The organism is Actinoplanes sp. NPDC051346, assembly GCF_040682215.1.
Classification (GTDB): domain Bacteria; phylum Actinomycetota; class Actinomycetes; order Mycobacteriales; family Micromonosporaceae; genus Actinoplanes.
In genome coordinates this window covers 438,420-481,913 of record NZ_JBFBAJ010000005.1, presented here as the reverse complement: position 1 = coordinate 481,913, position 43,494 = coordinate 438,420, and the positions used below count along the sequence as shown (strand labels likewise).

The window sequence follows — 43,494 nt, the reverse complement described above, 5'->3', positions numbered from 1 at the left end:
AAACAACCACCAAAATGATCGCCTGGCCGGGTATAACTAATTGGCACTGGCTTATCAAGCACCCTGTTGAGTTCTCAAAGAACAACCACACACCGCTCAGTCCCCCTCTTCCGAGGAGACCCGCTCGGGGCAACCGCTCTAACTTACCTGGTCAACCTCGCCAGCGCAAGACCGGAGTCTTGGAAAATCCCGGAGGATCTTCGTGGCATCGCCCAGTTGTTTCCCGCGCTAACGCCCACCCTTGGAGGGGTGAGTGTTGTCAGGTGGCCTGGCAGCCGTCCGGAGATCACTCAGTGATCGATCCGCCCGGTTCCTGCTAGCCGTTTTACTCTACCCGGTCGTTCTCGCTGGCGCAAATCCGGTTTCCCGCCGCCTGCCTCGCCCGGAACTGTCAGCAAGCTTAGCGCCTGCTTCCAGTCACCCTCAGGCAATCCGCCGGATCGGTCACTTTCGTGCCGCTCCGTCCGGGTTCCCCTCGGGCAGAGAGAAAGTTACGCGACGCCCTACCGGGAATGCAAATCGGCCCCCCGTCCCAGAAATCCCGTCCGGAGCGCGACCGTGCCAGAGTGGCAGACATGGCACCTCAACCTGCCCTCGCCGTCGACGCGCTGTTCGGCCTCCTGATGCCGCTGTCACAGCTGGTCATCGGCATTCTGGTCCTGGCAGCGGTGGTGGTCTCGGTGCACCGCTTGTTCATGCGCGGCCCGTCCCGCATGGGCGGCGCGATGCTCCTCGCCGGTGGAGCTGTGGTCTGCATCGCCGTCGCGAGCTACCTGTTCCAAACCTTCTGAGGCCTCAGCGCGGCACCGCCTCGCCAGAGGGCTCCGTCCCCGGACAAATGGCGGCCACGGCATGCCGGGCGATGCGACAAGCTCCCGAGGAGCTGGAACAACAGGCGCCAGGAACACCAGGCGCGGAGCCAGGGTGCGGAAACAAGCGCCGGGCCGAGAAGCGGGAAGAACAGGCAGCGGCGGACCGAAGAGCCGGACCAACGAGCGGCGAGCCGAGGAGCCGAAACTACAGGCGGCAGCGGGCCAAGTGCCGAGACTGACAAGCGCGCCGAGAGAGCAGGAAGGCGGGGAGAGCAGGAAGGCGGGGAGAGCAGGAAGGCGGGGAGAGCAGGAAGGCGGGGAGAGCAGGAAGGCGGGGAGAGCAGGAAGGCCGCGCCGGCAACTTTCCGCATCCCGCGCAAGACGAGACACGGGCGAGGCAAGCGAGACCCCCACGACCCTCAGGAAGGGCTGCTTACAGGCGTCGGTTTGCCAGGCTGGGCAGCTCGCTACGGATGTCGTCCAGCCGGCTCAGGTCGAGGTCGGCGAACGCGATCCCCACCCCGTCCGCCGCCTGCGCGACCACCGTCCCCCACGGATCAATGATCATGCTCCGGCCGAAGCAGGTCCGGCCCGGTTCGTGGTCGCCGATCTGGCCGGCCGCCACCACGTAGCACTGGTTCTCGATCGCGCGGGCGCGCAGCAGCACCTCCCAGTGGTCGCGGCCCGTGTGCATCATGAACGCCGCCGGCACCACCAGCACCTTCGCGCCCTCGATGGCTAGGCGCCGATAGAGCTCGGGGAACCGCAGGTCGTAGCAGATCGACAGTCCCGTAGGCACGCCCGCGATCTCTGTGACGACCGCGCGCTCGCCCGGTGCCACGGAACGGGATTCCTGATAGGACACCCTTCCGGGGATCTCCACGTCGTACAGGTGGATCTTCCGGTAGGTCTCGACCAGCTCACCCGCCGGGTTGAAGATCAACGAGGTGTTGAAGGTCCGCTCCGGATCGGGTCCGACCTCGTGGAACGAGCCCGCGTGCACCCAGATGCCGAGATCGCGGGCGGCCTCGGCGAAGAACGCCGAGAATTCGCCGTCGACCGGCTCCGGCTTGGGCATTCCGGCGCCAGGTCCGAGGTAGTCGACGTATTCGGGAAGAACGGCGAGGGTCACTCCCGCCGCGGCGGCCCGGCCGAGCAGGTCGCGGGCCATAGCGAGATTGACGGTACGGTCGTCGCGAGCATTCAACTGGCAGACGGCAACGCGCATGCCCGTCAGCGTACGGGGCTCAGCACCCACCCGAAACGCCTCGCCGCCGTCCGCATCCCTCGATGCCCGTCCGACTGTCCTCGCCCGCCCACGCTCGTCGACACGCCCACGCTCGTCGACACCAGCCGCCGACCCCGACCGAGCACGGACACCGCCCACGCTCGACACCAGCCGCCGACCCCGACCGAGCACGGACACCGCCCACGCTCGACACCAGCCGGCGACCCCGACCGAGCGCGGACACCGGCCGCACCCGCCGGCTCGAGCAGGCCCACCGACGCAGGACATCGAGCGGCACCCGGCAGGCTCGAGATGCCGGTTGTCGTCGATGGACCGCACAGGTAAGCGTCTGGCGTATTGGTGACAGCGCTCGTGTGACCAACAGCGAAACGACGCACCGCGCGAAGGCGATGGCGCGACGAAGAACGAGAAATGTCAACGCCGGCCCAGGACGCCCGGAGGACGCGGAGCGGTCGCAAGTCGCGCCGGGGCGCGGGGCCGGTTCGGGAGGACGCGGAGCGGTCGCAAGTCGCGCCGGGGCGCGGGGCCGGTTCGGGAGCCCACGAGAGCGCCCGTTCGGGAGCCCACAACAGCCCCGTTTTGGGAGCCCACGACAGCCCCCTTTCCGAGTCCACGACAGCCCCGTTTGGGAGCCCACGACAGCCCCTTTCGGAGTCCACGACAGCCCCGTCGGTCCGTTACGGCTGTTGTCGGTTGGGCGGGCCACCACGGGGACCGGAAACGACGTCACCGTCGCCCTCAGGGGCGACGGTGACGGGATGAGGCTGCTGTTTGAGGGTGCTCCGGGTCAGGCCGACTTTTCCTCGCGGTCGCGGCGGGCGCGACGGCCCACGAACTCGCGGGGCACGATCGTCGGTATCACGTTCTCGACCACGACCTCGCGAGTGATGAGCACGCGGGCGGCGTCGGGGTTGCTGGGGACCTCGAACATCACGTTCTGGAGGACTTCCTCCATGATCGCTCGCAGGCCGCGGGCGCCGGTGCCGCGGAGCATGGCCTGGTCGGCGATGGCTTCGAGGGCGCCCTCGTCGAATTCGAGTTCGACTCCGTCGAGTTCGAAGAGGCGCTGGTACTGCTTCACGTACGCGTTGCGGGGCTCGGTGAGGATCTTGATGAGCGCCTCGCGGTCGAGGTTGCGCACCGTCGTGATCACCGGGAGTCGGCCGATGAACTCGGGGATCAGGCCGAACTTCAGCATGTCCTCGGGCATGACCTTGCTGAAGATGTCGTCGGTGTTGCGCTCGGAGACCGAGCGCAGGTGCGCTCCGAAGCCGACGCCGCCCTGTCCGACCCGGGACTCGATGATGCGGTCCAGGCCCGCGAAGGCGCCACCGACGATGAACAGCACGTTGGTGGTGTCGATCTGGATGAACTCCTGGTGCGGGTGCTTGCGGCCGCCCTGCGGCGGGACGTTCGCGACCGTACCCTCGAGGATCTTGAGCAGAGCCTGCTGCACGCCCTCGCCGGAGACGTCCCGGGTGATCGACGGGTTTTCGCTCTTGCGGGCGATCTTGTCAACCTCGTCGATGTAGATGATGCCCTGCTCGGCGCGCTTGACGTCGTAGTCGGCGGCCTGGATGAGCTTGAGCAGGATGTTCTCGACGTCCTCGCCGACGTAGCCCGCCTCGGTCAGCGCCGTGGCGTCCGCGATGGCGAACGGGACGTTGAGCATCCGCGCCAGCGTCTGCGCCAGATGCGTCTTACCGCAGCCGGTGGGGCCGATGAGCATGATGTTGGACTTGGCCACCTCGACGTCGCTGCCCCCACCGGGCGCGCCGGCCGACTCGGCCTGGATCCGCTTGTAGTGGTTGTAGACGGCCACGGACAGGGCCTTCTTGGCCTGTTCCTGACCCACCACGTAGTTGTCGAGGAACTGGCAGATCTCCATCGGCTTGGGAAGCTCTTCCCACTTCACCTCGCCGGTTTCGGCCAGCTCTTCCTCGATGATCTCGTTGCAGAGGTCGATGCACTCGTCGCAGATGTAGACCCCTGGGCCCGCGATGAGCTTCTTGACCTGTTTCTGGGACTTCCCACAGAAGGAGCACTTCAGTAGGTCGCCACCGTCACCGATCCGTGCCACCTACGTATCTCCCTGCGCTCATCGACCGGTTCGCACCGGCCCTCGGCCCGAGGACGATTTTCCTCGTCGGTATCTCATCGTCTGCCGACCCGCGATGCTGAGGTTGCCGACTCGACGTTACCCGCTCGAGGGCGGTTCTCCGACCCCCCAAAACGGGCGTGTCAGGGGCCAGTCAGTCTAGCGCGAGCCGACCGACCCCTGACATCGCCATCTCACCCGTCACTTACGGAGCTCGGGCCACGGACCGCACCGGTCCGCGACCCGGCTGGCGACCGGGCGAAATTTCCGTCAGCTACCGACGCCGGCGGTCTGCAGGCTCTTCTTCCGGGTGGCGAGGACGGTGTCCACGATCCCGTACTCCTTGGCCTCGGCCGCCGTCATGATCTTGTCGCGGTCGATGTCCTTGCGGACCTTGTCGAGCGCCTGGTTGGAGTGCTTGGAGATCAGCTCCTCCAGCTGGGTGCGCATGCGCATGATCTCCCGGGCCTGGATCTCGATGTCCGAGCCCTGGCCGTAACCGCCCTCGGTGGCCGGCTGGTGGATGATGATCCGCGAGTGCGGCAGCGCCATCCGCTTGCCGGGCGTGCCGCCGGCGAGCAGCACGGCGGCGGCGCTCGCGGCCTGGCCCAGGCAGACCGTGCTGATGTCGGGACGCACGTACTGCATCGTGTCGTAGATCGCCGTCATGGCCGTGAACGAGCCACCGGGCGAGTTGATGTACATCAGGATGTCGCGGTCCGGGTCGGCGCTCTCCAGCGTCAGCAGCTGGGCCATCACGTCGTTGGCCGACGCGTCGTCCACCTGCACGCCGAGGAAGATGATCCGGTCCTCGAACATCTTGTTGTACGGGTTCGACTCCTTCACGCCGTACGACGTGCGCTCGACGAACGAGGGCAGGACGTAGCGGTTGTGCACCGGAGCGAAGCCGGGAGGCATGGTCAGGTCCGTCATTGCTCAGCTCCTCAGTTCAGCGTTCCGGCGCCCTCGGGAACCTGAGTGGCCCCGGTGATCACCTTGTCGATGAAGCCGTAATCCTTGGCCTCCTGCGCCGTGAACCAGCGGTCCCGGTCGGAGTCGGCCTCGATGGTCGCCTGGTCCTGGCCGGTGTGGTGCGCCACCCGCTCCTGGAACATGCGCTTGGTATACAGCATCTGCTCGGCCTGGATGGCGATATCGGCTGCCGTGCCACCCATGCCGCCCGACGGCTGGTGCATCATGATCCGCGCGTGCGGGAGCGCGTAGCGCTTCCCCTTGGCTCCCGCGCAGAGCAGCAGCTGCCCCATCGACGCCGCCATGCCCATCGCCACGGTCGAGACGTCGTTGTCGATGAACTGCATCGTGTCGTAGATCGCCATGCCGGAGTAGACGGAACCACCCGGCGAGTTGATCCAGAGGTTGATGTCGCGCTCCGGGTCCTCCGCGGAAAGCAACAGCAGCTGCGCGCAGATGCGGTTGGCAACCTGGTCGGACACCTCACTGCCGAGGAAAATGATCCGCTCGCGCAGGAGACGGTTGTAGACCGAGTCGTCGAGGTTGCCACTGAGGGAGTCACCACGCAGCGTGGGACTCGCAGGGATGTGCAGATCGGTCATGGCAGCCCTTCACCAGCTGACTGTGTCGGCCGAGGATCCGGCCGGCGGGTTGTCCGTCGTACGACCAACCTAACCGGTCGAATGCGCATCAGCTTCCCGCTCGGGCAGGTGTTCGCTGACAGCGCACCGGGTCGGCCGGAATGCCGAAAGGGCCGCCACGGGAAACGCGGCGGCCCTCGGCGTCGAACGTCAGTGGTCGTGACCGGCGTGCTCGTCCTCGCCGGCGGCGCGCAGATCGTCGAGCGTGAGGACGTTGCCCTCGGAGTCCTTCATCTCGACCTGCTCCATGACGTTGGCCAGGGCCTTGCCGCGGCGCACGTCGCCGAAGACGGCCGCGGCCGCACCCGACTTCACGAGCTGGTCGTAGTACTGCTGGGGCTGCATCTGGGCACGCTGCGCCCGGTGCACGATCTCGTGACCGAACTCGTCGTCGGAGACCTGGATGTCCTCGGCGTCGGCGATCGTGTCGAGCAGCAGCTGGATCTTGACGCCCTCGGAGGCGGCCTCGGTCAGCTCGGTGTCGATCTGCTCCTCGGTCTTCTCCTCGGAGGCGAGGTAGTCCTCGAGGGTGGCGCCGATGCGCTCGAGCTGGTCGGTCATGGCCTGCTTGCGGCCCTCGACCTCCTCCTTGACGATGCCCTCGGGTGCCGGGATGTTGGCGGCCTCGACGAGCTGCTTGAGCGCCTCGTCACGGGCGGCGTAGATCTGCTCGACCTTCTTGACCTTGCTGAGCCGCTCCTTGAGGTCGGCGCGGAGCTCGTCCAGCGTGTCGAACTCGCTCGCCATCTGCGCGAACTCGTCGTCGATCTCGGGGAGCTGCTTGTCCTTGACGGTCCGCACGGTGACCGCCACCTCGGCGTCACGGCCGGCGAAGTCGCCGCCCACGAGCTGGGTGGTGAAGGTGGCGTCGGCGTCGGCGGCCAGGCCGACGAGGACCTCGTCGAGACCCGGGAGCAGCTGCTTGCTGCCGACCTCGTGGGAGATGTTGGTGGCCGAGCCGCCCGGCACCTCCTCGCCGTCGACGGTCGCCTTGAGGTCGAGCTGCACGTAGTCACCCTCGGCGGCCGGGCGGTCCACCGTCTTGAGGGTGGCGAACCGCTCCCGCAGGCCGTTGATCTGCTCGTCGATCTCGTTGTCGCCGATCTCGAGCGCCGGAACCTCGACCTTGATGGTGGACAGGTCCGGGATGGTGATCTCGGGACGCACGTCGACCTCGGCCGTGAACTTCAGCGGCTCGTTGTCGGCGAACTCGGTGATCTCCACCTCGGGGCGGCCGAGCGTCTTCACCTCGTGCTCGCGCACGGCGGCGAGGATGTGCTGCGGGATCGCCTCCTGCACGGCCTCGTTGAGCACCGCGCCCCGGCCGACGCGCTGGTCGATGACAGCGGCCGGGATCTTGCCGCGCCGGAAGCCAGGAATCTGGACCTGGGACCCGATCTCGCGGTACGCCTTCTGCAGGCTGGGCTTCAGCTCGTCGAACGGCACCTCGATGGCGAGCCGCACCCGAGTCGGACTCAGAGTCTCGACGGTGCTCTTCACAGGCGTACTCCTTGATGGATCTCTTCGTTGATGATGAAAGTCGGGGTGGCGGGATTTGAACCCACGGCCCCTCGCTCCCAAAGCGAGTGCGCTACCAAGCTGCGCCACACCCCGAGGCCGCTGGCAAGTGTATGCGGTCGGTCGGGTGGCGTGTGCCTCGGCGTCGCCCGGATGCGCCACGCGGGGGAACCGGTTCGCGTCCGGAGCGGAGATTCAGTACGCTAGCCACGGCGCCGCGCTCCAAGTGCGGTGCCATGCGGGCGTAGCTCAATGGTAGAGCCTCAGTCTTCCAAACTGATTACGCGAGTTCGATTCTCGTCGCCCGCTCCACGCGCTCCGGCCCAGGTCAGAGGGGTTTCCCTCGCACCTGGGCCGATCTTGTTCCCGACCTTCTGGATCTTGCGTGCCATGGCACGCAAGGTCAGCTCAGCGGTCAGCTCACCGGCTTGCCGCCGGTGACGCCGAGGACCTCGCCGGTGACATAGCTGGACTCCTGCGACGCGAAATAGACGTACGCCGGGGCGAGTTCCGCCGGTTGCCCGGCCCGGCCGAGCGGGGTGTCGGCGCCGAATTTCTCGACCTTCTCCGGGGGCATCGTGGTCGGGATCAGCGGCGTCCAGATCGGGCCGGGCGCCACCGCGTTGACCCGGATACCCTGCTCGGCCAGGTCCTCCGCCAGGGCTTTCGTGAATGCCACGATGCCGCCCTTGGTGGTCGCGTAGTCGAGCAGAGCGCTCGACGACAGGTACGCCTGCACCGACGCGGTGTTGATGATCGCCGAGCCGGGCGGCAGGTGCGGCACCGCGGCCCGGCAGAGCCAGAACATCGCGTACAGGTTGGTCTTCATCACCCGGTCGAACTGCTCGGTGGTGATCTTGGCGATCCCGCCCGGCTGGGCCATCTGGAAGGCGGCGTTGTTGACCAGGATGTCCAGGCCGCCGAGTTCGGCGACGGCGCGGTCCACGATCGCGGCGCAGTGCGCCTCGTCGCGGATGTCGCCGGGGACGGTCACCGCCCTGCGCCCGGCCTTCTCGATGAGGTGCGCCGTATCCCGCGCGTCCGGCTCTTCCTCCGGCAGGTACGAGATCAGCACGTCCGCGCCCTCGCGCGCGAAGGCGATGGCGACCGCCCTGCCGATGCCGGAGTCCCCGCCGGTGATGACCGCACGCCGCCCGATAAGCCGGCTGTTGCCGCGGTAGCTCTCCTCGCCGTGGTCCGGCCGGTCGGGCATGGCGTCGGTGAGGCCCGGGTACGGCTGGTCGCCGCCCTCGAGCGGCGGATCGGGATGCTGGCCACGCGGGTCTCGGCAGGTGAACTGGTCCTGGGTCATACCCGATCGCATGCCCCGGCGTGGGACCGTTAACCCCGGGAATGACGAGTTCGCGGGATCTGGACGGACGATCTGCGGAACACTGACAGTCATGGCGTACTCCCCCGAGAACCCCCTGGTGCCGGACGGCGCCGCGTCGCACGCGGACAACGCCCCGCCACTGCCGGACGAACTCGCCCGAACGCTCGCCGGGCTCGGGCCCGCCGGCGTCGCCCCGGCCTCTCGCGGCGCTTCGGTGACACGGTCGCGCCCGCTCGCGCTGGGACTGGCGGGTGCGGCGCTGCTGGTCGTGCTCGTCCTCCTGGTGCAGAACACCGGAGGGGTGGAGATCAGCTTTCTCTGGGCGCGGGGACACATCCCGCTCACCGTGGCGCTGATCGCCGCGGGGATCGCCGGAGCGGCGATGACGCGGGTGGTGGCATCCGTCCGGGGGCTCAAGCCCCGCCGCCGCTGAACCGGCTCGGTCCGTCCGGCATGACGCCGGGCGGGCTTTTTTCGGCCTTGACATGTGACCATTTGGTCACCTAACTTTGCGTCATGACGGACGACGACCGGGTGTTCAAGGCGCTGGCCGACCCGACCCGTCGCTTCCTGCTCGACCTGCTCTTCGCCCGGGAGGGCCGCACCCTCACCGAGCTGGAGTCCGAGGTGGACATGACCCGTTTCGGGGTGGCCAAGCACCTCAAGCTGTTGGAGGAGGCGGGTCTCGTCGTCGTGCGCCGGTCCGGGCGGGAGAAGCTGCACTTCCTCAACCCCGTGCCGATCCGGCTGATCCACGACCGGTGGATCGACAAGTACACCGAGCGTCACGTCACGGCGCTCGTCGAGCTCAAGAACGCGCTGGAGGACGAGACATGACCGAGCCGCTGACCACCCAGGTGTTCCGGGTCTGGATCCGGAGCACGCCCGAGAAGATCTGGACCGCCATCACCGACCCCGAATGGACGGCGAAGTACGGCTACGCCGCGCCCGCGCACTTCGACCTGCGCCCGGGCGGCTCGGTCCGCTATGACGCCACGGAGGAGATGCGTAGCTTCGCCAAGGAGAACGGCTTCGAGGTGCCGGACGTCGTCGTCGACGGCGAGGTCGTCGAGGCCGACCCGCCGCGCCTGCTCAAGCAGACCTGGCGGATGCTGATGGACCCGACGACCGCGGCGGAGCCGTTCACGACCCTGACCTACCTGATCGAGGAGCTGAAGTCCCAGCCCGGCGTCTGCCGGCTCACCCTCACGCATGAGCTGACCGGCGCTCCCGCGACGTCCACGATGGTGGCGGGCTCGCCGCTGGACGAGGCGGGCGGCGGCGGCTGGGCGTGGGTGCTCAGTGACCTCAAGTCACTGCTGGAGACGGGGACGGCCATGAACGGCCAGGGCTGACGCGGGATCTCTTGCGCTGAGCCCCGACTCAGCGCAAGAGGTCGGTCACCCAACCGACCGCTGTCATGACCCACCCGGTCTGGCCCAGGTGGGCGACGCCCACGCCGGCCAGGAAGAGACCGGCCACGATGTGCGATCCCCGCGCCGTACGCCGCTCGCGGCCGAACTGGCGCTCCAGCACGAGCCGGCCCACCAGCCGCGACAACGCGAACACGCCGCCGGCCACCACCACGGAAACGAGGAAGACCACGACCGGGGTGGTCAGGCCGCCGGCGGACGTCGAGGTCGAGAGCGCCCAGATGCCCCAGCAGACGAAGTCGAACAGCAGCCCGGCGAAGCTCCACTCGCCGCCACGGCGCAGCTGGGCGATGTGCCAGTTCAGCGGGCGGCGCTGGCTGGGCGGCGCGGCGCCCGGCCAGCCCGTGCCGGTGGGCTCGTGTTCCGCCGTGAAGTGCTGCGGCTGCGGGCGCGGGGTGACGGAGGCGCGGCCACTGGAGAACGGGGAAGGCGCCGGCGGGGCGGGCGCGGCGGGCGCGGGAGCCGGATGCGCGGCCCGGGTCGGATCGGCCCCGCCGTGCTGCCGGGTCGGGTCAACCCCGCCGTGCTGCCGGGTCGGCTCTACTCCGCCGTACTGGCGGGCGGGGTCGTAGTGCGGCGCGGCACCGCGCGGCGGCATGTCGGTCGTCGGCGGATCGGCCCAGGGATCCTGCGGCGGCATGTCGAGCGTCCCCTCGGGCCACTGCGGTTGCTCCGGCATCGTTCCCTCCCCTGGCACGGCCGGTCGGCCGCCCCACATCGAGAGTAACGAGCCCGCAAATCGCTCGCCGTCGCGCGCGCCGTCCGTTACACAAAGGGCATGGACGGCTCCGGAATGACGATCAGGGTCGGCACGGCGGAGGACTGGGACGCGATCTCGAACCTGATGGGTCGTGTCTTCCATCACACGTTCACCCGCGAGGAACGCGACGTCGAGGGCTCGGTGTTCGAGCCCGAACGGTCGCTGATCGTCGAGGACGCCGGTTCCGTCGTCGGCCACGCCGCGGCGTACACCAGGGAATTGAGCGTGCCCGGTGCGATCGTGCCGGCGGCGCACGTCAGTCAGGTCGGCGTCGCGCCGACCCACCGGCGGCGCGGGCTGCTCACCCAGATGATGCACCGCCAGCTGCGCGAGATCGCGGCCGCCGGTCGCGAGCCGGTCGCGGTCCTCTGGGCCAGCGAGACCAAGATCTACCCCCGTTTCGGGTACGGGCCGGCGGCGCAGCGGCTGAGCATGAACATCATGACCCGCGAGATCGAGCTGCCCGGGGCCAAGGGCGACGGCCGCCTGCGCCTGGTCGAACCGCTCGCGTCGATCGCCGAGCTGACCAAGGTGTACGAGGGCCTGCGCGCGACCCGCACCGGCTGGTCCAGCCGCGACGAGCGGTGGTGGCGATTCGTGCTCGCGGACGTAGCGGCGCGACGCGAGGGTGCAACGACCCAGCACGGCGTCGTCTACGAGACCGCCGACGGGCCCACGGGGTATGCCCTCTGGCGCACCAAGTCCCGGTGGAACGACCACGGCCCCGACTGCGAGGTCCAGATCCGTGAGGTCGTCGCGGCCGATCCGGAGGCCTATCTGGCGCTGTGGCGGTTCCTGCTCACCCTGGATCTCGCGCGGACGGCGACCGTGTCCTTCGCGGCCCTCGACGAGCCGTTGCAGTACCTGGTCGACGAGCCCCGCCGGCTCGGCGCCACCCTGGCCGACGCCCTCTGGATCCGCGTCGTCGACCTGCCCCGGGCGCTGACGGCCCGCCGGTACGCGGCCCCGCTCGACGTGGTGCTCGACGTCACGGATCCGCTGCTGGCCGGGAACACCGGCCGCTGGCGGCTGACCGCCGATGCCGCGGGGGTCGCGAGCTGCACCCGTACGGATGACGCCGCGGACCTGGCTTGCACGGTGCTGGAGCTGGGGACGGCCTATCTCGGGGCGGTGTCGCCGGCGGCGCTCGGCGCGGCCGGCAGCGTCCGGGAGCTGACGCCCGGCGCGCTCGCGGCGGCGTCGACCGCGTTCCGCTGGCATCGGCTGCCGAATCCGACCGAGGTGTTCTAGGTGGGCGCCGCGGCGGTAGGTTCGGCGTCATGGGCGATGAACCCGGACGTCGGCGCCGCCGCGTGCGTCCCTCCCACTCGACCCCGCCCGCGACCGCCGTGCCGTCCGACCCGGCCTCCGAGGCGTCCTCGGCGGGCGTCAGCCCGACACCCGCTCCACCGGCCGGCGCCGCAAGCCCGGTGCCCGGCCCACCGAGCAGCCTCGGCAGCCCGGCACCCGAGCCTCCAGGCGCCCCGGTGAGCCCCGCACCCGGCCCTCCGAGCGCGGCGGCAGGCCCGGCAGCGGGCAGCGCCGGAAGCCCGGCACCCAGCGCCGCCGCAAGTCCGGCAGCAGGCAGCGCCGCGAGCCCGGCAGCAGGCAGCGCCGCGAGCCCGGCAGCAGGCAGCGCCGCGAGTCCGGCTTCCGTCCGGGCCGCCGCGACGGGTGGGCCGGCACCTCGCCCGCAGAGCGCTCCCGGCCGGCCCGGCGGGCGACCGGCCCCGGGACCCCGGCCCGGCGGTGGCGAGGATCAGTCCGAGCGTGGCCTGCGGGGGCTCGTCGGCTCGGGGTCGTCTCAGGTCAGCGTCGGCGCGGCGATGCGGGCCCGGGACGCGGCCCGCCCGTCCGCGGAACACCTGGCCGACGCCGAACGTGAGCTCGTGATCGTGCGGCGCAACTGGATGCCGCGCGAGGACCTGCCGAAGGGTCGCTGACCGGGCCGCGCGGGATCGGCGTCGGGGCCTGGGTCTGAATCGTGGCCGTGATCGGCGTCAGGCCTCGGGCAGCGGCGGCAGCTCGCGGCCGCCCTCGAACGCGGCGAGCTGGCCGATGCGGCGGGCGTGCCGGGACTCGCCGGAGAACGCCGTGGTCAGGAACGCCTCCGCCATCGCCGTCGCCTCGTCCAGGGTGTGCTGGCGGGCGCCGAGCGCCAGGACGTTCGAGTCGTTGTGCTGGCGGGCCAGCTGGGCGATCTCGACCCTCCAGGCCAGCGCCGAGCGGACGCCGACGACCTTGTTCGCGGCGATCTGCTCGCCGTTGCCCGAGCCGCCGATGACGATGCCCAGGCTGCCCTCGTCGGCGACCACCTTCGCGCCGGTGTGGAAGCAGAACGCCGGGTAGTCGTCCTCGGGGTCGTAGACGTGCGGGCCGACGTCGACGACTTCGTACCCCTGCTTGGCGAGGTGGTTGACGAGGTGGCTCTTCAGCTCGTAGCCGGCGTGATCGGAACCGAGGTAGACGCGCATGACCCGCAGTCTGTCAAACGCCGATCAGAAGGTCAGAGCCGCCCGGAGGCTGACGGCGATCTGGTCCGCGGCGGCCCGGGCCGCGTCGAAAAGGGCGAGCTTGCGGGCGAAGCCGTGGTTGACGCCGGCGTAGCGGACATGAACCACCGGGACCCCGGCGGCGAGCAGCGCGTCGGCGTAGTCGGCGCCCTCGTCGCGCAGGACGTCGTACTCCGCGGTGATCAGCAGGGTGGGTGGCATGCCCGCGAGGTCACCGGCGGCCAGCGGCGCCACGTCCGGGCCGAAGCGGTCGGTCTGGCAGGGGACGAAGGTGTCCCAGGCGAGCCGCATCGAGGCGCGGTCGAGGCCGTATCCGCCGACCTCGTCGTAGGACTCGGAGGCGGTCATCGGATCGATCGCCGGGTAGATGAGCACCTGGTAGTCGAGCGGGGTGGCCGCGTCCCGCTGGCGGCGCGCGGCGACCGTGGCGAGCTGGCCGCCCGCGCTGTCACCGCCGATCGCCAGCCGCGACGGGTCGACGCCGAGGCCTGAGCCCTCCTTGCGGACCCACGCCAGCACCGTTTCGACGTCCTCGAGCGCGGCCGGGTGGATGTGTTCCGGGGCGAGGCGGTAATCCACCGACAGGACCGCGCAGCCGGAGCGATCGGCGATCCTGCGACAGAGCCGGTCGACCGTCTCCACGCTGCCGTAACACCAGCCGCCGCCGTGCAGGTAGACGAAGACGGGTGCACCGGTGCGGGAGGCGTAGAGCCGGCAGGCGACGCCGTCGGCATCCACGTCGGCCACGACCGGCAGGGGAATCGCCGGGCCGCACTCGGCCTCGTTGGAGTCCTCCATCGCCTGCCGGGCGTAGCGCAGCCGCTCCAGCGGCTCGGCAGCCAGCACCTCGGCGGGTGGGCGCCGCCGGATGGCCAGCGACGCCTCAACCTGGGGATGTAGAGCCATGGTTCAGTCGAGTTGGGCCAGGACGAGGCCGGCGCGGGCCTTCGGGGTGAACCAGGTGCTCTTGCGGGGCAGCTTCTGCCGGGCGAGGTTCACCGCGACGAAGTCGTCGACGGTGACCGGCGCGATCATTACCGCCAGTTCGGCGCGGCCGGCGTCGACCTCGCCGCGCAGCCACTCTGCCGAATAGTCGCCGCCGACATACGAGATCCGCTTGTCGCCCGGGTCGAGCCCGAGGGCGTCCCGCAACAGCACCCGTTCGACCAGGGCGTGGTCCAGGTTCTCCACCGCCGAGGCGCCGTCGGCCGCGGGCAGGGTCACCGCGTACGACGTGCTGTGCGCGTACAGATGGATGGTGCCCTTGGCCGGGATGTCCGCGGGGCGCGGCAGTTCCTCGACGCGCGCGCCCGCCGCGGTGAGCTGGGCGACCAGGTCCTCGACCGGGAGTTCGGCGACGAGCCGGTTGTAGGGCTGGATGGCGACCGACGCCGGGGTGGTCACCACCGCGAGGAAGCGCGGCAGGCCGCCGGTCTGCGCGGCGAGGCTGCGGTGGTTGCCGTCGGCCACGACGAGCTCGCCGCCGCCGGCGAGCGCGATCAGGTCGTCCTGGAGCGGACCGGCGGGAACGGTCCAGATCGCGTGCGTGCGCCCGCTCTGGTCCAGGTCGCTCGCGACGGGCGCCCCGGCCGCGTCGGTCGCGGCCGCGAGCGCGGCGTGCAGCTCGTCACCCTTGCCGGTCTGCAGCAGGAGCACGGGCGAGAGCAGCGTGCGCAACGTCTCGGCGAGCGCCACCCGCTCGCGCACCTTGGCGATGAACACGTCCTCGTTGCGGATCACCAGGCCGGGCTCGTCGGCGCTGGTGGAGATCTGGGCGGTCTCGACCATGGCCCACAGTCCGTACGCGGCGGTCTCGCCCGGCGCGGTGATCCGGTAGAGCACGACCACCTGTTCGGCGGGGGTGTAGCTGCCCTCCGCCTTCTCCTGCTCGAGGCGGGCGGCGGCGCCGGACAGGCTGTCGAGGAAAGACCGGCCCACCGATCCCGGTGCCCGGTGGGGCATCTCGATGGCCAACGCGCTGTGTGGGTTGGCGGCGATGATCTCGGTGATCTCCGCATCGTCCGCGAACTCGTCGTAGTTCTGCGCGCCGGTGCCGCCAGTGGTGATCCAGGCCCGATTGATCGGGTGCACGACCGTCATGACCGCGAACCTACCGAAACGGGCCGATCCCGTGGGGGCCCGGCCCCCGGGCTTCTCACCCTTCAGGTCGTGCGGCGGTGCCGTCCGTACGCGGGAACCGAGGGCATGTTCGCCCGCGAGCGTGCCTCACGTGCCCGCCGTTGGAGCTGTTGCGCGTCCCCCGCGCCGTTGACGGGCAGGCTCGAGACGAGGACGGGCGGCGCCACCATCTCGGCCACCTCGGCGGGCAGGCTCGGGCAGACGCTCGCCCAGGCGCCCCGGTGCACCGCGATGGTGCTGGTGGCGACGGTGTCGGATTCGGCCATCGGAGCCTCCGGTCCTGCGGTGACGGTTCTCACCATTGGAACGACAATCGCCCCGCGGGCGTGATGTTTTCCGGCGAACTACCCGGATCGGTCCACGCGGCGGCAGCGGTGGGTGGTGGCTCAGGACACAGCGCATAAGGTGGCGTGCGAAGCTCGAGGCGGGGCGACGCGGCCCCTGCCAGCGTGGAGGAGAGTGAACGTGGCCGGAGTTCGTAACCTGACCCAGGTGGAGGCCGCCGAGCGGGCCCGCCTGCTCGAGGTGACGGGGTACGACATCGCCCTGGATCTGACCGACGGAGCCGGAGGCCCGGGCGAGGGCACCTTCCGATCGGTCACCGAGGTCACGTTCCGCTGCACCGAACCGGGCGCGCAGACCTTCATCGAGGTCGCCGCCGCGTCCCTGCGCTCCGCCGTGCTCAACGGCGCGCCCGTCGACACGTCCGGCTGGTCGGCCGAGAACGGCCTGACGCTGACCGGGCTGGCCGCCGAGAACACCCTCGTCGTCGACGCCGACTACTACTTCTCGGCCAGCGGCCAGGGCATGCAGCGCAGCGAGGACCCGGTCGACAAAGAGGTCTACCTCTACAGCCAGTTCGAGACCGCGGACGCCCAGCGGGTGTTCGCGGCGTTCGACCAGCCCGACCTCAAGAGCGTGTTCACCTGGCACGCCACCGTGCCGGGGCACTGGAAGGTCGTCTCGAACATGCCGGTGGAGAGCACGGCTCCCGCCGAGGCCGGCGCTAAGACGGTTCACTTCGCGACCTCGGCGCGGATGAGCACGTACATCACGGCGCTGTGCGCGGGGCCGTACCACGAGGTTCGCGACAGCCACGACGGCATCGAGCTGGGTGTCTTCTGCCGGGCCTCGATGGCGCGGTACCTCGACGCCGACAACCTGTTCCTCATCACCAAGCAGGGCTTCGACTTCTTCCACGAGCAGTTCGGCGTGCGCTACCCGCTGCCGAAGTACGACCAGCTCTGGGTGCCCGACTTCAACGCCGGCGCGATGGAGAACTTCGGCTGTGTCACGCACGCCGAGGCGCACTACATCTTCCGGTCGCAGGTCACCGACTACGAGTACGAGCAGCGCGCGAACACGATCCTGCACGAGCTGGCCCACATGTGGTTCGGCGACCTGGTGACCATGCGCTGGTGGAACGACCTGTGGCTGAACGAGTCGTTCGCCGAGTGGGCGAGCCACTGGTGCAACACCGGCGCCACCCGCTTCACCGACGCCTGGACGACGTTCCTCTCGGTCCGCAAGACCTGGGGCTACCGCCAGGACCAGCTCTCGTCGACCCACCCGGTCTACTGCGAGATGCCCGACCTCGAGGCGGTCGAGGTCAACTTCGACGGCATCACGTACGCGAAGGGCGCGAGCGTCATCAAGCAGCTCGTGGCGTACGTCGGGCTGGACGCGTTCCGGGCCGGGCTGCGGGCGTACTTCCAGCGGCACGCGTGGGGCAACGCCACCTTCGACGACCTGCTGACCGAGCTGGAGACGGCGTCCGGGCGCGAGCTGCGCAAGTTCGCCGCCCAGTGGCTGGAGACCGCGCAGGTCAACACGCTGCGCCCGGTCCTGAGCATCGGAGCGGACGGCAACTACGAGAGGGTCGTGGTCAAGCAGGAGGCTCCGGCGGCGTACCCGACGCTGCGGACCCACCGCATCGGCGTCGGCCTCTACGACGTCCAGGGCGACCGGCTCGTGCGCCGCGACCGCCTGGAGATCGACGTGAGCGGCGAGGAGACTGCGATCCCGGCACTCGTCGGGGTGCGTGCGGCGGACGTGCTGCTGGTCAACGACGACGACCTCACGTACGCGAAGCTGCGCCTCGACGAGCGTTCGATGGCGACGATCGTGCGCCACATCGATGGCTTCGAGTCGTCGCTGCCGCGGGCGCTGTGCTGGGCGGCCGCCTGGGACATGGTCCGCGACGCCGAGCTGGCGGCCCGCGACTACGTGGCGCTGGTCAGCACCGGCCTGCCCAAGGAACGCGACATCAACCTGACCACGGCCACGCTGCGGCAGGCGGCGACCACCCTGACCATGTACGCGGACCCGCAGTGGGCGCCGACCGGCTGGGCGCAGCTCGCCACGACGGCCCGCGAGGCGCTCGCGGCGGCGGAGCCGGGCAGCGGCTTCCAGCTCGCCTGGGCACGCGCCTTCGTCGGTGCCGCCCGCAGGCCCGAGGAGCTTGCCGTCCTCCGCGGCTGGCTGGAGGGCCGGGACGTGCCGGCCGGCCTGACCGTCGACACCGAGCTGCGCTGGTCGCTGCTGGAGTCGCTGGCCGCCCGGGGTGCCGCGACCGAGAAGGAGATCGCCGCCGAGCTCGAGTCGGACCGCACCGCGAGCGGCGAGCGCGAGGCCGCCCTCGCCCGGGCCCTGCTGCCGACGCCGGAGAACAAGGCGGCCGTCTGGGCGAAGCTCACCGGCGGCGAGAAGCTGCCGAACTGGCTCAACCGGTCGCTGCTGCAGGGCTTCCAGTCGTCGACGCAGGTGGCGCTAACCGCGCCGTACGCGTCGAAGTTCTTCGAGGTCGTGGAGCAGGTGTGGGCGCGCTCGGACAGCGAGCCGGCCCAGGAGTTCGTGATGCTGGCCTACCCGGCCTACCAGGTGAGCGAGGAGACCGTCGCGTCGACCGACGCCTGGCTGGCCGCCGATGGCCACTCGCCGTCGCTGCGCCGGCTCGTGGCCGAGGGCCGCGACGGCGTGCTGCGCGCCCTGAAGGCCCGGGCGAAGGACGCCAGCGCCTGAGTCGTGGGCGGGTCGCGAGGAGTTCCATTCCTCGCGACCCGCGAAACTCACGGCCGGGAATTCCACCGCAAACCACACTGCGTGAGTACGCTGACACTCCGCGGTGATGGAGGTGGTGCGGTGGTGGTGATCGGCCACAGTTCCCCGGTGCGATGGGCCGCTCCCGAAGGTCCCTGGACCGAGCCGGATCTGCACCTGTTCCCGCAGGACGGCCACCGCTACGAGATCGTCGACGGCAGCCTGCACGTGACGCCGCCGTTGGACAGTCCCCACGAGACCGCGGTCGAGGCGTTGATCACCACGCTGCGCGGGGCGGCGCCGGAGGGCTGGTGGGTGTGCGACCGGCTCGGCATCGAGCTGGGGGCGAGCAATCTCATCCCGGATGTGACCGTGCTGCGGCCGTACTCGTCCGGCGCGATCTGGGCCGATCCGGCGGACGTCGCGCTGGTCGTCGAAGTCGAGACCGCCGCCAGCCGGCGCTACGACCGGCTCCTCAAACCCGCCCTGTACGCCGACGCCGGCATCGCCAGCTATTGGCGCGTCGTGCCGGAGCCGGAGGCGGTGCTGCACGTCTATGAGCTGGGCCCGGGTGGCTACGGGCCGGCGAGAACGATTCAGGGCGCCGACCTGGTGAAGGTCGACGCCCCGTTCCCGGTCCGGGTCGCCCCGAGCACCTGGATGTAGCCTGCTTCCCGCCTAGCTGGCGGTTCGTTCGACTCAGCGGCGGCCGGCGATTCGACTCAGTGACGGCCGGCGGTTCGACTCAGTGACGGCCGGCGGTTTCGGCTCAGTGGCGGCCGGCGTGGGAGGCGAGCTGGTCGAGTCCGGCGAGGACTCCGCCCGCCAGATCTCCGCCCGCGAACGCCGCCGACATCGACAGCGCGGCGAGCTTGGCGTCGCGGTCGGAGATGCGCTTGCGGGCGTCCGAGCCGGTGACGATCTCGAGGATCCGCTGGTTCGGCGAGACCGCGACGAGCACCGCGCTGGCCGCCCCCTCGAGCTGGCGGTGCAGCTGCTCCGCGCTCTCCCGGGTGGGCTCGGCGAGCTCGCCGAGGTAGACGCTGAAGGTCAGCCCGGTCTGCTGGTCGGCGACGCGCAGCGCCTCGTCGAGGCGCAGGAGCTGACGGGTCGAGAACGGCCCGTCGAGCGCGGCGATGCTCTCGGCGGACATCGTCAGCTCGGGCTGCTCGGACAGGGTCGGGCCGCCCGGGTGGTCGAGCGCGGTCAGCGGCTGCTCACCGACGCTGATGAAGGCCTGCTGCTCACCAACGGTCACTTGCGCCTCCCACCGGTCCGGGCCGCACCTGCCGGTGCTCGCCTGACTCCAGCGCCTGAGCGCCGGAGGTCTTGCCAAGGGCCGGGCTCACCTGTGCGGGCGACGCCAGGAACCACGTCGGCGCGAAATCGTAGGGCCGGCCGGGCCGGTAACGACGGTCGGGCCGGTGGTGGCTGCCGCCGAGCGCGGCAAGGGCACCGATCACGATGACGACCGCGAGGGGAGTCACCGCGAAGACCAGAATCGTGCTGAATATCGACAACCTCAACGCCCCCAGGCGTCAAAAGGAACCGGGCAAAGTCACTGTGTTCCCAGTGATCCGAACGTCAATCACGGTAGCGGAGTGGGCGCCGTCACGGACCGCCGGGTGTCAAGACCCACTAGGTGGGATATCGCGGACCGCCCAAAAAGGGCGCCGAGGTGCGAAAATCGCCCTCAGGTGCCGTCTGCGACGTTTCCTCTCGGGCGGCAGGAAGGGGAGGTCATGCGCCCAATCGTCCCGGCCGCGCTCGCCACGCTCGCCCTTGCCGTGCCGGTGGTCCTGCTGCCGGAATCCCCCGCGCTGGCAGCCGCCGTCTTCGTCGAAGTCATCCCCAGCACCGTCCGGGCCGGCGATCCGGTCGGCATCCGCGCCAGCTGCGACGACAATCTCACCGCGGCCAAGGTGACCGCGGGCCCGCTGGGCGTCGTGGCCGTCGCCCCCCGCTACGGCTTCCTGACCGCCACCGTGCGGGTGCCCGCCACCACCGACCCCGGCGACTACTCGGTCGAGCTGCGCTGCCCCGACGGCAAGACGGCCAAGACCACAGTGCATGTGCTGGCCATGGTCGAACCGGTGCGCGGCCCGGCGACCGGAGGCGGCGGCACGGCGCCGGGCACGTCGCCGCCGATGCTGATCGGCGGCGGGGCGGCGGCGCTCGCCGCCGGCATCCTGGTGGGCGTCGCGGCGTTGCGCCGCCGCCGCGTGAGTTGAGGCGCGGTGTCGCGCCCGGCACGGCCGGCACCCGGCGCCGAACCCCGCAAGCCCGAGCCGGTAGCCGCCAGGCCCGGCGGGCCCGAACCGGCAGCCGCCGGGCCTGGCACGCGAGAACCGGTAGCCGGCAGGCGCAGCGCGCCCGAGCCGGCAGCCGCCGGGCCCGGCGCGCCCGAGTCGGTCGTTCCCGGACCCCGCAGGTTTGACGCGGCGGCCGCGGGGCCCCGGATGCCGGAATCGGTGCTCCGTCGCCGTCCTGCCAAGATCGTCGGGTCCCCGGCGCCTCCCGCCGCGCGCCTCGAGGTGACGGCGACCCGGTCCGGCGCCGTGGTGCCGCCGCGCCGGTTGCCTCCGCCGCCCCCCGCGCCGGCTCGGTCGCCGCGTCCACCACGCCGCAGGCGGCTTCCGGCACCGAGCCCCGCACGCGGTCGCAGGCCAATGCCGTTGGGGCTGATCGCCGCGGCGCTGGTCTTCGTCGGGCTCTTCGCCCTCGGGGCCGGCGCCGGCGTGGCCACCGGTTTCGACCTCGGGGACCTGTTCCGGGGGCCGGACAAGCCACCGGCCCACGAATTTCCGGTGCTCGATCCCAGCAGGCCGAAGCGCCTGACGATCCCCGCCATCAAAGTGGAGGCGCCGGTGCTGAGGGTGGGCCTGGCGGAGGACGGCACCGTGGCCGTTCCCCCGCCGAGCCGGCTCCACGAGGCGGGCTGGTTCGACAAGGGCCCTACCCCGGGACAATTCGGCCCGGCGCTGATCGTGGGTCATGTCGACACCGGTACGGGCCCGGCGGTCTTCCATCGCCTCAAGGATCTCGAGCCTGGGCAGCGGATCGAAGTCCTTCGGGAGGATGACGAGACGGCCGTCTTCCAGGTGAATTCGGTGGAGCGGTTCGGCAAGACGAAGCTGCCGAAGCATCGGGTCTACGGCGATTTCAGCAGGCCGTCGTTGCGGCTGGTCACCTGTGGGGGACGCTGGGTGGGCGGCGACCGCGGCTACGCCGACAACATCATCGTCTTCGCCTCACTCGTCGGCACGAAGCGGGGGCACTGAACCGCGCTTGTCGGCGGGAAAGACGGCGGTGATCAGGCGGCTTCGGCCTCGACCGGGGTCGGTAGGTCCAACCAGTCCGCCCAGCGCGGGTCCGGGGTGCGGTGCCCCAGCACCCGCCAGGCCACCCCCCGGGGCGCCTGCGGCGGCGCGTGCAGCCGCCAGCCCAACTCGGCCGGCGTCTTGTCACCCTTGCTGTGGTTGCACTTGGCGCACGCCGCGACCACGTTCTCCCAGGCGTGCAGGCCGCCCCGGCTGCGGGGAAAGACGTGGTCGATCGTCTCGGCCGAGCCGCGACAGTAGGCGCACCGACCGCCGTCGCGGGCGAAGATGGCCCGGCGGGACAGACCGACGTGCGTCCTGTACGGCACCTTCACATAGCGGGTGAGGCGGACCACGGACGGCACCGGGAGGCACTGGCGGGCACTGTGCAGAATGCCGTCCCCGTCGGAGACGCATTCCGCCTTGGCGGTCAGCACCAAAATGGTCGCTCGACGCACCGATACGACGCACAGCGGCTCGTAGGTAGCGTTCAGAACCAACGCGGAAGAGCCCACTGTGGGTCGTATGTCAGGCATCGCGATCACCCTTCGGTGTAGGTGCTTGTAACCGCTCCCGATGTGCTTTGTCGTCTGGCCAAGTCGTCAGGAGGGCCCCGGCTCCGGCGACCCTCGTGCGCCAATAGTCCCTGATGGATGACGATTATGCGAGCACAATCTGCCGGCCGGGACGTAAACGTCTGAGGTCTCGTGCGAAGATGTCCGGTTCCCGGGCGGCGCGACGCAGCGGGTACGGTGAGGACCCGTGATCCCGCTAGCCCCCATTCCCACCCCATCCGGACCTCCGCAGCCGATCTACAACGGCACGCCCGACGTCACCGAGAGCTGCAAGAACGACACGCTGTGCTCCTGGGTCTTCGACGAGACCGGCATCCAGTGGCTGGCCAACGGCAGTTTCGTGTTCATCGTCAAGCCGCTGAGGATTCTGGCGATCATCCTGATCGCCATGCTGATCCGCTGGGCGCTGCACCGCGCGATCAGCCGGCTGACCACCTCGACCTCCCGGGCCGAGATGCCGGCGCTGCTCAAGCCGCTGCGTGAGCGGACCGCCAAGCAGCCGGAAGCGGCGGAGAACCAGTTCATCCCGGAGCGACGCCGCCAGCGTGCCGAGGCGATCGGCTCGGTGCTGAGGAGTTTCGTCACCGCGGTCGTCTTCACCATGGCGGCCCTGTTGGTGATGGCCGAGTTGGGCTTCAATCTGGGGCCGCTGCTGGCCAGCGCCGGCATCGTGGGCGTGGCGCTCGGCTTCGGCGCGCAGAGCCTGGTCAAGGACCTCATCGCCGGCCTTTTCATGCTCCTGGAGGACCAGTACGGCGTCGGCGACTCGGTGGACCTCGGCGACGCCGTCGGCGTCGTGGAGACGGTCGGCCTGAGGGTTACGACCGTCCGCGACATGCGCGGCGTGCTCTGGTACATCCGCAACGGCGAGATCATCCGCGTCGGCAACAAGAGCCAGGGCTGGGCGATGGTGGTTATCGACATCCCGATCGGCTTCGTCAACTCCGAGGAGGCGACCGCGGTGCTGCGCGAGGCCGCGCTGGCGCTGGCGGACGAGCCGGAGCACGCCACCGAGTTCCTGGAGCCGCCGGACGTGATCGGCGTGGAGCAGATGACGGTGGACGGCGCGGTCATCCGGACCATCGCCAAGACCACGGCGGATGGTCAACCGATCGTGCAACGCGAGTTGCGACGCCGGCTCACCGAGGCGCTGGAGACCTCCGGCATCTCCGAACGCATCGCGGTGTCGCGGATGTTGCCGCGATCGGCGGTCCCGCCGTTGATTTCGGGCACCACGCCGGACACATCGGGCACGCCGGGAGGCGCCACCTGAGCTGCGGATAGGGCATAGTGGGGGATGTTCGCCCTCGGCCGAACGGCGGATGAACCCCCCATACGCACTAGCCACGGCTCGACCGATCGGGCAGAATCGTGCAAGAAGCATCTGCACATGCAGCGTCACGTACGCGGGCCGGAGATCGTTCGGCCCGCGGTGTCCGTGGCCGACCGCCGTGGGTGATCCCGCCGGCCGTCGCGATCGATGGAGGGCCCTGGTGTCCGACGACCGACCCGGCGCGCAGCTCGGCGACAGGCCTGGCGGCGGGACGGAGCCGGAACGCCTGGTGACCTTCCGGGACGTCTTCGCGGTTCGCGAGTTCCGAGCGCTCTACCTGTCCCTGATCGTCAACTGGATCGGCGACTACCTGGCCCGGGCCGCGATCGTCGTGCTCGTCTACCAGCAGACCCAGTCGGTGCTGCTGTCGGCCGCCTCGTTCGCGGTGAGCTATCTGCCGTGGATCGCGGGTGGGCCGGTGCTGGCGGCCGTCGCGGAGCGCTATCCGTACCGAAGGGTCCTGATCGTCTGTGATCTGGTCCGGGCCGTGCCGATCGCGCTGATCGCCCTGCCGGACATGCCCGTGCCCGCGATCCTCGCGTTGCTGTTCGTGGCGATGCTGGGCGCACCGCCGACGCAGGCGGCCCGCTCCGCGCTGATCCCGCTGATTCTTCCGCGCCACCAGGTCGTGACCGGCCTCGCCGTGAATTCCTCCACGGCGCAGGCGGCACAGGTCCTCGGCTACCTCGCGGGTGCCACCCTGGCCGCCGGGGTCGGTGCCCGGATCGGCATCGCCCTGGACGCCCTCTCCTTCCTCGTCTCCGCGGCGATCATCGCGGCCGGAGTCCGCTACCGCCCGGCGGTGAGCAGCCCGGACCGGCGCCGGCACCTCCTACGGGAGATGAGCGAGGGTTACCGGCTGGTCTTCGGCACGCCGTTGCTGCGGTCGATCGCCCTGATGGCGTTCGCGCTCACGACCTTCACGGTTCTGCCCGAGGGCCTCGCGGCCGGCTGGGCGGCGCTGTTCCACGACGAACCCATGGCGCGCGGTTTCGACCAGGGCCTGATCATGGCGGCCGGCCCGGTGGGCTTCGTCATCGGCGGCCTCATGGTGGGCCGGCTGGTGCACCCGTCGCGCCGAAATCGGCTGGTCAAGCCGTTCGCCGTGCTCGCACCGCTCGCGCTGGCGCTGACCATGTGGGCACCGAACGCGACGACGGTCGCCACCCTCGTGGTGATCTCGGGCATCGCCCAGGGCGTGCTCATGCCGACGCTCAACGGCGTCTTCGTCCTCGCCCTGCCGCACGGATACCGCGCCCGGGCCTTCGGCGTGATGCAGGGCGGCATGCAGCTCACCCAGGGCGTCGCGGTCATCGTCAGCGGTGCGCTCGCGCAGCACTCGTCGATCCCGCTGGTCATGGGCCTGTGGAGCCTCGGAGGGCTGGTCCTGATGGCGACGGTGGCCGCCCGCTGGCGCAGCCGCGCCGAGGCCGCCGAGCCGGTCGCGGCCGTTGAGCCCGGAGTGGAACCGGTCTCGGCCCCCGAGGCGACTCCGGCCCCGTCGTCGCACGATCCCGCGCCCCCGTCCGGCACGCTCCCCTCGTCCGGCCCGTGCTATCCCACCGCGAGCCGACCCCACGGCCAAGACCGGCCGCACGGTCAAGACGGGCCCGCCAACTCCGTCCGTCCGCCCGGATCCGATCTCACCGGCAACGCGGGACGCCCACACGGGCCGGCGGAATTGAACGGCGGAAGGGCGCTACCCAGGGGAACCACCTCGCGTCTCACACCCGGCCCGGGGCGGCACAGGGCGGCTGGCAGACTGGACGGGTGAGCGAGGTCAGCTTCTTCGAGGCGGTCGGCGGCGAGCCCACTTTCCGCCGGCTCGTCGATCGGTTCTACGAGGGCGTCGCCGACGACCCTCTGCTGCGCCCGATGTATCCGGAGGAGGACCTCGGCCCGGCGGCCGAACGGCTGACGCTGTTCCTCATGCAGTACTGGGGCGGTCCGAACACGTATTCGGCCAGTCGTGGTCACCCACGCCTGCGGATGCGGCACGCACCGTTTCGGGTCGGCGCCGAGGAACGCGACGCGTGGCTGCGGCACATGCGCGACGCCGTGGACTCCCTGGAGCTGCCGGAGCCGCAGCACACCGACCTCTGGAACTATCTGGAGCGCGCCGCGTACTTCATGGTGAACACCATGGATGCGCATCCTGGGGGCCCGGCCGTTCGTTGATCGGTTGACCCGCGTCCCGATCCCAGGAGCTGCCACCGATGCGACGCCGCCTGTTCGCCGCTGCCGCGCTATCCTGCGCCGCCCTGCTGGGCGCGACGCCCGCGGCGGCCGACCTCGCCCAGCCCTCGGTGGTATCGATGAATCCGGTCGACCACACGCCGCACGTCCTCGACGGCACCGTGTGGGCACTGGCGGTGGTCGGTGACACCGTGGTGGTCGGCGGCAGCTTCACCAAGGTCCAGGACAGCACCCGCAAGCTGACCTACGACCGCAAGAACGTCTTCGCGTACGGGCTGCGCGACGGCATCGTGCGCCCGTTCGCCCCCGAGGTGGACGCGGCGGTCTACTCCCTGGCGCCCGGCGCCGACAACAGCGTCTACCTCGGCGGCGCGTTCAAGAACGTCAACCAGGTGGCCCAGCGCGGCCTCACCCGGGTGTCGCTCGCCGACGGCTCACGGCTTCCCGGCTTCACGGCCAGGATCAACTGGGGTGACGTCCGGGTCCTGGCCGCGCACGGCAGCCGGCTCTACCTCGGCGGCACGTTCTCCGCGGTCAACGGCGTGAAGCGGGTCGGTCTGGCGCGCGTGCACACCAGCTCGGGCGTGCTCGACGCCGGCTTCGATGCCAGGCTGTCCGCGCCGGGGCTGAGCCGGACCCGGGTGGAGCACTTCGACCTCTCCCCCGACGGCAGGCGCCTGGTCATCATCGGCGCGCTGCTCAAGGTCGGCACGGCCGACCGGACCCAGATCGCCATGTTCGACACCTCGGGAGCCCCTGCGACGCTGCTGAGCTGGTACACCGACGCCTACAAGCCGCAGTGCATGGAAGGCTTCGACACCTACCTCCGCCAGGTCAAGTTCTCGCCCGACGGCGGATACTTCGTGGTGGTGGCGACCGGCCGGGCCTCCTCGCCGACGAAGCTGTGCGACTCGGCCGCCCGCTTCGAAACCGCCGGCGGCGGCAGGCACAACCCGACCTGGGTCCAGCGCACCGGCGGCGACTCGCTCTACGCGGTCGCGGTGACCGGCACCGCCGTCTACGTCGGCGGCCACCAGCGCTACCTCGACAACCCCTACGGCAGCGACGCCAAGGGCCCCGGCCCGGGCGCGGTCGCCAGAGTCGGCATCGGCGCCATCAGCCCCACAACCGGCCGCGCCCTCCCCTGGAACCCGACCCTCAAGCGCAACGTGGGCGTCCGAGCATTCCGGGCCGTACCCGAGGGCCTGATCGTCGGCTGGGACACCGACGAACTCGGCAAGGAGTACCACGGCCGCCTAGGCATGTTCCCCCTAAGCTGACCCGCCCCTGACTCCGCTCGTTCCTCCAGCCCCTGGGGCTTTCGCCCGACGATGACTTAGGCCCGGTTTGGCATTCGCGGAGTGTGCGGATGCCAAAACCGGGCCTAAGTCATCGTCTTCCCAGGGGCGAAAGCCACGCGAAGCGAAGCAATTACAACAGAGCGCCCTCGTCGTGGAGCCAGTCGACGAAGGAGGTGGCGACCGCCGCGCCGCAGTCGAGCATTTCGACCAGCAACGCGTCGTGGGCGCCGGAGGCTAGCGGCACCTGCAACTCCGCGTAGATCGGCAGTTGCCCACGTTCGGTGGGGTCGCCGACGTACGCCTTGCAGAAGCGGCGGGTGTGGTTCCATTCGTTGACCACGCGGTAGGCGCGGTCCGCCCAGTCGGGCGGGACGGTCGCGTGCGGGCGGGCCCGCATCACGAGGATCTCGTCGTCCGGCCCCTCGAGGGTGAACAGCACCGCGTGCCGTTCCCACATCGCCAGGAGGCTGCCGCCGCCGTCGGCGAGGAATCGGATGTCGAGCAGGTCCAGGGCCTTGCCGATCCGGGCGAGGTCGACCGGGGCGACCTGCTCGGGCTCGTCGACCGTGGACAGATCGGCGGAGGGTTTCGCCAAGCGCTCCGGCTCACGCTGCGCCGGCACGCCGATGCGGACGCTGCTCTGCACGGCGACCTCGCCGCCGCTCTCGCGCTCGTTGTCTCCGGACGACCCGGGACGCCATGACCACCACGGCATCGTTGTGCACCTCACTCCCCAGCAGGTCAGCCGCCGGGCGTGGCGGGTGGCCCGGGGGCGACGGTACCCGTACAGGTCGCGGAGGTCATCCCCTCAAAGGGAGGGCGCGACCGGACAACCGATGCAGCATCACCCTTTCGGGTGACCCCCTATAGGCATAACAGTCAATTCTTGGACCGGCAGTAGCCACGCAACTCCATATGGTGCCGAAAGTCCCACCCACCGTCCCGCTGTGCACACGCGCGCTCCCGGACCGTCCATGTCGGCCGGTCCGAGGAAACCCATCCGGGAGACGGCCTGAACGAGTCGCTGCGGGACCGAAACCGGCTCGCCCTCGGGTGGGGTGACAACGAGGGCGACGTGATCCAAAAGGGCGTCGCGGACCGCGCGCTGCCCCACCGAGCGCCCAGCCAGCCCGCCCGACGTCACCTCGCGCAGCGTGCCCGCCGCCGCGGCCGCCAGACGGTTGAGCTCGGCGACGGCCACCGACTCGATGGCCCGCACGCCGGCGGGCGGCATCGGCCAACGCCAGTCCGCGTCCCGGCGGGACGGAAGCTCGTCGCTGCCGGCGGCCAAGGCGGCGAGCAGGGCATCCGCGGACACCGTCGCGTCGCCCGGCCCGGGGCCCGCCACCTCGCGGGTGACCAGGACGCCCCACGGCAGCCGGGCCCACAGCGCCGTGCGTCCGGGACGGGTGGAGCGCAGCCGTACGGTCAGGGTGCGGTCGAGGCGGGTCAGCCGGGCGAGGAACGCCCCCGCGTCGGGAATCTCGGCGATGCCATGTCCGGTCACGACGATCACTCTTCCCGGTAGGGCTCGAGGAAGGCGCGTTCCTCCGCCGTCAACCGGCGTGGGAACCCCTCGGCCAGGTTGTACGGCACGCACACGGATCGGGCCCGGCTCGCGAGCACGTCACCGTCGAAGAGTTCGTACGAGACGGTGAACGCGGCCGCCCTCAGCTCGGAAACCCACAGCTCGATGCGTACGGGATCGCCGTAGTCGACCGGGCGCAGGTAGTCGATCTCCTGCCGCGAGATGACGATGCCGTCCTCGAACGATGTGAGTCCCTGCGCCCGCGCGCCGATGAAGAACATGGCAACGCGCGCCTCCTCGTAAAGGGTGAGAAAGCGCGCGTTGTTGACGTGGCCGTAGGCGTCCATGTCGGACCAACGGACGGTGGCGTCGTGGATAAATCTAGTCACGCGTCAGCTTGCGGTAGGTCACGCGGTGCGGTCGGGCGGCGTCGGGGCCGAGGCGGTCGATCTTGTTCTTCTCGTAGGCGTCGTAGTTGCCCTCGAACCAGAACCACTTGTCCGGGTCCTCGTCGGTGCCCTCCCACGCGAGCATGTGGGTGGTGATCCGGTCCAGGAACATGCGGTCGTGGGAGATGACCACGGCACAGCCCGGGAACTCCAGCAGCGCGTTCTCCAGGCTGGACAGCGTCTCGACGTCCAGGTCGTTCGTCGGCTCGTCGAGCAGCAGCACGTTGCCGCCGATCTTCAGGGTCATGGCCAGGTTGAGCCGGTTGCGCTCACCGCCGGAGAGCACCTTGACCGGCTTCTGCTGGTCCGGCCCCTTGAAGCCGAACGCGGCGACGTAGGCGCGGGACGGCATCTCCACCTTGCCGACCATCATGTGGTCGAGTCCGTCGGAGACGACCTCCCAGACCGTCTTCGAGCCGTCGAGGCCGGCGCGGCTCTGGTCCACGTACGACAGCTTGACGGTCTCGCCGACCCGGACCGAACCCTCGTCCGGCTTCTCCAGCCCGACGATGGTCTTGAAGAGCGTGGTCTTGCCGACGCCGTTCGGGCCGATGATGCCGACGATGCCGTTGCGCGGCAGCGAGAACGACAGGTGGTCGATGAGCACCCGGTCGTCGAAGCCCTTGACCAGGTCCTTGCTCTCGATGACCGTGTTGCCCAGGCGCGGGCCCGGCGGAATCTGGATCTCCTCGAAGTCGAGCTTGCGGGTCTTCTCCGCCTCGGTGGCCATCTCCTCGTAGCGGTCGAGGCGGGCCTTCGACTTGGTCTGCCGGGCCTTGGCGTTGGAGCGCACCCACTCGAGCTCGTTCTCGAGGCGCTTCTGCAGCTTCTGGTCCTTGCGACCCTGGACGGCCAGACGCGCGGCCTTCTTGTCCAGGTAGGTCGAGTAGTTGCCCTCGTACGGGTAGGCCCGTCCGCGGTCCAGCTCGAGGATCCAGGTCGCCACGTTGTCCAGGAAGTACCGGTCGTGGGTGATGGCGATGACGGTGCCGGCGTACTTGGCGAGGTGCTGCTCCAGCCACTGCACGCTCTCGGCGTCGAGGTGGTTGGTGGGCTCGTCGAGCAGCAGCAGGTCGGGCGCCTCGAGCAGCAGCTTGCACAGCGCCACCCGGCGGCGCTCACCACCGGAGAGCTGGGTGACGTCGGCTTCCGGCGGCGGGCAGCGCAGCGCGTCCATCGCGAGCTCGAGCTGGGAGTCGACGTCCCAGGCGTTGGAGTGGTCGAGCTCCTCCTGGAGCTTGCCCATCTCCTCCATCAGCTCGTCGCTGTAGTCCGTGGCCATCTGCTCGGCGATCTTGTTGAACCGATCGAGCTTGGCCTTCGTCTCGGCGACGGCCTCCTCGATGTTGCCGAGGACCGTCTTCGCGTCGTTGAGCGGGGGCTCCTGGGCGAGCATGCCGACGGTGTAGCCGGGCATCAGCCGGGCCTCGCCGTTGCTGACCTGGTCCGCACCCGCCATGATCTTGAGCAGGCTGGACTTACCGGCGCCGTTGGGACCGACGACCCCGATCTTGACCCCGGGCAGGAAGTTCAGCGTCACATTGTCGAGCACGACCTTGTCGCCGTGCGCCTTGCGCGCCTTCTCCAAGGTGTAGATGAACTGGGCCACGGTGCGGCCTACCTCCGTGATCGTGGGTTCCGGGAGCCGGAATGAGAACACAATCTTTCCAGGTCGCTCCCCGGCCACTGACGACAACCCCGCCCGGCCCAGGAGGATTCCCGCCGCCCGGTCACTCGGGCTCGACGTCGTGGGTCTCCACGCCCTTCTTCCTGAAGATGCGCAGTTGCCGCTCATCCACCCGGATAACCGTCCCGTCGACGGCCTTGGCGACGTAACCGTCACCCTCCTGGTCGACCCTCGTCAGGAACAGCGCGGTCTTCCCCTCGACCCACCCGTCACCCCGGTTGGCCTGGTAGTACAACGCGTCGTCGGGGCCGCGGCAGATCCAGATCGTGGTAACCGTCTTCGTGTCCGTGGTGCGCACGCGCATGACCTGGGTCAACGTGTCGGTGATGCCGAGTCGCCGGGCGGTGGCGTGCATCTCGGCCGGGCACTCGACGCCACCGTTGCTGGCGGCCGGGGATTCCGGGATGTGCGGCAGTCCAGGGGACTCGGGGGACGCCTTGTGGCGAGAGCCCAGGGCCAGGCCCGCCGACATCCCGATGATGCTCAGAAAGACGGTGGCGATGACCACAGGAAAGAACAGTGGTCGCCGCGGCGGGGGAAGATCAGCGGGCAGGCTCACCGGCCAAGGATGGCACCTGTCGACCAGACGCGGTGCCGCGCGGCCGGAAGATGTCTCAGCGCGCCCCATGCGCTTACGCACAGTAGGCTCGGGGGCGAGGAACCAGAACGACCCGGAGGTGCACTCAGCGTGGCCGAACGAAGTTCCTTCGTCGTAGTAGCCAACCGCCTGCCCGTGGACGAGGTCATCGTCGACGGGGAACGGCAGTGGCGCCCGAGCCCGGGGGGCCTCGTGACCGCCCTGCATCCGGTGCTCGTCCAGCACCGGGGCACGTGGATCGGGTGGGCCGGCGGGGACGGCGACGCGCCGGAGCCTTTCGAGCTCGAGGGCATCCACATCCATCCCGTGCCGCTCAGCGCCGAGGAGCTCGAGCGCTACTACGAGGGTCAGTCGAACGCGACGATCTGGCCGCTCTATCACGATGCCGTTGAGACGCCCGTCTACAAGCGGCGTTGGCGCGAGGCGTACCGGGTGGTCAACCAGCGGTTCGCCCAGGCCGCGGCGGAAGTCGCGGAGGAGGGCGCGACCGTCTGGGTGCAGGACTACCAGCTCCAGCTGGTGCCGGCGATGCTCCGGGAGATGCGCCCGGACCTGCGGATCGGCTTCTTCCTGCACATCCCGTTCCCGCCCATCGAGCTGTTCATGCAGATGCCGTTCCGCGCCGAGATCCTGCGCGGCCTGCTCGGCGCCGACCTGGTCGGCTTCCAGCAGCGGCTCGCCGCGCAGAACTTCGTCCGCCTCGCCCGGCACCTGCTCGGCCTGCGCTACGAGGGGCAGTCGATCCAGGTCGACGGGCGCAAGGTCAAGGCGGGCGCCTTCCCGATCAGCATCGACACCGCGGACATGGAGCGCATGGCCGCCGACCCGAAGGTGCAGGCCCGGGCCAAGGAGATCCGCGCCGAGCTGGGTGACCCGGAGACGGTCATCCTCGGCGTCGACCGCCTCGACTACACCAAGGGCATCGAGCTGCGGCTCAAGGCGTTCCGCGAGCTCCTCGCCGACGGCAGGCTCCAGGTGCCCGACGCGGTGATGGTGCAGGTCGCGACCCCGAGCCGGGAACGCGTCGAGCACTACCAGGCGCTGCGGGTGAAGGTCGAGCGCGAGGTCGGCCGGATCAACGGCGAGTTCGGCAAGGTCGGCATGCCGGCCGTGCACTACCTGCACCAGTCGTACAGCAAGCAGGAGCTCGCCGCGTTGTACGTCGCGGCGGACGTCATGATGGTCACCCCGCTGCGGGACGGCATGAACCTCGTCGCCAAGGAGTACGTCGCCTGCCGCTCGAACACCGGCGGCGCGCTGGTGCTCAGCGAGTTCGCCGGCGCCGCGACCGAGCTGCGGCAGGCGTTCCTCTGCAACCCGCACGACCCCGACGGCGTCAAGGACGCGCTGCTGCGGGCTGCGGGCGCGGAGCCGGCCGAGCAGAAGCGCCGCATGAGGGTCATGCAGCGCCACCTGCGCACCCACGACGTCGCCGAGTGGGCCCGCTCCTTCCTCGAGGAGCTTGGGGGCTCCGAGGCGATCGACCTGGAGGGCTCGGTGGAAAGCCCGGTGGACGGCTCAAAGGAATAGGCAGAAGGGATGGCCGGCCGGGTCGAGGTAGACCCGGACGTCCTCCTGCGGCTGGAAGTCGGCCTTCGTGGCACCCGCCTTCTCGGCGTGCGCGCAGGCCGCGTCCAGATCATCGACGTGGATGTCGAGGTGGACACTCATCTGCGGGTCGCCGGGGCCGGCGGGCCAGACCGGGCGCACATAGGCGGGCTCGGTCTGGAACGACAGCCCCGGGCCGCCGGCCGGAGCGCCCAGCTTCACCCACTCCGGCTCGTCCTGCACGACGTTCCAGCCCAGCAGGCGCTGGTAGAACGCCGCGAGTTCCTGCGCGTCCGGGGAGTCGAGGACGACCCCGGCCAGCGTCATCTGCGGTCGCTCACTCATGTCAATGGGTTACCCACCCGTTCGGTGACTATCCCAGCACGGGAACGACGTTGCCGATCACGACGACGGCCGGTGGACGCAGCCCCGCGGCGGACGTCGCCGAGGCGACCTCGCCCAGAGTGCTCCGCAGCACCCGCTGCGCGCTCGTCGAACCCTCCTGCACGACGGCCGCCGGTGTGTCAGCCGGGCGTCCCTCGGCCAGCAGCTTCTCGGCGATCTTCGGCAGGTTCTTGAGGCCCATCAGGATCACCAGCGTGCCGCGCAGGCGGGCCAGCGCCGACCAGTCCACCAACGACAGGTCGCTCTCCGGTGGGACGTGCCCCGACACGACCGTGAACTCGTGCGCGACGCCACGGTGGGTGACCGGGATGCCGGCCAGCGCGGGCGCGGCGATCGAGCTGGTCACCCCGGGCACGACCGTCACGGGTACGCCGGCCTTGGCGCACGCCAGCGCCTCCTCGCCGCCGCGACCGAAGACGAACGGGTCGCCGCCCTTGAGCCGAACCACCAGCTTCCCGTCCAGGGCCCGCTCGACCAGGACCCGGTTGATCTCCTCCTGGGCGACGGACGGACCGTACGGGATCTTGGCAGCGTCGACGAGCTCCACCTCGGGGCGCAGCTCGTCGAGGAGCATGCCGGGCACCAGCCGGTCCGCCACCACGACATCGGCGCGGTTGAGCAGCCTGCGGCCCTTGACCGTGATCAGCTCCGGGTCGCCGGGGCCGCCGCCGACCAGGAACACCTGGCCGGTATCGGCACGCCGGGCGAGCAGTTCGTTGTTCTCCAGGGCGGCGGCGACGAGATCCCGCAAGGCCATCGCGTTGCGGCGGTCGCCGCCGTCCGTCACCGCCACGGTGATCTGTCCCTGCCGGGTCACCGCCGGCGTCCAGGCCGTCGCGGCGTCGCGGTCGTCCGCGCGTACGCAGAAAATCCGGCGCTCCTCCGCCGCGACGCTGACCTGGGCGGCCGCCGCGGCATCGTCCACCGCCACCTGGACCAGCCAGGCGCCGTCCAGGTCGGACGGCTCGAAGCGGCCCTCGCGCCAGGTCAGCCGCCCGGCGTCCACATGCGCTTGCAGCGCGGGGGTGAGCACGGGCGACACGATGCGGACCCGGGCCCCGGCGTCCAACAGGGCGGGCACGCGGCGGGTCGCCACCGATCCGCCACCCACGACGAGCACCCGGCGGCCCTCGAGCCGCAACGCCAGCGGATAGAGGCTCACTTTTCCGAAACCCCCGCCGAGTCGAAGGTGGCCACCTCGCGCAGCACCCGCGCCGCGCTCGCGACCAGCGGCAGCGCCAGCGCGGCGCCCGACCCCTCGCCGAGCCGCATGCCGAGGTCGAGCAGCGGGGTCAAGCCGAGATGGGCGAGCGCCACGGTCGCGCCCGGCTCGGCGGAGCGGTGCCCGGCGACCATCGCCGCGACCGCGTCCGGCGCGAACGCCGCCGCCACCAGCGCCGCCGAGGCGGCGATGACGCCGTCGACGATCACCGGGACGCGGCGGGCGGCGGCGCCGAGGATGAAGCCGGCCAGGGCGGCGTGCTCCAGGCCACCGACGGCGGCCAGCGCCGCGAGCGGCTCGGCCGGGTCCGGGCGGTGCAGCGCGAGGGCCCGGGCGACCACGTCGACCTTGTGGGCGTACGTGTCGTCGTCGATCCCCGTGCCCCGGCCGGTGACCGCGGCGGGCTCGGCGCCGGTGAAGGCCGCGATCAGGGCCGCCGCCGGCGTGGTGTTCGCGATGCCCATGTCGCCGGTGAGCAGGCACCGCGCCCCACCGTCGATCAGCGCCCCGGCGACCGAGATGCCGGCCTCGAGGGCGGCACGGGCCTCGTCTTCGGTCATCGCCGCGGTGACGGCCAGGTCGCGGGTTCCCCGCCGTACGTTGGCGTCCAGGAGGGTGTCGCCGCCATGCAGCGGGACCGCCACGCCGACGTCGACCACCATGAGCGAGGCGCCGACCTGTCGGGCGAAGGCGTTGATCACCGCTCCGCCGCCGACGAAGTTGGCCACCATCTGCGCGGTGACCTCCTGCGGCCAGGGGGTGACGCCCTGGGCGTGCACTCCGTGGTCACCGGCGAAGACCGCGATGGCCGCGGGCTCGGGCATCGGCGGCGGGCAGACGCCGGCGATGCCGCACAGGCGTACGGACAGCTCCTCGAGCGCCCCCAGCGAACCCGCCGGCTTGGTCAGCCGGGACTGCAAGTCACGGGCGGCGGCCATGGCGGGCTCGTCGGCGGGCCGGATGGCCGCAAGGGTCGGCTCCAGGGTCACGGTCGCTCCTTCACCACATCGGTCAGCGTCGTCAGAAACGCGTCGCTGGTGGCAGTGTCGCGTACGGCGATCCGCAGCCAGTCGGCGCCCAGCCCCGGAAAGGTGTCGCCGCGCCTGACCGCGTACCCCCGTTTGCGCAGCTCAAGACGCACCTGGCCGGCGCCGGCGAGGCGCAGCGCGACAAAGGCGCTGGCCGGATGGCCGGCGACAGTGACATCCGGCACGTCGCGCAGCCCCACGACCAGGTGGTCCCGCTCGACGGCAAGGGCCGCCGCGATGTCCCGCTCGGCGGCGACTGCCACCGACGACGCGCACGCCTCGGCCGCCGCGAGGGCCGGGGTCGACACGGCCCACAGCGGCTGGGCGGCGGCCAGCCGCCCGATCAGCGCGGGTGCCGCGAGGACGTAGCCGATCCGCAGGCCCGCGAGGCCCCAGGTCTTGGTGAGACTGCGCAGCACGACCAGGCCGGGCAGGTCGGTGCGGGACGCGAGCGACTCCGGCTCCGCGCTGACACCGGCCCGCCACGTCGTGTCCGAGAAGGCCTCGTCCACGACGAGGACGCGTCCCGGCCGGGCGAGCGCGGCGAGGTCCGCGGCCCGGTGCAGGACGGACGTCGGATTGGTGGGATTGCCGACGAAGACGAGGTCGGCGTCGGCCGGCACCACCGCCGGGTCCAGTCGGAACCCGTCCTCCTCGCGCAGCAGGACGCGTTCGACGTCGTGTCCCGCGTTGCGCAGTGCCGCCTCCGGCTCGGTGAACTGGGGATGCACCACGACCGGGCGGCGCGCCGCGATCGCCCGGGCGATCAGGACGAAGGCCTGGGCGGCGCCGGCGGTCAACAGGACCTCCGCCGGGGTCCGGCCGTGCCGTCCCGCGACGGCGGCGGTAGCAGGGCGTGCGTCCGGATAGGCGGCCAGCTCGGTCAGCGTCGCCGCGATCGGATCGGCGAGCCAGGACGGCATCGGCTGCCGCCGCACGTTGACCGCCAGATCGACCAGCCCGGGTGCCACCTCGGCGTCGCCGTGGTGGTGCAGATCCATCTCCACACGGCCCAGCATGCCGGATCGCAAACCGGGGGCCACTTCGGCCGTTCCGTCAGGACATGAGGCTTTTTGTCATACCTTCGAAGGGTGAAGAAGACCGGACTCGCCAAAGCTGGACGACTCGCCCCGCTCATCCGAGCCGGACTCATCGCCGGGCTCGCGATCGCCGGACTCCTCTTCCCGCTGGTCGCCCTCGCCGGCGTCGGGGCGAAGACCGGGGCGGACGCTTTGCAGAGCATGCCCGACGAGCTCACGGTCGTGCCGTCGGCGCAGACCACCTACGTGTACGCCAACGACGGCAAGACGCTGCTCACCATGTTTTACGAAGAACACCGCAAGCCGACCAAGATCGAGGACATGTCGCCGTTCATCACGAGCGCGATCGTGGCATCGGAGGACACCCGCTTCTATGAGCACAACGGCGTCGACCCCAAGGGCGTCGCCCGAGCCTTCGTCGCGAACCAGCAGGCCGGCGGCGTCTCGCAGGGCGCGTCGACGCTGACCATGCAATACGTACGGATGGCGCTGCGCGACGGCGCCAAGACGCCCAAGGAGGCCCTGGAGGCCACCGAGCAGACCACCGAACGCAAGCTGCGGGAGATGCGCCTCGCCATCGAGCTCGAGCAGCGCATCTCGAAGCAGGAGATTCTGCAGCGGTACCTCAACTCGGCGTACTTCGGGCACCGCGCGTACGGAATCTTCGCGGCCTCCGAGGTCTTCTTCTCCAAGACACCCAGGGACCTGACGCTCACCGAGGCCGCCCTGCTGGCCGGGCTGGTCAAGGCGCCGTCGGCGTACGACCCGGCGGTCAACGACCAGCGGGCGGCGACCGACCGGCGCAACTACGTCATCGACCAGATGCTCGAGATGGGTTCCATCAGCGAACCCGCCGCCCGGTCGGCGCAGAAATCGAAGATCAAGCTGAACCTGACGGCGCCACCGAACGACTGCGTGTCGGTGCCCCAGGCGGAAAACGACTGGGGCTTCTTCTGCGACTACGTCCGCAACTGGTGGATGGAGCAGCCGGCGTTCGGCGCCAGCGCCCAGGACCGCCTCGCCAACCTGCGCCGCGGCGGCTACAAGGTGGTGACCAGCCTCGACCCGGAAATCCAGTCCTCGGCGATGAAACACGTCCTGGACAAGGAGAAACGGAAGAGCGTCTACGCCCACGGCGAGGTCGTGATCGAGCCCGGCACCGGCCGCATCAGGGCGATGGCCGTCAACCGCCGCTACTCGCTGGACCAGAAGAACAACGGCGAACACAGCGACCGCCGCCGACGCGACTTCGTCCGCGGCAACTACCCGAACACGGTCAACCCGCTCCTCGGCGGCGGCGACATGGCGGGCTACCAGGCCGGCTCCACCTTCAAGATCTTCACCATGCTGGCGGCGCTCGAGGAGGGCCTGCCGCTGGACACGAGCATCTACGCCCCGCCGCGGTTCGTGACGAAGTACATCACCGAGCCCGGCCCGGCGACCTGCGGCATCCGCTGGTGCCCGAAGAACTCCAGCCCGTCGATGACCGGCCGGCAGACCATGTGGAGCGGCTTCGGCAAGTCGGTGAACACGTACTTCGTCCAGCTCGAGCAGAGGGTCGGTGCGGAGAAGGCGGTCCGGATGGCGGAACGGCTCGGCCTGAAGTGGCGGACGAAGATCGACCAGGACCTGGCCCACCCCGACAACAGGAGCGGCTGGGGTGCGTTCACCCTCGGCGTGAGCGACGCGACCCCCATCGAGATGGCCAACGTCTTCGCGACCCTGGCTGCCGAGGGGAAGTACTGCGAGCCCATCCCGGTCCAGATGATCAACACCCGCGACGGTGCCAGCCTGGAATTCGACGGCAAGAAGGTCGCGGGGCCGCGCTGCCGCCAGGAACTGAGCCCGGAGGTGGCCCAGGCGGCGACCGACGCGGCCCGCTGCGTAACGGGCTACGGCGCGGCGACGGGCGGCTGCGGAGGATGGTCGACGTCACCGATGGTGCACGCGACACTGAAACGGCCGGTCGCCGGCAAGAGCGGGACGACGGACAGCAACCGAAGCGCCTGGTTCTGCGGCTACACACCGCAGCTAGCGGCGGCGGCGTTCGTGGCGGATCCGGACAATCCCGAGAACACGGTGGGGACGAGTCGGGGAACGATCTCGAAGTTCACGGTGGCGGAGACGTTGAAGGACGCGCTCAAGGGGCGGCCGAAGGCCAAGTTCAACCCGCCGCCGCAGAAGATCGCGCACGGCGGTGACAGCGACAACGACAACCGCTATCGCTACCGCTACCGCAACGACAACGACAGAAACAGCAACAGCAACAGCGACGGCGACGACAACAGCGACGGTGATGGCGACGGCGACGGTGATGGCGACGGCGACGGCGACGGCGACGGCTGAGTCGGCGACGCCGAACAGCACGAGCCGGACGGCTCCCTATTGGCAATACACGACCGGGCGGCCCCAATAAGGCGAGACGCTATCGGGCCGCCCGGCTGGGGCGGGGCCGCGCCGGCCAGGCGGGGCTGCGATTGGCGGGCCACCGGGTCGCCCGGCTGGGCGGGACCGCCCCTGCTGGACGGGCTGGCCGTGACGCCCAGCTAAGCGCGATGCCCCCGGCTAAGCGCAATGCCCCGGCTAAGCGCGATGCCCCGGCTGGGCGAGACAGCCCCGGCTGGGCGAGACAGCCCCGGCTGGGCAAGGGACACCGCCGGGCCCGTATCTACCGCGGCGGGGCCGCGAGGCCGCCCGTCACTTGGCGTCGGTCGAGCCGCTGGGCGTGTGGATCCCGTCAGCAGGGGCCGGAGCGGGACGCCACCGGGGGTCGCGGCCCGCGAGGGCCAACGCCTGGTCGAGGAGTGTCGCCTCGTCGTCGGTCTCGACCACGGGGCCGAAGAGGCCGGGGGTGCCCTCCGCCGGGCCCTGGGACAGGAACTCGATCAGGTGCTCGAGAGTGCGGGGGTCGGCGGCATACTCCTGGCCGGTCGCCCGGGCGAGGTCCCACCCGTGCATGATGAGCTCGTTGATCGCCACCGTGCCCATCGCGGCGGCCGGCATGGTCACTCCGCCGGCTTGGGCCGTGCCTTCCCACGCCGTCGGTTGCTTCCAGGCGGTGGCGAGGCCTTCGAGGACCACCGGGAGCCGACTGCGCCAGTGGGGTGTGAGGTTGGCCGTCGAGGGTGGTGGTGGCGGCGAGGCGGTGACGGCGTCGGTCTTCTTCTGGGCCGCCTGGGTGAAGGCCCGGCAGAGGCCCATCACGTGATCGAGCAGATCACCGACCGACCAATCGGGGCACGGAGTCGGCGCGGTGAGGTGCCCGTCGGTGATGCCGAAGAGCAGTGCCCGGATCCGACGGACCGGCGGGTCGAAATCCAGCGGCACACGGTCTGCCACGGCCGTCTCCCTTCTCGCGGACCCTCCCACCGTAAGGCCGCCCTGCGACAATTGCCGGACGGCGTGTCGTTACTCGACACGCCGGGCGCAGGGAGATTCGCGCTGAGCACAGGGAGACTCCGCGCTCCGCGCGGGACAGGCGCTGATGCGCGGGGCGCGGGGCGCTGATGCGCGGGGCGCGCAGGCGCGGGGCACGAGGCGCGAGGCACGAGGCACGAGGCGCGGGGCACGAGGCGCGGGGCACGAGGCACGAGGCGCGGGGCACGAGGCGCGGGGCACGAGGCGCGGGGCACGAGGCGCGGGGCACGAGGCACGGGGCGCGGAGGCGCGGGAAGCTGATGAACGAGGCGCTGATGCGCTAGGCGCGGGGCACGAGGCACGGAGGCGCGGGGCAAGAGGTGCGGGAAGCTGATGCGCGAGGCGCGAGGCGCGAGGCGCGGAGGCGTCGAGGCCGCAAGGGGCCGAGCCGGACGATGTCGTCACGCCACTGGGGTCGCCTCGGCGGTCGCGAGCCTTGGTGTCACGGCGCTCGTGTGGCCGTACTCATCAAGGTTGTGTGGGTGAGACGGCCGAGAGTGACAGTGTGACCTCGCCCGGGTCGGTGGTGGGGGCGGGCGAGGCGGGCTGAGCTGGCACCGCGACGGCCGCGACGCCCGGCACGACGGCGGGAGAGACGCTGACCGGCGTTCCGGGAGCGGCCGGGAGCCCAGCCGGGAGCAGCGCGGCCGCCACGACCCGTCGTGCGATCTCCGGCGCGCCGGCCCAGTGCAGGCCCAGCTGCGAGGCGTGCACCTGCCGCCAGACGAAGCCCTCCGGATGGCCTCCCGACCATGTCCATGCCGGGACCTGACCGGCGCGCGGGGCCACGATCGCGCGGTGCTGCTTGTAGCCGGTGATTCGCGCGCCGGCGGGTGCCAGCGCGGAGGGTGCTGGGGCTGTCGCCTCTCGGTAGCCGGCGACCGTCTGGGGGCCCGTTGTCGCGGAGATGTCCAGGATTCCGCACATGGGGCGGCCGTCGAAGTCGCGGCCGAGCCAGGGCAGGCCCACTCCCTCGGCGATGATCGGGCCGCCGTCGTGGGCGAGTTGGGCTACGGCCGCGCACAGGCGGCGGTTTGCCGAGAGCTCCTCCGCGTAGTCCTCGGGGAGTCCCGCGCCGATCATGAAGGCTCGGGTTCCGGGCGGGAGGGCCTCGTCGCGGAGTGGGTCGACCACCGCCACGTCGGCTCCGGCCGCCGTCAGCAGCTCCGCGGTCTCCACGTACGTGTACGGCGCGCCGGGGCCGCCGGCGACGGCGATCACCGGGCGGTTTTCCGGCGGGACCGGTGGTTCGCCGCTCGCTTCGGCGAGGGCGTCCGCCGGGGACCAGTGCGCGCCGGGGAGCGCCGGCGCGGTGTCCGCCAGCGCCATGATGCGGTCGAGATCCAGGGATTCCGCGACGGTTTCACCCAATCGGCGTACGGCGCGGACGGCCTCCACCGTGCGGTGCGCGACGGGCACCGGCCCCTGCGCGCGGGCCGGCAGCACCGCGGGCAGGTCGCCGCGGCGAAGCGCGCCGAGCACGGGCATGCCGATGTCGTCCAGCGCGGTGCGCAGCAGTTCCTCGTGCCGCGGGGACGCCACCCGGTTGAGCACGACGCCGCCGAGGTGCACCATCTCGTCGAACATCCGGAAACCGTGCACGAGCGCGGCGAGCGAATGCCCCATCGCGGCGACGTCCACGACGAGCAGGACCGGCGCGCGCAGGGCGGCCGCGACCGCCGCCGTACCGTCGATCTCGGGTTGGCCGGTGAGGCTGTCGAACAGGCCCATCGCGCCCTCGATGACCGCGACCTGCGATCCGGCCGCCCCATGGGCGAAGAGGGGGGCGATCCGCTGCGCGCCGACCAGGCGGGGGTCGAGGTTGCGCCCCGGCCGTCCGGCGGCGAGACCCAGATAGGCGGCGTCGGTGTGGTCGGGCCCCACCTTGAAGCCGGCGGCGGGCACACCCCGCGCGGCGCAGGCGGCCAGCAACCCCACCGCGATCGCGGTCTTGCCATGCCCAGACGAGGGGGCGCTCACCACCAGACGTGATTGGGTGGTCATCAATGGCTCCCTCGGGGATACGGAAAACGCCGCCGACGTGATATTGACCGCCGGAAGTCGCACCCTACCTGTCAGGCGCGAGCGCCCGTCGGTAGCCTCGGGTCGTGTACCGGTTTCTGCTGACCCCCCGCTGGCTCGCCGCCGCGGCGCTGACCGTGGCCGCCTCGGTGGCCATGGTGTTCCTGGGCAACTGGCAGTTCCACCGGTACACCGAGCGCACCGCGGTCAACGAGCGCATCGACGCCGCCGACTCGACGCCGGCGGCTCCGCTGACGTCCGTGCTGGTCAAGCCCACCGCGGCGGGCACGCTGGGCGCGCAGCCCGGCGAAGACAAGGCCTGGACGAAGGTCACCGTGACCGGACGGTACGACGCCACGCACGAGATCCAGGCCCGCGGCCGTACGGTCAACAGCAAGGTCGGCTTCGAGATCCTGACCCCGCTGATCCTCACCGACGGTACGGCGGTGCTGGTGGACCGCGGCTGGGTCCCCTCCACCAACGGCGACGCGGTATCCCCACCGGTAGCGCCACCGCCCCCGACGGGCGAGGTCACGGTGGTCGGCCAGCTCCACCTCTCGGAAAGCCGCCCGGCGCCCATCGCCGAGCGAGACGGACGCATCGACACCCGCAGGATCGCGCTGCCGCGGCTGGCGCAAAAGCTCCCCTATCCCGTGTACGGGGCATATGTGCTGCTCAGCGAGCCGGCGGAGGGCTACTCCCCGATCCCGATCAACCACGAAGACGCGTGGCAGAACGGCGGGTACGCGGTCCAGTGGTGGGCGTTCGCCGTCATGGCGCTGCTGGCGTACGGGTGGCAGGCCCGCAAGGAAGCCCACGGGGACACGCCGAAGAAGCTGCTGGACCGGGTGGAAGAAGCCGACCAACGGATGTCGGCGGCGCCGTCGGATTGAGCCCTTCCGGGGTTTTCGTGGGTCTCCGTGCCCCGCCAGGGTTTTCGGGGTGACGTACTCCCAGGATTCGGCCCCGAGCGACCCGTGGAGTGTTCCGGCCCCGCCTGCCCCGGAAGTGTGGCTCGCGCCGGTCCCGCCCGCCCCGGACGGGTGGGTCGCGCCGGGTCCGGTCATCGTGCGGATCGGCGAGTTGGGGGTGACCTCCACGGTCGTGCACACCCCGGCGGGCGACATCCCGCTCGCGGGCTCCACCTGGACGGTCAACGACTACTGGCACCACGAGACGAAGGTCCCCACCTGGGCGATCGTGGCCTCGATCCTGGGGTTCTGTGTCCTGACCGTGTTCAGCCTGCTGTTCCTGCTGGTGAGAGTGCCGATCCCGCGAGGAACCGTGCAGGTGACCGTGACCAACGAAACCCGGCAGT

The 43,494-nt window shown here is 70.7% G+C and carries 41 protein-coding genes, 2 tRNA genes and 2 pseudogenes (1 of these 45 cut by a window edge); 19 read left to right on the top strand and 26 right to left on the bottom strand.

Annotated elements, in window-relative coordinates; translation table 11 throughout:
- Positions 1-566: 566 nt before the first annotated feature.
- Positions 567-791: a hypothetical protein gene (locus AB0M36_RS16335; RefSeq protein WP_364157728.1), complete on the top strand. Its 225-nt coding sequence runs from the start codon at positions 567-569 to the stop codon at positions 789-791.
- Between the two features lie 454 nt (positions 792-1,245).
- Here AB0M36_RS16335 and AB0M36_RS16330 read toward each other — a convergent pair whose 3' ends face one another.
- From AB0M36_RS16330 to AB0M36_RS16305, 6 genes are all read right to left on the bottom strand, one after another.
- Positions 1,246-2,040, bottom strand: a complete 795-nt coding sequence (locus AB0M36_RS16330) for a carbon-nitrogen hydrolase family protein (RefSeq protein ID WP_364157725.1) — start codon at positions 2,038-2,040, stop codon at positions 1,246-1,248.
- An 808-nt stretch (positions 2,041-2,848) separates the two neighbouring features.
- Positions 2,849-4,141: an ATP-dependent Clp protease ATP-binding subunit ClpX gene (gene clpX, locus AB0M36_RS16325; protein ID WP_364157722.1), complete on the bottom strand. Its 1,293-nt coding sequence runs from the start codon at positions 4,139-4,141 to the stop codon at positions 2,849-2,851.
- 288 nt (positions 4,142-4,429) lie between these two features.
- Positions 4,430-5,092 carry an ATP-dependent Clp protease proteolytic subunit gene (locus tag AB0M36_RS16320; RefSeq protein WP_364157719.1) on the bottom strand — a complete coding sequence of 221 codons (663 nt, stop codon included), beginning with the start codon at positions 5,090-5,092 and terminating at the stop codon, positions 4,430-4,432.
- Positions 5,093-5,103: 11 nt separating this feature from the next.
- The gene (locus tag AB0M36_RS16315) at positions 5,104-5,733 is read right to left on the bottom strand and encodes an ATP-dependent Clp protease proteolytic subunit (RefSeq protein WP_364157716.1); all 630 of its coding nucleotides are present in this window, start codon (positions 5,731-5,733) and stop codon (positions 5,104-5,106) included.
- 189 nt (positions 5,734-5,922) lie between these two features.
- Entirely contained in the window at positions 5,923-7,272 is a 1,350-nt protein-coding gene (tig, locus tag AB0M36_RS16310) for a trigger factor (protein WP_364157713.1), read from the bottom strand.
- Positions 7,273-7,312: 40 nt separating this feature from the next.
- Positions 7,313-7,386, bottom strand: a tRNA-Pro gene (locus tag AB0M36_RS16305).
- Between the two features lie 142 nt (positions 7,387-7,528).
- Between AB0M36_RS16305 and AB0M36_RS16300 the strand changes: the two genes are divergently transcribed.
- Positions 7,529-7,602: transfer RNA gene (locus tag AB0M36_RS16300), tRNA-Gly, on the top strand.
- 103 nt (positions 7,603-7,705) lie between these two features.
- Here the strand turns inward: AB0M36_RS16300 and AB0M36_RS16295 are convergent.
- Positions 7,706-8,602 carry an SDR family oxidoreductase gene (locus tag AB0M36_RS16295; RefSeq protein ID WP_364157710.1) on the bottom strand — a complete coding sequence of 299 codons (897 nt, stop codon included), beginning with the start codon at positions 8,600-8,602 and terminating at the stop codon, positions 7,706-7,708.
- 91 nt (positions 8,603-8,693) lie between these two features.
- Here AB0M36_RS16295 and AB0M36_RS16290 point away from each other — a divergent pair, with 91 nt between their 5' ends.
- The 3 genes from AB0M36_RS16290 (at position 8,694) to AB0M36_RS16280 (ending at position 9,978) form a co-directional block, all read left to right on the top strand.
- Positions 8,694-9,056 carry a hypothetical protein gene (locus tag AB0M36_RS16290; protein WP_364157708.1) on the top strand — a complete coding sequence of 121 codons (363 nt, stop codon included), beginning with the start codon at positions 8,694-8,696 and terminating at the stop codon, positions 9,054-9,056.
- Positions 9,057-9,139: 83 nt separating this feature from the next.
- Positions 9,140-9,460: a metalloregulator ArsR/SmtB family transcription factor gene (locus tag AB0M36_RS16285; protein ID WP_364157706.1), complete on the top strand. Its 321-nt coding sequence runs from the start codon at positions 9,140-9,142 to the stop codon at positions 9,458-9,460.
- Positions 9,457-9,978 carry an SRPBCC domain-containing protein gene (locus AB0M36_RS16280; RefSeq protein ID WP_364157704.1) on the top strand — a complete coding sequence of 174 codons (522 nt, stop codon included), beginning with the start codon at positions 9,457-9,459 and terminating at the stop codon, positions 9,976-9,978. The genes AB0M36_RS16285 and AB0M36_RS16280 overlap by 4 nt, the downstream gene beginning before the upstream one ends.
- A gap of 28 nt (positions 9,979-10,006) precedes the next feature.
- On the opposite strand, the gene AB0M36_RS16275 is transcribed toward AB0M36_RS16280, so the two are convergent.
- On the bottom strand, positions 10,007-10,735 hold the full coding sequence (locus AB0M36_RS16275; RefSeq protein ID WP_364157702.1) for a DNA-directed RNA polymerase II: 729 nt from the start codon (positions 10,733-10,735) through the stop codon (positions 10,007-10,009).
- 99 nt (positions 10,736-10,834) lie between these two features.
- Between AB0M36_RS16275 and AB0M36_RS16270 the strand changes: the two genes are divergently transcribed.
- Together AB0M36_RS16270 and AB0M36_RS16265 are read left to right on the top strand one after the other, a co-directional pair.
- Positions 10,835-12,067 (top strand): GNAT family N-acetyltransferase, encoded by a 1,233-nt coding sequence (locus tag AB0M36_RS16270; RefSeq protein WP_364157699.1) that lies wholly within the window; start codon positions 10,835-10,837, stop codon positions 12,065-12,067.
- 506 nt (positions 12,068-12,573) lie between these two features.
- A pseudogene (locus tag AB0M36_RS16265) lies at positions 12,574-12,759 on the top strand (hypothetical protein); the annotation flags it as partial.
- 57 nt (positions 12,760-12,816) lie between these two features.
- Here AB0M36_RS16265 and AB0M36_RS16260 read toward each other — a convergent pair.
- From AB0M36_RS16260 to AB0M36_RS16245, 4 genes are all read right to left on the bottom strand, one after another.
- Entirely contained in the window at positions 12,817-13,290 is a 474-nt protein-coding gene (locus tag AB0M36_RS16260) for a ribose-5-phosphate isomerase (protein ID WP_364157697.1), read from the bottom strand.
- A 24-nt stretch (positions 13,291-13,314) separates the two neighbouring features.
- Positions 13,315-14,235 carry an alpha/beta hydrolase gene (locus AB0M36_RS16255; RefSeq protein WP_364157695.1) on the bottom strand — a complete coding sequence of 307 codons (921 nt, stop codon included), beginning with the start codon at positions 14,233-14,235 and terminating at the stop codon, positions 13,315-13,317.
- A gap of 3 nt (positions 14,236-14,238) precedes the next feature.
- A complete protein-coding gene (locus AB0M36_RS16250) occupies positions 14,239-15,429 on the bottom strand; it encodes a DUF1015 family protein (RefSeq protein WP_364157693.1) in 1,191 nt (396 codons plus the stop codon).
- A gap of 62 nt (positions 15,430-15,491) precedes the next feature.
- Positions 15,492-15,734, bottom strand: a complete 243-nt coding sequence (locus AB0M36_RS16245; protein WP_364157691.1) for a hypothetical protein — start codon at positions 15,732-15,734, stop codon at positions 15,492-15,494.
- Between the two features lie 199 nt (positions 15,735-15,933).
- Here AB0M36_RS16245 and pepN point away from each other — a divergent pair, with 199 nt between their 5' ends.
- Entirely contained in the window at positions 15,934-18,489 is a 2,556-nt protein-coding gene (gene pepN / locus AB0M36_RS16240; protein WP_364157689.1) for an aminopeptidase N, read from the top strand.
- Positions 18,490-18,570: 81 nt separating this feature from the next.
- Positions 18,571-19,173 carry a Uma2 family endonuclease gene (locus tag AB0M36_RS16235; RefSeq protein WP_364157687.1) on the top strand — a complete coding sequence of 201 codons (603 nt, stop codon included), beginning with the start codon at positions 18,571-18,573 and terminating at the stop codon, positions 19,171-19,173.
- Positions 19,174-19,276: 103 nt separating this feature from the next.
- On the opposite strand, the gene AB0M36_RS16230 is transcribed toward AB0M36_RS16235, so the two are convergent.
- Entirely contained in the window at positions 19,277-19,660 is a 384-nt protein-coding gene (locus AB0M36_RS16230; RefSeq protein WP_364157780.1) for a DUF5130 family protein, read from the bottom strand.
- A gap of 91 nt (positions 19,661-19,751) precedes the next feature.
- Positions 19,752-20,027, bottom strand: coding sequence for a hypothetical protein (locus AB0M36_RS16225; RefSeq protein WP_364157685.1), 276 nt, complete (start codon positions 20,025-20,027; stop codon positions 19,752-19,754).
- A 222-nt stretch (positions 20,028-20,249) separates the two neighbouring features.
- On the opposite strand from AB0M36_RS16225, the gene AB0M36_RS16220 reads away from it, so the two are divergent.
- Positions 20,250-20,738: a hypothetical protein gene (locus tag AB0M36_RS16220; protein WP_364157682.1), complete on the top strand. Its 489-nt coding sequence runs from the start codon at positions 20,250-20,252 to the stop codon at positions 20,736-20,738.
- Positions 20,739-20,966: 228 nt separating this feature from the next.
- The gene (locus AB0M36_RS16215) at positions 20,967-21,788 is read left to right on the top strand and encodes a class F sortase (RefSeq protein ID WP_364157679.1); all 822 of its coding nucleotides are present in this window, start codon (positions 20,967-20,969) and stop codon (positions 21,786-21,788) included.
- Between the two features lie 32 nt (positions 21,789-21,820).
- Here AB0M36_RS16215 and AB0M36_RS16210 read toward each other — a convergent pair whose 3' ends face one another.
- On the bottom strand, positions 21,821-22,363 hold the full coding sequence (locus AB0M36_RS16210) for an HNH endonuclease (RefSeq protein ID WP_364157676.1): 543 nt from the start codon (positions 22,361-22,363) through the stop codon (positions 21,821-21,823).
- A 274-nt stretch (positions 22,364-22,637) separates the two neighbouring features.
- Here AB0M36_RS16210 and AB0M36_RS16205 point away from each other — a divergent pair, with 274 nt between their 5' ends.
- From AB0M36_RS16205 to AB0M36_RS16190, 4 genes are all read left to right on the top strand, one after another.
- Positions 22,638-23,675 (top strand): mechanosensitive ion channel family protein, encoded by a 1,038-nt coding sequence (locus AB0M36_RS16205; protein ID WP_364157777.1) that lies wholly within the window; start codon positions 22,638-22,640, stop codon positions 23,673-23,675.
- Between the two features lie 220 nt (positions 23,676-23,895).
- Complete coding sequence (locus AB0M36_RS16200) at positions 23,896-25,509, top strand: MFS transporter (protein WP_364157673.1); 1,614 nt, start codon at positions 23,896-23,898, stop codon at positions 25,507-25,509.
- Positions 25,506-25,913 (top strand): globin, encoded by a 408-nt coding sequence (locus tag AB0M36_RS16195; RefSeq protein ID WP_364157670.1) that lies wholly within the window; start codon positions 25,506-25,508, stop codon positions 25,911-25,913. Before AB0M36_RS16200 ends, AB0M36_RS16195 begins: the two co-directional genes overlap by 4 nt.
- Before the next feature lie 38 nt (positions 25,914-25,951).
- The gene (locus tag AB0M36_RS16190) at positions 25,952-27,211 is read left to right on the top strand and encodes a PKD domain containing protein (protein WP_364157667.1); all 1,260 of its coding nucleotides are present in this window, start codon (positions 25,952-25,954) and stop codon (positions 27,209-27,211) included.
- Between the two features lie 151 nt (positions 27,212-27,362).
- Here the strand turns inward: AB0M36_RS16190 and AB0M36_RS16185 are convergent, their stop codons facing one another.
- The 5 genes from AB0M36_RS16185 to AB0M36_RS16165 form a co-directional block, all read right to left on the bottom strand.
- Complete coding sequence (locus AB0M36_RS16185; RefSeq protein ID WP_364157665.1) at positions 27,363-27,947, bottom strand: YbjN domain-containing protein; 585 nt, start codon at positions 27,945-27,947, stop codon at positions 27,363-27,365.
- Positions 27,948-28,076: 129 nt separating this feature from the next.
- Positions 28,077-28,739 carry a hypothetical protein gene (locus AB0M36_RS16180; RefSeq protein ID WP_364157662.1) on the bottom strand — a complete coding sequence of 221 codons (663 nt, stop codon included), beginning with the start codon at positions 28,737-28,739 and terminating at the stop codon, positions 28,077-28,079.
- A 5-nt stretch (positions 28,740-28,744) separates the two neighbouring features.
- A complete protein-coding gene (locus AB0M36_RS16175) occupies positions 28,745-29,149 on the bottom strand; it encodes a thioesterase family protein (protein WP_364157659.1) in 405 nt (134 codons plus the stop codon).
- Positions 29,142-30,818 (bottom strand): energy-dependent translational throttle protein EttA, encoded by a 1,677-nt coding sequence (ettA, locus tag AB0M36_RS16170; protein WP_364157656.1) that lies wholly within the window; start codon positions 30,816-30,818, stop codon positions 29,142-29,144. The genes AB0M36_RS16175 and ettA overlap by 8 nt, the downstream gene beginning before the upstream one ends.
- Before the next feature lie 121 nt (positions 30,819-30,939).
- Positions 30,940-31,455 carry a hypothetical protein gene (locus AB0M36_RS16165; RefSeq protein ID WP_364157653.1) on the bottom strand — a complete coding sequence of 172 codons (516 nt, stop codon included), beginning with the start codon at positions 31,453-31,455 and terminating at the stop codon, positions 30,940-30,942.
- Between the two features lie 129 nt (positions 31,456-31,584).
- Between AB0M36_RS16165 and AB0M36_RS16160 the strand changes: the two genes are divergently transcribed.
- Positions 31,585-33,024, top strand: coding sequence for a trehalose-6-phosphate synthase (locus AB0M36_RS16160; protein ID WP_364157650.1), 1,440 nt, complete (start codon positions 31,585-31,587; stop codon positions 33,022-33,024).
- Here AB0M36_RS16160 and AB0M36_RS16155 read toward each other — a convergent pair.
- Genes AB0M36_RS16155 through cobC form a run of 4 tightly spaced genes read right to left on the bottom strand, consistent with a single transcriptional unit; the run spans position 33,013 to position 36,716 of the window.
- Positions 33,013-33,387, bottom strand: coding sequence for a VOC family protein (locus AB0M36_RS16155; protein ID WP_364157647.1), 375 nt, complete (start codon positions 33,385-33,387; stop codon positions 33,013-33,015). The two genes, AB0M36_RS16160 and AB0M36_RS16155, sit on opposite strands and share 12 nt — an antisense overlap.
- A 28-nt stretch (positions 33,388-33,415) precedes the next feature.
- A complete protein-coding gene (gene cobA, locus AB0M36_RS16150; RefSeq protein ID WP_364157644.1) occupies positions 33,416-34,609 on the bottom strand; it encodes a uroporphyrinogen-III C-methyltransferase in 1,194 nt (397 codons plus the stop codon).
- Positions 34,606-35,658, bottom strand: coding sequence for a nicotinate-nucleotide--dimethylbenzimidazole phosphoribosyltransferase (cobT, locus tag AB0M36_RS16145; protein ID WP_364157641.1), 1,053 nt, complete (start codon positions 35,656-35,658; stop codon positions 34,606-34,608). Before cobT ends, cobA begins: the two co-directional genes overlap by 4 nt.
- Positions 35,655-36,716: an Rv2231c family pyridoxal phosphate-dependent protein CobC gene (gene cobC, locus AB0M36_RS16140; protein WP_364157638.1), complete on the bottom strand. Its 1,062-nt coding sequence runs from the start codon at positions 36,714-36,716 to the stop codon at positions 35,655-35,657. The genes cobT and cobC overlap by 4 nt, the downstream gene beginning before the upstream one ends.
- Positions 36,717-36,788: 72 nt before the next feature.
- Between cobC and AB0M36_RS16135 the strand changes: the two are divergent.
- Positions 36,789-38,912 (top strand): annotated as a pseudogene (locus tag AB0M36_RS16135) (transglycosylase domain-containing protein); the annotation flags it as partial.
- Positions 38,913-39,434: 522 nt separating this feature from the next.
- Here AB0M36_RS16135 and AB0M36_RS16130 read toward each other — a convergent pair.
- Together AB0M36_RS16130 and AB0M36_RS16125 are read right to left on the bottom strand one after the other, a co-directional pair.
- A complete protein-coding gene (locus AB0M36_RS16130; protein ID WP_364157635.1) occupies positions 39,435-40,076 on the bottom strand; it encodes a TIGR03086 family metal-binding protein in 642 nt (213 codons plus the stop codon).
- A 546-nt stretch (positions 40,077-40,622) separates the two neighbouring features.
- Positions 40,623-42,158, bottom strand: a complete 1,536-nt coding sequence (locus AB0M36_RS16125; protein WP_364157632.1) for a cobyrinate a,c-diamide synthase — start codon at positions 42,156-42,158, stop codon at positions 40,623-40,625.
- A gap of 104 nt (positions 42,159-42,262) precedes the next feature.
- Between AB0M36_RS16125 and AB0M36_RS16120 the strand changes: the two genes are divergently transcribed.
- Both AB0M36_RS16120 and AB0M36_RS16115 read left to right on the top strand, forming a co-directional pair.
- On the top strand, positions 42,263-43,069 hold the full coding sequence (locus AB0M36_RS16120; protein ID WP_364157629.1) for an SURF1 family protein: 807 nt from the start codon (positions 42,263-42,265) through the stop codon (positions 43,067-43,069).
- Positions 43,070-43,118: 49 nt separating this feature from the next.
- Positions 43,119-43,494: the 5' portion of a hypothetical protein gene (locus AB0M36_RS16115; protein ID WP_364157626.1), read on the top strand. 89 nt of this gene lie beyond the right edge of the window; 376 of the gene's 465 nt are visible here — the first part of the coding sequence; it begins with the start codon at positions 43,119-43,121; the stop codon falls past the right edge of the window.

Excerpts from the sequence above, each read along its gene's own strand:
- AB0M36_RS16330 (WP_364157725.1), bottom strand. The coding sequence starts at position 2,040 with ATGCGCGTTGCCGTCTGCCAGTTGAATGCTCGCGACGACCGTACCGTC.
- AB0M36_RS16320 (WP_364157719.1), bottom strand. The coding sequence starts at position 5,092 with ATGACGGACCTGACCATGCCTCCCGGCTTCGCTCCGGTGCACAACCGC.
- AB0M36_RS16315 (WP_364157716.1), bottom strand. The coding sequence starts at position 5,733 with ATGACCGATCTGCACATCCCTGCGAGTCCCACGCTGCGTGGTGACTCC.
- AB0M36_RS16295 (WP_364157710.1), bottom strand. The coding sequence starts at position 8,602 with ATGACCCAGGACCAGTTCACCTGCCGAGACCCGCGTGGCCAGCATCCC.
- AB0M36_RS16290 (WP_364157708.1), top strand. The coding sequence starts at position 8,694 with ATGGCGTACTCCCCCGAGAACCCCCTGGTGCCGGACGGCGCCGCGTCG.
- AB0M36_RS16285 (WP_364157706.1), top strand. The coding sequence starts at position 9,140 with ATGACGGACGACGACCGGGTGTTCAAGGCGCTGGCCGACCCGACCCGT.
- AB0M36_RS16280 (WP_364157704.1), top strand. The coding sequence starts at position 9,457 with ATGACCGAGCCGCTGACCACCCAGGTGTTCCGGGTCTGGATCCGGAGC.
- AB0M36_RS16275 (WP_364157702.1), bottom strand. The coding sequence starts at position 10,735 with ATGCCGGAGCAACCGCAGTGGCCCGAGGGGACGCTCGACATGCCGCCG.
- AB0M36_RS16270 (WP_364157699.1), top strand. The coding sequence starts at position 10,835 with ATGGACGGCTCCGGAATGACGATCAGGGTCGGCACGGCGGAGGACTGG.
- AB0M36_RS16260 (WP_364157697.1), bottom strand. The coding sequence starts at position 13,290 with ATGCGCGTCTACCTCGGTTCCGATCACGCCGGCTACGAGCTGAAGAGC.
- AB0M36_RS16255 (WP_364157695.1), bottom strand. The coding sequence starts at position 14,235 with ATGGCTCTACATCCCCAGGTTGAGGCGTCGCTGGCCATCCGGCGGCGC.
- AB0M36_RS16250 (WP_364157693.1), bottom strand. The coding sequence starts at position 15,429 with ATGACGGTCGTGCACCCGATCAATCGGGCCTGGATCACCACTGGCGGC.
- AB0M36_RS16245 (WP_364157691.1), bottom strand. The coding sequence starts at position 15,734 with ATGGCCGAATCCGACACCGTCGCCACCAGCACCATCGCGGTGCACCGG.
- AB0M36_RS16230 (WP_364157780.1), bottom strand. The coding sequence starts at position 19,660 with ATGTCCGCCGAGAGCATCGCCGCGCTCGACGGGCCGTTCTCGACCCGT.
- AB0M36_RS16220 (WP_364157682.1), top strand. The coding sequence starts at position 20,250 with ATGCGCCCAATCGTCCCGGCCGCGCTCGCCACGCTCGCCCTTGCCGTG.
- AB0M36_RS16215 (WP_364157679.1), top strand. The coding sequence starts at position 20,967 with ATGCCGGAATCGGTGCTCCGTCGCCGTCCTGCCAAGATCGTCGGGTCC.
- AB0M36_RS16210 (WP_364157676.1), bottom strand. The coding sequence starts at position 22,363 with ATGCCTGACATACGACCCACAGTGGGCTCTTCCGCGTTGGTTCTGAAC.
- AB0M36_RS16190 (WP_364157667.1), top strand. The coding sequence starts at position 25,952 with ATGCGACGCCGCCTGTTCGCCGCTGCCGCGCTATCCTGCGCCGCCCTG.
- AB0M36_RS16185 (WP_364157665.1), bottom strand. The coding sequence starts at position 27,947 with ATGCCGTGGTGGTCATGGCGTCCCGGGTCGTCCGGAGACAACGAGCGC.
- AB0M36_RS16155 (WP_364157647.1), bottom strand. The coding sequence starts at position 33,387 with ATGAGTGAGCGACCGCAGATGACGCTGGCCGGGGTCGTCCTCGACTCC.
- cobC (WP_364157638.1), bottom strand. The coding sequence starts at position 36,716 with ATGCTGGGCCGTGTGGAGATGGATCTGCACCACCACGGCGACGCCGAG.
- AB0M36_RS16125 (WP_364157632.1), bottom strand. The coding sequence starts at position 42,158 with ATGACCACCCAATCACGTCTGGTGGTGAGCGCCCCCTCGTCTGGGCAT.